A 55,530-nucleotide genomic window follows, 5' to 3' on the forward strand; every position below is an offset into this window, starting at 1 on the left:
ACGCATGAGCGAATCCCTTCTGTAGAATAAGATCATGTCCCGCTATCGGCTTGTTCCGGCACCCGAACAGGTCGCCGGACTCGAAGAGCACTGCGGGCATGCACGGTTCGTGTGGAATCTGTGCGTGGAACAGCAGTCATGGTGGACCCGCTACCGGGGTAAGGCGCCATCCCATCTGGAACGGTGCCGGCAATTGACCGACGCGCGCGCCGCGTTCGACTGGCTCCGCGCCGGATCGCAAACCGTCCAACAGCAGGCCCTGCGGGACTACGATCAAGCTCTGCGGAACTTTTTCGGTGGCTCCCATCAGCGACCGACCTTTCGGAAACGCGGCCAGTCCGAAGGTTTCCAGATCGTGGGGAAGAACGCCCGGGTTGAAAAGCTGAACCGGCGCTGGTCCCGATGCTGGATACCGAAAGTCGGCTGGGTGAAGTTTCGGCTGTCCCGGCCTGTTCCCGACTTCAAGTCGTACCGGATCACCCGTGACCGGGCTGGCCGCTGGCATGTCGCGTTCGCTGTGGTCCCGGAGTCGATCCCGGCGCCGGGCACTGGTGAGGCGGTCGGGGTCGACCGGGGCGTAACGGTGTCCGCGGCGCTCAGTACCGGTGAGCTGCTGTCCTGCCCCGGGCTGCGGCCAGCAGAGGCCGCGCGGCTGGCGCGGCTGCAACGCCGCCTCGCCAACGCGAAACGGGGCTCGAACCGGCGCGGCCGTCTCAAGGCCAGGATAGCCCGGCTGAAAGCCCGGGAAACCGACCGGCGGAAAAACTGGGCCGAGGAAACCTCCACCGATCTCGCCCGACGCTTCGACCTGATCCGCGTCGAGGACCTGCAGATCGGGAACATGACCCGGTCGGCCCGGGGCTCGGTCGACCAGCCTGGCCGGAACGTGCGACAGAAAGCCGGGTTGAACCGAGGCATCCTTGCCAACGGCTGGGGCCTGCTCGTGCAGCGTCTGGAACAGAAAGCCCCCGACCGAGTCGAACGCGTTCCGGCCGCTTATACCAGTCAGCGTTGCTCGGCCTGCGGGCATGTGGCGGCGGAATCGCGTGAGAGCCAAGCGCGGTTCCGCTGTGTCGCCTGCGGGCATACGGCGAACGCTGACGTGAACGCAGCAGTGAATATCGCCGCGGGACGCGCGGTGGCTGCGCGGGGAGGCACGCCGTTGGGTGTGCCCGTGAACCGCGAACCTCAACAACTCGCACCCCCTTCCCTGGTGGGTGTGTAGGAGTTGGAATCCCCCGCCTTCAGGCGGGGGAGGACGTCAACCCTTGACCGCGCCTTCCATGATTCCGCCGATGATCTGGCGGCCGAACAGGGCGAATATGACCAGTACGGGAATCGTGCCGAGTGCGGTGCCGGCCAGTACCAGGGTGTTGTCCCGGTAGTGACCGGACGCCAGCGTGCTCAGCGCGACCTGAACGGTCGGGTTCTCGGCGTTGAGCACGATCAGCGGCCACATGAAGTCGTTCCACGCCTGCATGAACGTGAGCAGGCCGAGGACGGCCATTGCCGGGCGCAGCGCGGGCAGCGCCACATGCCAGTAGAGCCGCAGCGTTCCGCAGCCGTCGATGCGGCCGGCTTCCAGCAGTTCGTCCGGCACCGCCTGGATGACGCTCTGCCGCATGAAGACGACCCCGAAAGCGGTCACCGCGGTGGGCAGGACGACGGAGATCAGCCGGTTTCCCCAGCCCAGCTCCTGCATCTCGATATAGAGCGAGATGATGCCGAGCTGGACCGGCACCATCATGGTGGAGACCACCACGAGCAGCAGTGCGTTCCGGCCGCGGAAGTTCAGCTTGGCGAACGCGAAACCCGCCAGCGAACAGAACAGAAGCGTGCTCAGGGTGATGGACCCGGCGACGATGACCGAGTTCATCAGGGCCTTGCCGAAGTTGACCGTGTCGAAGACCCGGGCGGCGTTGGCGAAGAAGTGCCCACCGGGCAGGAACGGCGGTGGCAGCTGGCCGACCACGTCGTTCGTCCGGGACGGGATCATGAAGGTCCAGTACACCGGGAACGCCGAGATGATGACGACCGCGAACAGGAGCGGATAGCGCAGCGGGCCGGAGCTCTCGCCGGAGCCGCGGGTGGAACGGCGGGTGGAGCCGCGGGTGGAGCCGGTCACCGGGACCCCCCTGTGAGTCGGGACGTGCCGCGGGTCACGAAGTAGGCGCCCGCGGCCAGTGCCATGGTCACCAGGAACATCACCCAGGCGATCGCGGAGCCGTAACCGAAGTTGTGCAGCCGGAAGCTCTCCTCGTAGAGCAGCAGCGCCAGGGTCTGGAACTGGTGGCTGTTGCCGCCGGAGACGCTGCCCGGCGAGTTGTCGAACAACAGCGGTTCGGTGAACAGCTGTATCTGCCCGATCACGGAGATGAGCGCGGTGAAGGCGATGGTCGGGCGCAGTGCCGGCAGGGTGATGTGCCACAGCTGGCGCCAGGTGCTGGCACCGTCCATGGCGGCGGCCTCGAAATGCTCCTTGGGGATCGCCTGCATCGCGCCGAGGTAGATCAGCGCGTTGTAGCCGGTCCAACGCCAGATGACCATCGACGCGATGGCTGTCTTGGACGTCCACTCGCCGGCCTGCCAGTTGATCGGGTCCAGGCCGACCGTGTCCAGCAGCCAGCTGATGAGGCCGAACTGGCGGCCGAAGATCTGGCTGAACACGATGGTCACCGCGACGATCGAAGTGATGTTCGGCAGCAGGACGCCCATCCGGAACAGCGTGCGTGCCCGCAGCCGGGTGTTCAGGATATGTGCGAGGATCAGCGCGAACGCCAGCTGGGGAACCGATGACATCGCCATCAGCAGGAAGGTGTTGCCGACCGCGTTCCAGAAGAACTCGTCCGAGAACAGGTCGGTGTAGTTCCCCAGGCCGATGAACTTCGCGGCATCGGGGCGGAGCATGTCCCGGTCCGTGAGCGAGATCCAGGCGGTGTAGAGCATCGGGAACAGCCCGAAGGCCGTGAAGATGACGAAGAACGGGGCGATGAGCCAGTAGGGGACCGTCGCGCGCCCGATACGCCGGAACGTGCTGTGCGGCCTCCGTTGCCGGCGGGGCGTCTCCCGCGCGGCCGGCGCGGATTCCGCCGTCGTCTGCGCCGGGTGCGCGGGGGTCGCGATCGTCATGGACACCTACCTCCTTTCCGCTGACAGGGCCCACGGGCTGTGCGCCGTCCCGAACGACACCGACTGGGACGGTGCCGTTCGGAACGGTGCTGTTCGGGTGGTGCCGTGGTGCCGTGGTGCCGTGGTGCTGTTCGTACTGGTGCCGTGGTGCTGTTCGAGGCGGTGCTGTTCGAGCCGTGCTGTGGTGACCGGCTTTCTCAGGCCTCAGCGGGCGGCGCGTTCCGCCTCGTCGACCGATTCGGAGAAGGCCTTGTCGGCAGCCTGGTTCTCCTGCTCGATGCGCTGGATTCCGTGTTCCATCGCCTGGCGGATGGCCCCGTGCTTCGAGCCCTGGTACTGCGGCTCCAGGCTGATCGCGGACTCGCCGAAGATCTTCCCGGTGGGTGCGTCATCGAAGAACGGGTTGGTGAACGACTGCACCGCCGAGTCCTTGATCGAGGTGACGCTGGACGGGAAGTTGCCCGTCTCCTTGAAGATCCGGGTCTGCTGCTCCGGCGCGGTCAGGAAGGAGACCAGCTCATAGGCCAGGTCCTTGTGGTCGCTCTGCGCCGGAATCGTCAGCCAGGAGCCGCCCCAGTTGCCGCTGCCCCCGGGAATCTCGGCGATGTTCCACTTCCCGGCCGTCTCCGGCGCGTTCTCCTTGATGTAGCCCTGCATCCAGGCCGGGCAGGTGATCGTCGCGAAGGTGCCTTCCTTCATCGCCGTGACCCACTCGTCCTCGAAGGCGACCAGCCCCGCGGACAGACCGTCCGAGATAGCCTTCGCGGTGGTGTCGAAAGCGGTCTTGACCTTGGGGTTCGACCCGACGATCACATCGGACGTCCCGGTGGCGTAGTAGCTCTCGTCGAGCTGGAAGATCTGCGCGTTGTAGATGTTGGTGCCGGCGTCGAAGAACTTCACCCCGGTGTTCTTCGCCGCGAAGTCACGGCCGGTCTTGAAGTAGGCGTCCCAGGTCGGCCAGAGCGCGCTGACCGCCGCCGGGTCGCTGGGCAGGCCGGCGGCCTCGAGCAGGTCGGTGCGATAGCACATCGCGAGCCCGCCGACGTCGGTGCCGAGCCCGATCTGGGTCTTGCCGTCGGCGGACAGCGACGCCGACCACTTGAACGCGGGGTAGTCGGATTCCCGATCACTCGCGCCGAGGTCGTTCAGGTTGACGAACTGCTCCGGCGTCGCCTTCAGCTGCGCGATGAAACCCTCGTCGACTGCCTCGACGTCGGCGGCGCCGGAGCCGGCCGCCAGGTGGTTCACCAGGTTGTTGTGATGGTCGTTGTACTCGCTGACGGTCTCGACGATCTCGACGTCGGGGTGGCTGGCCTCGAACTCCTTGTACAGGTCCGTGTACCCGAAGACACCGAACGTGTTGATGGTGAGCTTGGTCTTCCCCCCGTCGTCGCCTCCGCAGGCGCTGGTGGTGGATAAGACCATGGCCAGGACGGCCGTCCCGGCCATGGCCATAAGGCGGCCCTGCCGTGCCCTCATGAAGCCCTCCCTCTGGCTTCACGCTCACCGCACTGATCGCGTGTGAGCGCTCTCATGGCTTCGAAACTGTGGGCCCCGGTTACGCCACTGTCAAGTGTTGGTCGCTGGTGGATGTACATAAATCTTTCTGTAGCTGCATGACTACTGAAAGGAATTGACGTCGAGTGCTTCCGAAGCTCTGGACGGACCAGGCCACTCGTGCGAATCTGGGGCCTCGGTGCGTCGACAAGGGCGTCGGAACCTCCCTCTCCGAACGTCCACACGGCCGGTCGCGCGCCGTGGCCGCGCTGCGTCCTGCGTCGGCCATGCCCTGCGCGGGCGGTGCTCCGCGTGTGGGCTGGTGTCCTGTGCGGGCTGCGCTCAGCGTCAGCGTCCAGCTCAGCGTCAGTGTCCAAGGGAAGAGGGAGCCCCATGTCCACGATCGAGTTGCGTGACGTCACCCTGACCTACGACGACCGGCCGACCCTGGAGTCACTCAACCTCGTGGTCGAGGACGGGGAGTTCCTGGTCCTCATCGGTCCGTCCGGCAGCGGGAAGACGACCGCGTTGCGGATCGTCGCCGGCCTGCTCGCGCCGACCGCCGGTCAGGTCCTCGTCGGCGGCAGGGACGTCACCGACGTCCCGCCGGCGGACCGTGACCTCGCGATGGTCTTCCAGAACTACGCCCTCTACCCGAACATGACCGTGCGGCGGAACATGGAGTTCGCCCTGCGGCTGGCCAAGGTCGACCGCGCGGAACGCGACCGGCGGGTCACCGCCGCGGCCGAGATCCTCGGGCTCACCGACCTGCTCGACCGGCGTCCGAAGGCACTGTCCGGCGGGCAGCGCCAGCGCGTCGCGATGGGCCGCGCGATCGTCCGCCAGCCCCGCGCGTTCCTGATGGACGAGCCGCTGTCGAACCTCGACGCCAAGCTGCGGGTGCGCGTGCGCGGCGAGATCGCCCGCCTGCAGCGCTCGCTGGGAACGACGACGCTCTACGTCACCCACGACCAGACCGAGGCGATGACGATGGCGGACCGCATCGCGGTGCTGCACGACGGGCGCCTGCAGCAGCTCGGCACACCGGACGAGCTGTTCAGCCACCCGGCGAACGTCTTCGTCGCGACGTTCATCGGCAGCCCGCCGACCAACCTCGTCCCGGGGCAGCTGTCGGAGCCGACCGGCACCGGCTCGCTCGCGCTGCGGGTCGGCGACCAGACGGTGGAGGTACCCGCGGCCATCCGCGAGACCCTGGCCGCGCCGACGGGTGCCGAGGTGACCATCGGCGTGCGGCCGCACGACGTCCAGACCGAGCCCCCGGCCGACCCGGCGCTGATCTTCGATGTCGAGGTCGACCTGATCGAACGCCTCGGCACCGAGACCCTCGCCCATGGGGCGGTGCCGTCCGGCCCGCCGACCAGCCCGGAGACCTGCCGCTTCACCGCCGCGCTGGACCCACGGACGCCCGTCACCAGCGGCGGCAAGCTCAGGCTCTACGCCGCCGTCGACCGGCTGCACCTGTTCGATGCGGCCACCGGCGAGACCCTCCGGCGGCGGGCGCTGCAGGCGGTCGCCTGACATCGCGCGCCAGCGCGTAGCCCGCGCCGCCGCGCAGCGGGCAACCGCAAGAAGCGAGAATTTCGGTTGTTTCGGAGCATGTAGCACAATCCGGAGAAGCGGCGTATCCGGGGTTGCCGGCATTGGCCTGGCGGCCCGTTTACACTTCGCCGCAATGGCCCCCCCACAGGGGATTCCGCACCGTCTTCGCGCCGCGCCAGAAATTCGACCCAAGAGAGATAAAAGGGGTGTCACGGCCATTTGACGATCCGCAAGAATTGGGGATTTTGGTTGTCGGAACGACCAAAATCCTCAACGCTTGCTCGGAAGTGGCGGCGGAAGGGAAAGCCCGAGGCTCGGGATTCTGCGACGGGCTCTGGAATCTGGAACAACAAGAAATCCTCAGATCGTCGAGCTGCGGAAGACTTCAGTGCTCGTGGCGTGTGGTGGCCGCGTCGGGATGCTCGCGGAGCCAGGCGATGCCCGCCCGGCTCTCGTCGTTGATCGGGGTGTAGACGATGACCCGGGTGCCGGGCTGGTATGACAGCTCGAGGTTCGTGGAGCGGGTCGCGATGTCGGCGATCCCCGGGTAGCGGAAGATCTTGTTGCATGGCCGCGGCGGGACCACGTCGTGGCTGGCCCACAACCGGGCGAACTCGGGGCTCGCCGCGCACAGGCGGTGGACGAACTCCTGCCATTCCGGTTCACCGAGGTGCTGGCTGTAGCGATAGCGGAAGATACCCGCGTGCTCGGCGGCCAGTTCCTCGCTGTTCACGATGGGGTTGCAGACTGGCGGGGCGGTGAACGTGAACCAGATGGAGTTGCGCTCGCTGACGGGCGCGTTCGCCAGGCAGGGGACCAGCGCCGCGAAGGTGGCGTTGAAACTGAGCACATCGGACCGTGCGTTCACCAGCGCCGCCGGCAGCGGGTCCAGGCCGTCGAGAATCGTGCGGATGTCCGCTGGGATGCCGGTGGTCTCCTCGTCCGCCGCGGGATGCGGCTGAGGCGTGTCGGCCAGTCGGTAGAGGTGCTCGCGCTCGGCCGGGCCGAGGCGCAGGGTGCGGGCGACCGCGTCGAGGACCTGCGGGCTCGCGTTGATGGGCCGCCCCTGCTCCAGCCAGGTGTACCAGGTGACGCCGACCCCCGCGAGCTGCGCGACCTCCTCGCGACGTAGCCCCGGTGTGCGGCGGCGGGGCCCCGGCGGCATGCCGACGTCGTCGGGGGTGATGCGCTCGCGCCGACTGCGCAGGAAGAGGGCGAGATCCGAACGCCGCCGCTCGGCCCGCGGCCTGATCGGGAGCACGGGAGCCACCTGCGCCACCTGATCCACCTGCGCCACCTGATCCACCTGAGGCACGGAAGCCGGCGTGGGGCTGGGCTGCGTCGTCACGCTTCCAGCGTGCCGGGCTGCGGCCCGGCGTGCCAGGTGCTGCCAGTACCAGTATCACGGGGCTCTCGTTACCAGTATCGACGCCCTCCCAGGATGTTCCTCATGGTCAATGCACTGCGCAGTCCCGCCACCGAGGAACGGCGGACGCCGCCCGCACCGCAGCGCGCCGCGGGCGCGCTGCTCGCCGTCCTTCTCCTCGGTCAGTTCATGTCCGTGCTCGACGTGAGCATTGTGAACGTCGCCCTGCCGACGTTGCGGGCGGACCTGGACGTCTCCGGAGCCGGGCTGCAGCTGGTGGTCGCGGGCTACACCGTGGCCTACTCGGTGCTGCTGATCACGGGTGCCCGGCTCGGCGGAGTGCTCGGCCATCGCCGGGCCTTCCACCTGGGCCTGATCGGTTTCACCCTGACGTCGTTGGCATGCGGCCTCGCACCGGGCACGACGTCACTGATCGTCTTCCGCTTCCTGCAGGGCGCCAGCGCGGCCCTGATGACCCCCCAGACCATGAGTCTGATCCAGCGGAACTTCACCGGTGAGGCACGGCTGCGCGCGATGGGCTTCTTCTCCGCGATGATCGCCGGCGGTGTCGTCGTCGGGCAGGTGGCGGGAGGCCTGCTGGTCAGCCTGGATCTGTTCGGCGCCGGCTGGCGGACGGTCTTCCTGGTGAACGTGCCCGTCGGCCTGGCGCTGATGGTCGCCGGCCCGCGAGTCATCCCGCCGGATGAGCCGGAGGGCGAGGTCGACCTCGACCTGCTCGGCCTCGTCATACTCGGCGCGGCTGTCCTGCTCTTCGTGATGCCGCTGATCCTGGGGCACGAGCTGGGCTGGCCGGCCTGGACCTGGGGCTGCCTGGCCGCGAGCGTCGTGGTGTTCGCGCTCTTCGTGTGGGTGGAGCGTGGCCTTGCCGCCCGCGGCCGGCGTCCGCTGCTGTCGGTGCGGATGCTGCGCGCTCCCGGGCTTCGCCCCGCCGCGGCCATGCTGCTGCTGGCGCCCGCGACGTGGGCCGGCTTCCTGTTCACGACCACGCTGCACCTGCAGGGCGACCTCGGGATGAGCGCGTTGAAGTCCGGCCTGGCGTTCGTCCCGTGCGTCGTGGCGTTCGGGGCCGTCGGGCTCAGCTGGCAGCGGGTCCCGGCGCGGTGGCACGCGAACCTGATACCGGCCGGGTTCGCCGTCGCCGCCGTGGCCTACCTGTTCGTCGGCCCGCTCGCCGACGGCGGCGTGGGTTACGAGCTGCTGACCGCGCTGATCGGGTTCGGGCTGGGGGTCATGTCGATCATCATGTCGGTGGCGCTCGAGGGGGTGGCGCTTTCCGACGCGGCCGACGCGAGCGGGCTGCTGCTGACCCTGATGCAGCTCGGGCAGGTCGTCGGTGTGGCCGGCGTCGGCACGGTGTTCCTCACCGCCGTGGGCGACGATGGCTCGACCCGCCACGCGGAGTACATCACGGGCCGGGTCCTGGCCGCCGTCGCACTGGTCGCGGTCGTCTCCGCGTTGCTGCTGGTGCGGGACCGCCGCCGCGGCCGGGTGGACCAGGTTCCCGTGGCCGTTCGCCCGTGAAACGCGAAGGCGCCCGCCCCCGGTGAGGGGGACGGGCGCTTTCGCACTGTCCTGCCTTTGGCACTGCCCTGCTGCGAGTGGGTGTTACTCGACGTCCATCAGCGTTACGGGACGTCCACCACGGGGCTGCCGGGGCGGCAGCGGTCGGGAAGCGGCTCGGAGCCACACCCTGTCAGGATCCGGATGATCTGTGGGTCGTGGTCGCTGGCCTGGTCGGAGAACTCGGCGTTGACGTGCACCACACCGTAGGAGTAGCCCTTGATGGTCGGGCTGATCAGGATGTGGTCCAGCGTCTGCGAGTTGCCGTCGAACACGTAGCTGTACCGCTCGTTCACGGGCAGGTCGTTGATCAGCGGCTTGAGCAGCGCACCGTTGTCGGTCAGCGTCGCCAGGGTCGGGCTGAACTGGTAGTCGTTGATGTCACCCAGCACGACCACGCGAGCGGCGTTGCCGCTCTTGGCGGCCAGATCGGCGACGAAGTTGCGGACCTCGGTCGCCTGGCTGGTCCGCTGGGCCTCGGAGCTGCGGACCGGCGGCTGCACCGCGGCGCTGAGCGGGTAGTCGCCGCCCTTGCTGTTGAAGTGGTTGGCGACGACGAACAGCTGCTTGTCCCCGTCGTACAGGAACTCGCCGACCAGGGGCTTGCGGCTGGTGCTCCAGGCGGAGCTGGTCGGGTTGATGCGGCCGGGCGAGGCCGACAGGTAGACCTGGTTGCTGGTCGGGCGCACCTTGAGCACGCTCACGGCCGTGTTCGCGTCGCCGCCGGGGCGGTCGACGAAGGTCGTGCGGGCCGGGTTGAACAGGAACACCTGGCGGATGTTGCCACCGGGGGCGCCGCCGTCCGTGCCGTCGTTCGGGTTGATCGAACGCCAGTCGTAGGTCGGGCCGCCGGCGGCCACGATCGCCGCGATGAACCTGGCGACGGTCTGGTCGGCGGCGACGACGCCGTCGTCGACCGTGCCGTTGTTGTCCTGGATCTCCTCCAGGGCGAGGATGTCGGGCTTGCCGAGGTTCACGACGACGGCCTCGGCCAGCCGCGCGAACTTGGCGTCGGAGTCACCGGCGGTGAGGTTCTCGACGTTGTAGGTGGCGATCGACAGGTCGCCGGTCTTCTTCGGCGGGGTGACCTTCTGCCGCTTGAGGCCGCCGTCGGTGATGGTGCCGAGGGTGGTGGTCTGGATGACGTACCCGCCGAACGACTGGTAGTCGACGACGCCGACCGAACCGGCCGCGAGGGTGGAGCCGACGTTCGCCGCGGGGGCGCCGTCCAGGGCCTGCAGCATCAGCCGGCCGCTGTTGGGGTCGTCGTAGGAGACGTACGCCGAACCGCCGCGCGGGGTCTGGTTCTGGGTCGGCTTCAGGGTGACCCACAGCTCGCCGAACTCGGTGTTCACCGGGCTGATGAGGCGGGTGTCCTGGGCGACGGTGACCCGCATGCCCTCGTGGACCTCCAGCCAGTCGAGCACGTAGGAGCTCGGCTCAAGCGGCTGGGCCTCGAGGGAGCCCGTCTTGGTGAAGGTGTCGGGGAAGCTGACGGGGGTCGGCGCGGGAAGCGCGTTGCCGCTGCTCAGCTTGCTGGTGGCGATCGGGCCGCCGAGTTCGGTGAGCGACTGCGCGCCGGCGGCGGGGCGGTACTCGGTGACCCGGCCTGTGGTCAGCACCGAGTCGCCGATGGCGACGGCGGGTGAGGTGCTGCCCGTGAAGACGAAGATGCCTTCGCTGGTCAGCGGGTCGGCGTCGGCCGTCGGGTCCTGCAGCCAGTAGCCGCGGGAGCTGCCGGTGGTGCGGACGGCGGTCACGATGCCGGGCACGTTGGTGACGCTCTGGCCGACGATCGGGGAGATCCGGCCGCTGCCCTGGATGTCGTGGATCCGGGTGCTGCCGGGGGTCGGGCCGGTCGGGCCGCCGCCCGGGTCGTCGGTGGCGGTCACGGTGGTGCCGGCCGAGTTGGTGGCCTTCGGCACGCCCGAGGTGAAGTCGACCGAGTTGTTGTCGGTGTCGACCAGGGAGCCACTGCGGGCGCCCGCGGTGGTGTTGGTCAGCCCGGGCGCGGCGAGGGTCTCGACGTTGGCGGTGGCGCCGTAGCCGACGAGGTCCTTGACGTTCGGCGCGACGGCGCAGGAGATGCCGCAGCCGACCAGCGGGATGGTGTTCGTGACCAGGGCGACGACGCCGGACGTCGCCGACATCGGGACGCTGCCCGTCGCGTCGGGGGTCGGCAGGCTGAGCGTCCCGGCGGCGCCGGCGGCCTCCTGGACCAGATACCGGCCGCCGGCCGGGATCGAGCCGTGCAGGGCCGTCAGCTGGAAGACGGCACCCGCCGCCGAGGCGTACTGGACGGACCAGCCCTCGACGCTGATCGGGCTCGCCGTGAGGTTCGCCAGTTCGATGAAGTCGTTCTTGATGGTCGCGCCCGAGTTGCCGCCCCCGCCGTAGACGGCGGAGATGACGACGTCGGCCGAGAGCGCGGTCGCGGGAGTGGGAAGGGCCGTCAGGGTGGCCGCGACCATAGCCGGCAGGCTCGCCGCCGTGATCAGGCGGCGTGCGCTGAGTTTTGCCACAGGTGTTCTGCTCCTCAGGGAAGATTCTCCCCAGGAGCATGGTGGCCTTCGTGATCTGGCGGAAGTGCGGTTTTTGGTGAACTGCCGCGATCGTCCTAGATGTTCCCCTTTTCTTTCCGGAGCGTTTCGCTGCCGGTGTGGAATGGTGTCGGCCCGGTGGGGATGCCGGCGGTATCCGTGGGGCCCTCGACGGTGGGATTCCGCGTGCTCAGCTCCGGGTGCTCAGCCCCGGGTGCTCTGGCTTCGGGTGCTCTGGCTTCGGGTGCTCTGGCTCCGGGTTATCGAGGCCAGCCAGGCGGAGACGCCCATCGTGTCGAACGTGATCTCGAGGGTGGCCGGTTCCACCGCGTCGACCTGCCAGCCGTCGGCGAAGCTGCTCCGGATCTCGTCCTGGCTGATTCGGCGGGGGCCGATGTCACCGGGGACCTGGTCGCTGAAGCACAGCATGTAGTAGTGGCCACCAGGGTGGAGGACGGAGTGCAGGGCCCGGACGTAGGCCTCGCGGTCCTCGTCCGTCAGCACGTGGAACAGCCCGCAGTCGAGCACCGTGTCGAACCGCTCCGGCAGGTCGGCCAGCCGCAGTGCGTTCTCGACCCGGAACCGGGCGCGCAGGCCCCGCTCGGCGGCCTTGGCCTTGGCCCGCTCGATCGCGAGCGCGGAGGTGTCGACGCCGACCACGTCGAGCCCGAGGCTGGCGGCGAGCAGGGCGTGCTCACCGGTGCCGCATCCGACGTCGAGGACTCGCCCGCGCAGCCGGCCGGCGTTCGCGAGCGCCTGGAAGGCGGCCTGGGGGCGGCCGATGTCCCACGGTGGGGTGCCCTGATAGAAGATGTCGAAGTCAGTGGGATGCCGTGGCCCGAGCGGTGGCAGGGCCCCGTCCGAACCTTCGAGGATGCTCATCCCTCACTGACCTCCTTCGCGCCACCGATCAGCCGTGATCTGATCGTTACGTTGGGTGCCGGGACTGTCGAGGCTACGCGGGCGGGGGTCGCGCGAGTCGCCGGTTCGCCGTTTCGGGGGATTGTGCCTTTTCCATCTCACGTTTGTCGGGTGCTTTTACGACAGGCCAGCGCCGACGATCGAAAAGGCTCATTGGTCGGCTGGCGGCGCATCGGACGGCCGGACACCACCAGGCTCGGCGGGGTGCGGCGCGCGACCCCGCGGACAACCTGCTGGAGTTCAGGCACTACCTGGACCCGCGGATGATGTACTGACCGCCGGCAGGCACGGGCGGGCCAGCACCACCTCGGCACGGTTGCGTCCGCCTCGCTTCGCGCGGTAGAGCGCCGCGTCGGCACATTCGACGAATCCCGCGAGGTCGTCCCGCGAGGTGGGAACGAGCGCCGTCGTGCCGATGCTCACTGTCACCACTCGCGTGGCGACCCGCGGGTGCGGCTCGGCGAGCGCCTCGACGGCCGCGCAGATGTGCCGGGCCAGCCGGGCGGCGCCGGCGGCATCGGTGTCGGGCATGACGACGGCGAACTCCTCGCCGCCGTAGCGCGCGGCGATCAGTGGATCTTGCGCGCTACGGCCGACGCAGCGTGCGACCAGCCGCAGGCAGTGGTCCCCGGCGCTGTGCCCGAAATGATCATTGTAGAGCTTGAAATGGTCGATGTCGACCATCGCGAGGGCGATGGGGGACCCGCGCCGCCGGGCCTGGCGCCATTCGTGGTCGAGGATCTCGTCCAGCCGCCGGCGGTTCGCGAGCCCCGTCAACGGGTCGGTCACCGACAGCTGCTTCAGCTGCCGGTTCGCGGCGGCGAGCTGCCGGGTGCGCTGCTCCACCTTGCGTTCGAGCGACGCGTACATCAGGGCGTTGTCGAGCGAGACCGCCAGCTGGCCGGCGACGAGCATGATTCCCTCGAGGCGGTCCGCGGAGAAGGCATGACTGATCATGCGGTTCTCCAGCAGCAGCATCGCCCGGAGGCGGCCGCGGGTCGAGATGGGCACGGCGAGCAGCGAGCAACGGTCCTGCGGGCAGAAGCACGGGTCGCGGCGGAACCGGTCGTCGGTCGCGACGTCGGTGACGACAACCGGCTCACCGGTCCGTTCCGCGTACCAGACGACGGACGGTGGCAGGAGATGGCGCTGGCCCGCCTCCCGCAGGGAGATCGCCGGACCGGCGTCGGTCGTGACCGTCCAGGCCTCCCGCTCCTCATCACGCAGCAGCAGGTGGACGTCGGTCGCCCCGGTCATCTCCGACAGGATCCCCACGACCGTGGCCCGCAGGCCCGCCACGCTCGTCTCCGAGCTGAGCGCCCGGGACGCGGCGACGATGCCCCGCAGGTCGATGGTGCCCGTCGTGACGAGCGAGCGCCCGCCCGCCCGCTTCCGCGGGCCCCCGACGAGCAGCTCCTCCGCCGGCGGTCCGGACCGCAGGCCTGGGCTGCCCCAGTCGAGCTGGTTGACCTTCGCGGTGGCGCCCCAGGCCGCGTAGACCCGGCGGGTCCCGACCAGGAGCAGCCGGCCCGCGACCTCCAGCCCGTGACCCAGGTAGAAACGGGCGGCCTCCTCCAGGATCAGCGCAAGGTGCCATGGCCGAGACCGCGAGATGGCCTCCCTGTGCGCCGCGTCGAACATGTAGGAGGCGCGCTGGAAGTCGCCGGTGGCCCAGGCCTGTTCCGCCTGCGCCAGATACAGCACGTGCAGGAAGTTGAAGGGAGCGTCGGCCACCCGGCCGGACAGCCAGACGATCATCTCGTCCAGCTCCTCGCGCGGATCCCCGGCTGGCGCGTCCCCAGCCGGCGTGTTCCCAGCCGGCGCGTTCTGGGCCGGCGGATTCCCCACCGGCGGATTCCCCGCCGGTGGGTGGTCGGTGCTCGGCTGCCGGTGCCCCGATCGGATCCGCTGGGCCAGCATCAGCACCCGCAGCAGACGAGCAGCGACGATCACGTAGCTCGCCGAGAACGGGGCGAGCAGCGGTTCCACGGCGGCGAGGTGCCGGGCCAGGTCGTCCGGGTGGTCGAAGACGGCGGCGAGGATCGCGTTGGTGATGTGGAAGTGCACGACGGCGACCGAGTTGCCCGCCATCAGGGCGAGCTCGGCCGTCTCGTCGGTGTGGACGTCCTCGGTCTCGCCGCGCAGCGCGGCGACGAGCTGGCGGAAGACCCGCGCGGACTCCTCGGCCCGCTGGTTGCCGGTCCGTGTCGCCAGCTCCATCGCCGCTTCGGCCTCGGCCGCGATGAGGTCGAGTGAGGGTGCACAGTCCAGCAGGTTGAACAGCACGCAGTGATGTGCCCAGCAGGCGCTCTGGAAGTCGCCGCTGTGGACGAGCTCGTCCAGAGCCCGCCGGGTCGCGGAGACGTTGTGCTCGAGGGGTTCGAACCAGTGGCCGCAGGTGATCAGGTAATGGAACTCCGCCAGCCAGACCTCGGGCTCGTAGCCTCGCGCGTGGCCCACGGCGAGCAGGCGACGCAGGATGCGGTACCCGGTGCGGTAGTCGTCCCGGCGGGCGATCGTCGCGATCGCGATGTGGCTCGCGGGGCCCAGCAGGGCGCGGTTCGGGCCGTCCTGAGCCCAGGTCGCCAGGGTCCGCACGGTCAGCCAGGCGAGCACCGTGTGGTCGGTGAAGAACGCCGCCGGCGCGAGGCCGTTGATCACATTGGCGGCGCTGCGCCGCACTTCGTCGACCAGCTCCGCGCGCCGCAGATCATCGCTGTCGCTCGTGGTGTCGATCCACCGGTAGGCGGCGTCGAGCCCGTTGTCGATCTCCGCGTCCAGCTGCTGGCGGTCCGGGACGGTCATCCCGAGCCGTCGTAGCTGTTCGATGCCGAGCCCGATCGCCTCGGTCGCACGCGCACGATCGGTGAGGCTGCGGATCTGGACCACGGTCGGGGCCGCGCGCTGGAGTGGATCGGTGCACAGCCGGTCGATGATCTGGAAGACCTCGTCGGCCTCATCGAGCAGGCCGAGTTCGCGCAGCGCCGCGTGCCGCTCGATGTGCACGGCGAGCAGCGCGTCGACCTCGGACGGATCGAGCAGCGTCGCGGCGGCGGCCGTGTAACTCTCCACCTGGGCATGGTTGGACAGCACCTTCGCCTCGCCCGCGGCCCTTCGCAGCAGCGCCGCCGCTCGCCGCCGCTCCGCCGGGTCGTGGAGGGCGCCGAGGACCGGCAGGTACTGCTCCGCCGCCGCGGAGAGATGTTCCCCGTCCCGGCGCTGGGGGTGCGGGTCGTCGGGGTCCTCGCCATGGCCGGCCAGGTTCCGGGCCAGCCGCAGGCGCGTCGCGTCCTGCGACTGCCGGGTGAGCCCGACCAGCGCCGTCTGGCGGGTCCGGTCGTCCTGGAACCGCACCGAATGGCGGCCGCCGTCCGCGGTCTCGGGTACCAGCACGCCGATCTCGATCGCCAGGGCGAGCCGTCGTTCAACCTCGTCCACCGGCAGTGCGGTCGCGGCGGCCAGCAGATCCAGATCGACGTGGGCGCCCAGGCAGGCCACCGCCGAGAGCAGGTCGACGGTGACGCCCGGCAGCGCGGCGACCCGGGCCGTCAGAAGTTCGGCGAAGTCGATCCGATGCAGCCGGTGGCGCAGCGCCTCCGGATCCCACCGCCAGCCACCCGGACCGAGGTCCAGGAGCTTCTCGCGGCGCAGGGTGTTGAGGAGATCGAGGGTGTCGCGCGGATTTCCCCGGGCCGCCGGTGCCAGTATGCGTGCCAGTTCGGCCGCCGATCCCGTCGCGACGTGCAGGACGTCCTCTATCAGCGCTGCCTGGGCTGTGGGTGCGAGGTTCTCCAGCCGCAGCTGGCGTGGCCCGTGCGGCTGGCCGAGCCAGTGGCTCAGCGGCCCCGCCAGCGGGGTGGTCGAACCGACCTCGCTGGCCCGGTAGGCGCCGACCAGCAGCAGCCCGTCCACCTCCGCGCATCCGCCGAAGATCGGTTCGAGGATGCCCAGCGGGGTTCTGCTGACCCACTGCAGATCGTCCACGAAGCAGACCACCGGGCGTTCCGTCGACGCGACCGCACGCAGGATCTCGACGCCGGTGTGCGCCGCGCGGGCCCGCCTCGTCATCAGGTCACCCGGCGCGGCCTGGACGTCCAGCAGAACCCCCAGCTCCGGCACCGCGGCGGCGGCCAGGCCCGCGTTGCGGCCCAGACCGCGACGCAGCCGGTCCCGATACTCGGCCAGGCGTTCCTCGGGCTCGGCCAGCAGCAGCCGACCGAGGGCCCGGATCGCGCGGAGGAAGCCGTTGTGCGCCTGGTCGAGGCGGTGCTGGTCGAACGCCCCGGCCACGAACCAGCCGCCGTGACCGGCCGCGATCACCCTCAGCTCGTCGATCAGGGCCGTCTTTCCGACCCCGGCCTCGCCCTCGACGAGGACCGAACGCGGGTGACCGGCCATGACCGCCAGGAACGCGCCACGCAGCTCGTCGATCTGCTGGGCGCGGCCGACTAGCCTTGAGGACGCCAGCTGACGGTCCCACCGGTCGCGGGCTCCGGGTCGGGCCGGCGGCGTGCCGCGACGGATCAGGGCGAGATCGTGCGCGAGTCCCTCGGCGCTCTGGTAACGATCATCGGGCTCCTTCTCGAGCAGGTGCGCGATGACCTGCCCCAGCGCATGGGGCACCGTAGGGTTTCGCTCCGACGCCGGTACCGGCACCCGGGCGAGGTGCTCGTGGATGATGCGCAGCGGGTCGTCCGCCCCGAAGGGCGGCGCTCCCGTCGCCAGCTCGTACAGGGTCGCGCCGACGGCGTACAGGTCGGCGCGGTGGTCGACGGGACGGCTGGTCCGGCCGGTCTGCTCCGGCGCCAGGTAGGGGACCGTGCCGATGATCGTGGCGTGGTGGGTGAACTCGCTGCGCATCGACGTGAGCGTGGTGGCGAGCGCGAAGTCGATCAGGCACACGTCCCCGTCCGGAGTGGCCACGATGTTCGCCGGGCTGATGTCCCGGTGCACGACACCGCGGTGGTGCATGCCCGCGACCGCCCGGGCCAGCGCTTCGGCGACGGCGAGCAGCAGGTCCGGCGCGAGCGGCGTACGCCAGCCCGAGAGCGCCGTGCCGCTGATGTCCTCCAGCAGGATTGATTCCGGGCTCTCTTCGATGTCCGCCTCGTGCTCGATGCCCGGCTCGTGCGCGACGTCCGCCTCGTGCTCGACGTCTGGTGCGGCGGCAAGTTGGACCACGCCCTGGACACCGGCCAGGCGCTGGAGGATCTTCGCTTCACGCCGCAGCCGCCGCCCGGCACCCCGGCCCAGCGCCTCCTTCCGGATCAGCGGACCGGTCGGGCCCGCGATCCTGGTGACCCGGGTGCGCTCGGTCTCCGCGAGCACCACGGGACGGATCGGTGCAGGCGTCGGCGACATGGGCGGATCCCGGCCCGGCGACCTGCGTCGGGCCGCCTGCTCCAACCGTTGGACGTCGCGCCAGACCTGGCCCACTCTGCCAGTCTGCCCCGACCGCGTCGTCGGTATCGAGATGATCAGTGACCGCCCGTCGCGCGGTCGTTCTGCCCCTCAGCGGCGGGACAAGCTGGTGCCGAGGCCGGCCCTATGCGTTCGCGGCGCGTGGTTTCGGGCCCGTGGCCCGCATGTTCACCAGCCTGCCCAGCAGGTCGAACCAGAAGGGCGCGCCGGCCGTCAGCGCGAAACAGGCGATCGCGATACCGGCGATCTTCAGTAGCCACCCGCCGACCGAGGTCGGTACCTCCCGCGGGTCGTCGCGCCGGTCGGACGCATCGACCCAACCGACCGGGATGGACAGCCCGGACGCGTCGCGCACCGCCTCGATGCTGCGCTCCGCGGCCTCACCCACCGTCGCATCACTGTCCGTGGTCGCGTCGGCGCCCGTGGCTGTTCCACTGCTGGTGGCCGCGTCGTCGCCCGCCGTGCCCACCTCGGCAACGGCGGCGGCCACCGCGGCCTGCCGTACGGTCCCGTCCTGCCACAGTGCCCGGGTGATCGCGATGGCGTCCAGGTTGAACGCGACCGACAGCAGGATCGCGTAACCGAGCAGGAACGCGGTGATGTGCCGCTTGTACCAGCCTGAGAGGCGGTCCATCGCGTCGTCGTACCAGCGCGCCAGATCGGCGATGACCTTCTCGCGGTCGCCGCCGGCCTTGACGATCGCGGCGGTCAACGCCGTCCGGGCGGGGAGGGCGGCAGCGCGGCGAGGCTTTCCTCCAGCGAGGCGACGGCGCCGGTCCGGGTGGCGGCGACGAGGGCGGCGGCCACCACCCGCCCGGTCGGGTGCTCCGCGGGCATGGCGTGGTGCAGGGCCGCGGCGGTCTGCTCGTCGAGCAGCCGGCGCGCAGCGTCATACGCGCGCTGGTAGGCCGCCCGGATCTCGGCCGGGATCTCCGCGGGCAGGTTGTCCGGCCGGAGCTGGTGCAGCATGACCCGCGCGGGTGGGTCCACGCGATCGAGCAGGGCCTGCGCGAACGCGGTCGAGGGCAGGTAGGACGGCAGCCGCAGCCGCCGGGCCCGGAGGATCGACGCCCAGAACCCGCTGACCGGGGGATGGTCGGCGACGTTCACCGGCAGCGTGTCCCTGCCGGTGGTCCGCAGGACCCGCAGCGGCCCGTCGAGGAGCTCGGCGGTGACATCGGGTCCGTCCGCCGGGCCGCCGCCGGCCTGGCGGGTTCCGCCGAGGAGCCGACGGAGCTCGGCTTCGAGCCGCAGCCCCCGGTAGCGGAACAGGGCGAGGACGGTCTCGTTGATCCGCGAGACCGCCAGGCTGAACGCGGCGAAGATCAGCGCGAGCCCGACCAGCACGTCAAGAGCCGATGAGTCCGGCATGCCCCCGATTCCCGCTTTCTCGGCGCCCGGTGGGCCGCCCACCAGCTCCGTGGGAGTGCCTGCATCGGACGATCCGGCATGAACGGCGTATTTCTACACCCGAACTGGCGGAATTGCGCAAAACGGCACGTCAGAAGGCCAGACAATGACGGCTTCGACGGGTGGTGGCGATGCGGGGGGGGGGGCGATGTTCGTCGTTCCTGAGTGTGGTGGCAGAGTCCCGGGCTTCGGGCCGCAGCTGCTGCCAAGCAAGATCTGAGGATCCTGGCTGTTGGGACGACCAGGATCCTCAGATCTTCGAGCTTTGGCTACGAACTGCCACTGCTGCCGAGCCCCACCCCGCGACGGGAGCGCGGAGCCCGGGGCTCGGGCTCGAAGGGGTGGTTCGAAGATCAGAACGCGAGGAACAGGATCTGCTCCCGGGAGTACTCGTGGCCCGGGTGCTTCTCGGCGAGATGGGCCTGGGTCTTCTCCACGAGGTCGTCGTCGTCCTCACCCTCGATGAATTCGCCACACGGGCAGCTGAGACGTCGTGCCACGGTTCCTCCTCCGCTCCGTGGTGGACGTCCTGTGCCGCCCACCGACAGGTTCGAAGCCATCTTTGCCGTCGGAATCGTCCCGTGCACCTGTTGGCATGAACGGCCGTACGGCTAGTGGCTGTTGGCTCACAGCGCCGAGGATCACGGCCTGGCGCGTGGCTTGATTCTGGCCTCCGGCAGCGGCGGGGCGGGCAGCCAGGCGGGGCCGCCGATGTACCCCTCGACCCGGCCGAACCGGTCGGACTGGTTCTGCCAGGCCTCGCGGTAGGCGGCGATCTCCTCGTGGCTGCGCCCGATGAAGTTCCACCAGAATGTTACGCTTACAAAGTACCCCTTCGAAGGGTGCTCGCTGTGTGTGACGGACGTGGGACTTCGGCAGGGGAGAGCGATGCCAAAGGCTACCATCGCAGAGGCGGCAACGATCTATCTAGCCGCACGCGAGATCGATCTAGGACCACGGACGTGGGTCGGCTACCGCAGCCACCTGTCGGCCCTCGCCACGCACTTCGGGCCCGACTACGGGATGCACCGTCTGACCACCGACGGAATGATCACCTTCTTTCAGTCGCAGCTCAGGGGCGACGTGCCGTGGACCCGGAAGCCAGGCCTGTCGACGATCCGCAACCGGTACAGGGTGATCAAGGCGTTCACGGAGTTCGGGTCACGGCCGGGGCGCGCCTGGTGCAAGCCGGGACTCTTCGAGGGGGTCAGGCTGCCGCGGGCAGAGCCGCCGCAGGACTTCATACAGCTCACAGCGGACGAGCTACTCACCATGGTCGAAAGCACGGACGTCCCGCGTGACCGGGCGTTCCTCGCCCATCTGATCTGTACCGCCTGCCGCGTGGGTGAGGTGACCTCACTCAAGCTCGGTGATGTTGACCTAGACAACCTCACGGTCTACACCCGCATCCATAAGTCGAACCGGGCCGATTCCATGCCCATCGTGCAAGACCTCTTCGAGGAAATTACCAGGTGGCTAGTGGACTACCAGGACCGCGTCGAGGCCCCGCTTAACAACGCCTGGTACCTGTACCCGGCGAAGACGGCCACGTATTACCGCCAGGGCAGGGTGCGGGCCTACACCATCCGTCCCGACGTCGAGATGCAATACATGTCCGCCAGGCGGATTGTCCGCAACGGCCTCGTGCGCATCGGGTACAACCCCGCAGGGCTCACGCAGGAGGCCTGTCACACCATCCGCCGGAGTGTCGCACGGCTGTATTTCGACTCGCGGATGGGCGACGGCTACAGTCACGCCCTGCGAGAGACTCAGGCCCTGTTGCATCACAAGTCGTCCGCCACGACAGAGATGTATCTACGGCTCGACATCGACCGGGCCAGGCGAGACGATACAATGAAGGGTAAGCCGTTCATCCTCGGGCGGGCGGCGCAAACGAGGGGAGGCGTGAAGAATGGCGGACTCAGAGTCGCAGGATGAGAAGCCGAAGAGGGTTCGCTCAAGGGTGGCGCCCTGGGACGGCTATGCGGAGCACATACAGTGGCTAGCCGAGAACAAGCCGGATGAACTGCCACCTATCGAGGCGGACCGACTGAGAGCAGAGCAGGACAAGATATAGCAAAAGGGGCCCCAAAGGGGCCCCTTTTTTGTCCGCCATCAGCCGAAGAACTCGCCCTTATCGCCATCTCCATACTCGACAATGAAAATCCACTCGATAACACGCTTGACCTTGCGGCCGGATGCGTGCTCGGCGTGAGCGCGCATCGTCCCTTCGGGGTAATTCGGCGTAGAGACCCGTGGGTCTCCAGAGCCAATTGCCAGGGGTGCAGTCTTCGGGCCTTTCTCCTTACCCTTCGGGTTCGACTTGCCGTAGCCGTTCCTCTTCGGCTTAGGGAGCCATGGCGGGTCATCCTGGTTTGCCCATCCGCCGGTCGCGTTGCATCCAGGAGGGCTAGACCAACGCGAGCCACCACGCCAATACCATTCGCTGCCGTCCGACAGGCGGACCCACGTCCGCCCCTGGCTCGACACCCAGCTCTCGACGACGTGAGGAACTTTCGAGAGGCTCATCAGATCTCACAATTCCGCATCGCGGCCGACAGTGCGCGCATCGACTCCACAGAGCCTCCCATATCCGGATGCATTTTCCTACTCAGCGTGCGATAGACAATCTTCCGGTCGTCCTCGTGTAGCGAGTCCAGAACGGCGGTCAGAACATGCTCGGCGACATGCTCACGAACTCCGGCGTGCAAATTCGGGTCAACCACCTTGAACACGACCTCGAACATGTCATCAATCCAGGGCAGTACCGCGGCCGACGTGGAGGGCTGCGCCGTGACCTCGACGGTCGGTGCCGGCTCGACAGGGGAAGCCTCGACGGGCGCCGTAGGCGCGTGCTCCGGTTCAGGTTCGGGTGCTACCTGCGGCCCTGCTGTCGTCGAGGGCTCCAGATCGGGCGCCTTCGGTTTCGCCCTGGCCCCGTTGTAGATCTTCCCGTCCGTACCGGTGACCGGCGGAGGGGGGTCGCCAGGTGAGGAATTTTCCTCACCTGAGTGTCGACGGTCGTTGACGATCGTCTTCTGATCGACCCCCAATGCGGCCCCGATCGCCCTGGTCGACATCCCTGCCGCCCGAAGCTCTGCCACGAACGCAGGCCGGTCAACACGCGGCAGACGGATGATCGCCCCGTCGAACTCCCGGGAACACATCTCGCCCCACGACTCGTACCCGAGTCCGACCCACACCTGATTCCGAACACCATCGATAATCAGCGTTCGGGCTTCGTCGAGGGTGACCCTCACTCGGGTGACCCATTCGCGAGCCTCACCGTATGACCAGGTCGACACGATTTCAGTATCAGACCTGTCTGTGGTTGCAATGGTCACCAGAGCATTTCCTCTCTGAATTCGTCCTCGGCGCGGTCCGGCTGGACCGGCATGATTGCCCCCCGGAACGAAGGGCCTATTTTGATCAGGATGGGAATTTCCGGCTCGACGATCCGCATGCCCATAACCGGGCTTGCCCCGGCGGGGCGCACCTTCGCAAACGGGGCCAGCAGCGACGGCTGAAAATAGACGTCGAGTGGCCAGGGGCGAGGCTCTCCCGGCCTTTCCGTCCGGCGCGCGATCCGGGCAGCGAGTTCGTCTACCAGGTCGAACAGCTCAGCTTCGGTTGTCCCGAACAACGTTGCCGAGTCGCCCCGCCCTTCGAGGGGGCGCACCCTGGCAGGCGTCCCGATGGACTGCCCGCCAGGGATCACCATCGTCAGCAACCGTCCACCCTGGGGGTCTACCTCTCCCAAGGTCAGATGGACGTCGGTTTTCCGCTCCGCCCGGATGGCCTTCTCTACGGCCTGTGCGTCGAGGCGCTCCACGGCGCCTGACCACTCCCCGGACGTCTTCGCCTCGACGGTGTCGATCCCCACGGTGTAGGTGTCACAGGCGGACACCTCGACGTAGCCGGGGCCGATGTCGAGTCGGACGATGGGGTACGGGCTTCGGGCCGGACAGAAGGCCAGCACGTTTGCCAGCACGCGGGCCAGGGCGGGCCCGTCAACCTCAGCCCTGACGCTGTCCACGGCCTGACCGTGGCAGCTTGACGCCGGAGGCCTTTTCCGCGGCCCTGACTGCGGCCCCTACGGCAGTCCTAGGCTCGCCCCTACGGGGCAGATACTCCGGGGACTGTGTGGAGTACCAGACGACGCCGTTAAGACCGTTGGAGCCCTTCACAGGCTCGCGGTGCTCGACGGCACGCAGGGTGAATGGCTCAGACACGGGTGATCCCATCGAACGCCACGGCGAGACGCTCCAGGAACGGCATCGCGTGCGAGTCCTCGACGATGCGCTTGGTACCACCTGCCGCCGCAGTGGTCAGGTACATGAGCGCGATACTGTCCGCTTCCGTCGGCTTGATTTTGACGTTGGCGATGCCTTCGGCGTTCTTCTGCGCCTTGTAGAGGCGCACAAAGATGGCGTCAGCCGTCTCGGTGAAACCCGCGTTGGCGCCGATACCGTCGAGCGCGTAGGCCAGACGGATGAGGTTCACCGCGTCGTCACGAGACATCGAAACGACCTTTGGCACCGTGTAGGCGGAGGTTCCCTGAGCTGTCACTGTGGCTCCCTGTCTGGGGTGGTCTGCCGTACAGGGGCTATCAAAGTACACCTTCGAGGTGGCGGCAACGCCGTTTGGCGGGTAGACGCACAGTGGCCAGTCGGAGCTAGGAGCGTAGTTGTTGAAGTGTTGTTGTCGCCTTTCGCTCTCGGCGACAACATAATATTAAGTGAGAGAGGGAGTGAGCGAAGCGAGCGACCGAACGGCCCAACAGCTTCAACCACCCAAAGGCACAAAAGCCAATCGCCCGGCATCCTGACCGGGCGATGATGAAAAGCTTCCCTGAATACAACCACGGAATCAAGTAACAAACTAAACCACAAAAAGCCGTTACGTTGATTCAGGGATCAGACCAATGAAGAAATGCCTAGACTGCGACACCCTAGTGTCGCAAGGATCTAGATGTAAAGAACATGCACGCGCACGTAAGCGCGCGCAAGAGGCCAGGCGAGCAAGGGCGAGCAACCACGCCCGCGGGTACACCCGCGAGTACAGAGCCAACCGCCTAACCATCCTGGCCACTGCGCCACAGTGCTCCGTGGCCCTGTGTACCACCACAGCCGACACGGTCGATCACATCGTTCCGCTATCACGAGGCGGAACGAACGACCTCGACAACCTCAGACCGATGTGCAGCTTCCACAACACGAGCCGTGGCAACCGCCACGACTGGTCAGCCTAGGCCCGTGCACCTCTTCACCCTGATCTGAGTCTGAGCGACCTTCGCCTGGGCTAGCAGGTGCTCCAGTGCCGCCACAGCCTCGTCGACCTGCCCACGGCGCCACGCCAACAGTGCATCACCACAGTAGTCGCGTACGCACAGAATGCGCGTATCTATGGTCATCGGGGGTGTCTTGTTTGTCATGGCATGTTCATACATGAGCACAGCGTGATCGTGCTACACGTGAGTAGATGACTGGCCTAGCGGAGCGTGCCCGTGTGACCCAACGTGACGCCTGGCAGCGTGGCGCCCCTGTGCCGCCCGGGAGAGTCTGAGCGGCCCCCTGGCGACTCCGCCGCATTCCGGCTCCGCGTGCGCCTGCGCATGACCCAACCAGTAGCACGGAGTGACGTCACTCAGGGTGACGTCGTTTGGCTCGCCTCCGGGATGCCGAGTGACCAGGTGCCCCGGACGGGGCTGCCCTCGACGGGGCAGCACACGCGGCCCCCGCCTGGCACCAGCATCGGGCCTTCGGTCGTGTCGATGGTGATCTCGAAGTCGGCTAGCAGCTCATGGTCGTCTTCTGGCTCGCCGCACAGCGGGCACGTGTCCACTTACTGATCATATCGACGTGCCCACGGGGGGTGATGACCGATGCCACAGCCGACGAAGCCAACGGCGCTCAAACTCCTACACGGGGTAGACAAGGTCAACCCGGGGCGGATCAACCGCGGCGAGGCTGCGGTACCCCTGGCCCCGAACCCTGAGCCTCCGCTTGACCTCGACGCCGTCGCGCGTGACGTCTGGGATCACTACCTGCCGATCCTTCGCACGGCGAGGCTCCTGACGGAGGCGGATGTACTCGCCTTTGCTGCCCTGTGTCAGTCCTGGTCTTCGTACCGGGCCGCCGTCGAGGCGGTTCGTCGTGAGGGCCCGCTCACCGTGGGCGGGCGCGGGCAGGTGGTTCGGAACCCTGCGGCCCTGGTAGCGAAGGACTCGCTTGCCGAGTTCATGCGCTTGGCCGTCGAGTTCGGGCTGACGCCGTCGAGCCGTGCCCGCATCTCCCTGCCGGAGGCGGGTTCCGGTGATGCCCTCGACGATCTTCTCTCTATGTAATTTTCACCGCGTGCAAGATCTGGCCCTCGAAGGGCTGCCGGGCCCGCCACACCAGCGGGCCCGCCTCGACGCCTCTGGCTAGGTGAACAATTGCGCCTGGCGGCCCTCGAAGCTCCGGATGCTGTCGAGGCTGACGCCGTGGCCCAACCGGCGTAGCCGTCCCTTGGACGGGGCGCAGTATTGGCGGACCGTCGAGGCGGTCAGTCTGAGTCTGGCCGCTGCAACCTCGAAGGTGACTTCCTGGTCGACCGGCGCGGGCGCCGGCTCGACGGCCGGCGGCAGCACCGACACGACGATGTCGATCGGCGAAGGCTTCCGCACGGAGAACAGCTCCGCGGTGACCTGCGCCCTGGTGACCGCCTGGCCTTCGCCGAGTAGCTGCGCCTGGCGGCGCACGACGGCGGCGCGCTGGGTGGGTGTGAGCCTCATGCCGTCGCCCCGGTGGCTGCCATCTGGCGGGCCAGGGCGGCAACGAGTGACGGGCTTGCGTACGCCTGTCCACCCAGTTCCATGGATGCTGCGGCCAGGGCCCACGCGGGAGGCGTCGGGAGTGCGGACCGGTCAGGGCGCGGTGCGGGCACCAGGCGGTTGGTCGGTGCGTTCGACGGGGGCAGGACCACCGGTCCCTGCCTGTTTTTCCTGATCTTCGATGCTGCGTCGCGCGCACGCGCGACAGGGTTTTTCCGGGGAGAGGAACTGCCAGGGAGGGTACCGGTAGCCCGGATGCTGTCCGATCCATGATCGGCACCAGTCGAGCCGGATTGGTCCCGGTTCGCCGGACGCTCCGCGAACAGAAGCCTGTAGACCGCGTTCCGTCCTCGACGGGCGCGTTCCGCCAGGGCGACCAGGCCCCGGGCGGCCAGGCGGGCAATGGTGGCGGACAGCTGGGTACGACCTAGCCCCGTTCGGTCCGACAGGATCTTGTGCCCGGGGGACGCGACGTCACGGCCGGACCGGCAGTCCTCCGCCAGGGCGAGCAGGACAACCCGCTCCTGTGGCGACAGGTCACCGGGCGCGATGTCCCATGCCGCTAGCTGGTGTCCGAGACTCACGATCACTCCCAAGGTGCAGTTTGGTACCGACCGGCCGGACGCTACCAAACTGCACCTTCGTTCGACAAGGGGCCGTAGCTCAGACGGCAGAGCAACCGGTTGAAGCCCGGTGCGCCGAGGTTCGATCCCTCGCGGTCCCACGCTCCGAAGGCCAGGGCTAGGACGGGTTCGACCGGGCCCAAACCGAGAGGTTCCGCCCGGGACCGGGGTTCGATTCCCCGCTAGTCCACACCCACAGAGGCCCCCTAGACGGGGCATCTTTTCGTTTGGCGTTTACGCCTTCGATCGTCCACAGAAAGGCGGGCCCCCTTGGATGGCTCGCCTACCTCTGCCGCGCAGCTTTGGCATTTTGACGACGCCAGGGCGGACCGTGCACAGCGGTTCGTCGAGCGTGGGTTAGTCCACACGAAGGGTCGGCACGCCCGCCGGCCGTTCCTGCTGGAGCCCTGGCAGCGCGACGAAATCATTCGGCCGATGTTCGGCACGGTCATGTATGACCCTCAGCTCGAACAGTGGGTGAGGCAATACCGCCTGGCGTGGATCGAGCTGGGCCGGAAGAACGGCAAGAGCGAACTTCTCTCCGCCCTGGCCCTCTACTTCCTGTGTGCCGATGGCGAGGAAAGCGCCGAAGTGTACGGGGCTGCCTGCGACCGTGACCAGGCCGCGTTGGTCTACAACGTGGCGAAGCGGATGGTTGAGCTGTCGCCGGTACTGTCCAAGCGCCTCGAAGTGCTCGACTCGAAAAAGCGGATCATCGATCCGAAGACCAACTCTGTCTACCAGGTGCTTGCCGCTGACGCGGGCGGCAACCTGGGTCAGAACCCGCACGCCATCGTTTTCGACGAGGTACTGACGCAGCCTAACCGGGAACTATGGGACGCCCTGCGGACCGGCATGGGTGCCCGGTCACAGCCGATCATGATTGCGGCCACGACCGCGGGCAACACCGGTAATGACTTCTGTCTCGAAGAGCACGAGTATTCGCTGTCCGTCGCGGAGAGCCCGGATACGGACCCTCACCGCCTGGTGTTCGCGCGGAACTGCCCGACTGATTGGAACTGGGAAGACGAGGGCTCCCCGGCCGATCCTGAGACGGGCCGGCAGGCAACGGGCTGGTATCTGGCCAACCCTGCACTCGGATCGTTCCTGTCGATTCAGACGCTCCGGGCGGAGGCTGCGGAGGCGAAGCAGCGGCCTTCGGCGCAGAACGCCTTCCGGCAGTTCCGGCTGAACCAGTGGGTTTCTCAGACAATGCGGTGGCTCGACATGGCCGTGTGGGATGTGAACGCGGGCAGCGTGCCCGCCTCCGACCTGCCCACGCTTATGGAGAGCATGCCCGCGTATGCAGGGCTGGACCTTGCGTCAGCCGAAGACTTTGCCGCCTGGTGCTTAGTTTTCCCTGGCGGGGAAGACACGCCAACGGCCGTGATCTGGCGATTCTGGGTGCCGGAAACCGCCGTCGAGCGCCACCGGTCCCGGGACCGTATCCGTCTGTGGGCGGAGCAGGGTCACGTGACGATCGTCCCCGGGAACACGATCCGTTTCGACGATATCGAGACTGCGATTCACGCGGACATGGAACGGTACCGGGTTGAGAAGGTCGGTTACGACCCGTGGCAGAGTCCGCAGATTGTTCAGCGGCTCGAAGACGCGGGCGTTCTGTGCGTGAAAATTCCGCAGACGCTCATGCGACTGTCCGCGCCAACCAAGGAAATCGAACGTCTGCTCGCCGAGCGGGACCTTGCGCACGGCGGTAACCCGGTTGCCCGGTGGATGGCTGACAACGTCGAGGCCATCGCCGATGGTGAAGGGCACATCAAGCCGAGCAAGAAAAAGAGCGCTGACAAGATCGACGGCATTTCAGCCCTCGTGAACGCTCTTTTCGTCGCGCTGCTAGTCCCTGAGCCAGACCTCACCCCCGAAGTTTTCGATCTGGAGGCGTTCCTATGAGGCGTTTCGCCGCCCGTTTCTCCGTCTCCGATGGCGCTCTGGTCGTCGGCTTTGGCCTGGTCGCTTCGGGTGTCGCCCTGGTCTCGCTTCCTGCCGGTCTGATCGTGGCCGGTGTCCTGCTCTGCGTCCTGAGCGTGGCCCGGGAGGCTGCCTAGTGTTCAGCCTTTCTCGCGTTGCCCGCCGGTCTCAGGACGTCATCACGGGTAGGGACGTGTGGGGCGACAGCTTCGGCGCCTCACGGCTCACCGCGTCGGGGGCGAGAGTCACTCAGGACTCGGCGCTCCGGATGATCGCCGTGCATTTCTGTGTGAGCCTGATTGCGGATGTGATCTCGACTCTGCCGACGGAGGTTTACCGCCTGGTCGCAGGCGGGCAGGTTCAGATCAAGTCGCCTATCTGGCTTGACGAGCCGAACCCTGAAATGACTGCGGTTGATTTCTGGCATCGGGTGCTGGTCTCGCTTCTGCTCGACGGCAACGCCTTCGTGTTCATCGTCCGCGGGCCGAACGGCCAGCCTGTCTCTCTGATTCCCTTGGAACCGTCATCGGTGCAGCCGTACCGGTATAACGGGCAAATCTCCTACGTATTCGCCGGAGGGCTCCCGTTCACCCCTGACGACTTGTTCCCTGTGGGCTCGCAGATTCTCAGCCGCAATGAGATCTTGCACATCTCCGCATTCACCAGGCCGGGCGACCTTCGGGGGCTTTCGCCTATCGAGGTCGCGCGGGAGGCGATCGGCCTAGGCCTCACGTTGGAGGACTATGCCGCCCGGTTCTTCGGCCAGGGCGCCACGGTCAGCGGCGTGATTCAGAGCCCGGTGCCGATGAACGCCGATCAGGCAAAGGTCATGGCTCGCGCGTTCGCCGATCACCACTCCGGCGGGCGTAAAGCCCACCTGCCAATGATCCTGACGAACGGCTCGACGTGGCAGCAAATCACGGTGCCGAACGACCAGGCGCAGTTCCTCGACTCTCGGCGGTTCTCGAAAACGGAGATCGGAAATCTGTACCGAATTCCCGGCTACCTCCTCGATCCGCAGGTTTCCTCTACATGGGGTAGTGGCGTCGAGGAACAGAACCGAATGTTGGTCGACATCACGTTACAGCCGTGGGTTGTTCGCGTCGAGCGGGCATTCTCCCTTCGCCTTTTCCCGCGCGGTCAGAACATGCGCTTCAACCTCGACGCGCTTCTACGCGGTAGGACCCTCGACAGGTATCAGGCCCATTCAATCGGCCTGACTAGCCAGTTCCTAACCGTGAATGAGGTTCGGAGCATCGAAGACCTGCCGCCTCTGCCCGGTGGCGATGACGTCGTGAAACCGAAAGAGCCATCCCTAGTGCTCCGGCCAGGGAAGCCGCCGGCCGACGAAGACGGCCCACCGGCGGACGCCACGACCGAAGAGAGCGAATGAATGGACATTGAGCGGCGCATCATTGACGCGCACGTCGAGGTGCGGGCCGACCACGCCGGAAACAAGACGATCGAAGGCTACGCCTCCGTTTTCGATTCGCGGTCGCAGAATCTCGGCGGGTTCGTCGAGCGGGTCAGGCCGGGCGCCTTCGCGCAGAGCCTTGCCGATGGTGACGACGTCCGGGCCCTGATGAACCATGATTCGAATTTCGTGCTCGGCCGCAGAGCGTCCGGGACGCTGGAACTGGCGGAGGATTCGACCGGGCTGCACTACCGCATCACTCCGTCGAACGCGAGCTACGCAAGAGATCTTGTGATCGCGATGGAACGCGGTGACGTGAGTCAGTCGAGCTTCGGATTCATCACGAATCCGGACGGCGACGAATGGGCCTACACGGAAGACCAGTTCCCGCTTCGGTCGCTGCTCTCCGTCCGCCTGGTCGACGTCTCGCCTGTCACTTTCCCGGCCTACCTCGACACGGAATCGAAGGTGGCCGTTCGCGCGATCGAGCGTGCACAGGGAATGGTGGCGCCGGTCGTCGAGCCGGAAGACCCGAACGCGGCACTACGCCGCGCGATGTTCGGCCGCAAGTACCTCTGAGCTTTCGCTCAAACACCAAACAAACCAGGCGGACAGCGTCCGCCTTTTTTATGCCCACGTTTGGGCGAAAGGGAGACGAATGTCTCGCGAACTGATCAACGGCCTGATGACCCGCCGGGCGCAGGTGTGGGAGAGCGCAAAGGGCATCCTCGACGCCGCAGGCGACAAGGCCCTGAGTGGCGAGCAGCGCCAGGCCTTCGACCGGGCGAACGCGGAGCTTGACCAGCTCGACGCCGATATTCAGGGCTGGACCGAACGGGAGGCACGTTCCGCCCTGGTCGCCGATGCGGTGGCTGGCCTGGAACGCCAGGGCGTGACCGTCGACCGCCCGGCATCCCCGCAGGCCGTCGAGGCGGACACCCTTCGGGCCTTCGGCGCCGGTGAGCGCCGCGCCGCCGAGTTCTCCATGCGGGAGCACCGTGCGAACGAACTGTTGGTGGCCACCACCGGATCGAGCACCGGCGGGCAGACCGTCCCGACGTCGTTCGTGTCGAAGCTGATCGAATACATGACCGTCAACTCGGCTGTGCTCAAGGCCGGTCCGACGATCATCCGGACCGACAGCGGCGAGCCTCTCACCATGCCGCGGGTCTCGGCGGTCACGTCTGCCGCCGGCATCATCGCGGAGGCGGGCGCGCTGTCGAACGCGCGACCGGCGTTCGATCAGGTGACCCTGAACAGTTGGAAGTACGGCTTCCTGCGGCAGCTCTCGCCGGAGCTGGTGACCGATACCGCCATCGACCTGATCGACTTCCTTGCCCGGGACGCGGGCCGCGCGCTGGGCAACGGTCTCGGCGCCCACCTGGTGACCGGGGACGGTACCACCCAGCCGGAAGGCGTTCTGACCGCCTCGACCCTCGGCAAGACCGGCCCGACCGGGGCATCCGGTGGCGTTGGCGCGCAGAGCACCGCAGGCGCCGGATATGACGTCCTGATCGACCTCGAGTTTTCGATCATCGAGGCGTACCGCGCAAACGCGAAGTTCCTGATGCGTGACGCCACCCTCGCCGCCCTGCGGAAGGTGAAGAACGCTGACGGCGTTTACGCCTGGGCTCCGTCGGTTCAGGTGGGTCAGCCGAGCACGATTCTCGGATACCCCGTGCTGACCGACCCGAACATGCCCGCCGTGGGTCTGGGTGCCAAGAGCATTCTCTTCGGTGACTTCTCGACCTTCGCCGTGCGTCTGGTCGGCCCGGTCCGCTATGAGCGGAGCGACGATTTCGCATTCGCGAACGACCTGATCACTTACCGCGCCCTTCTGCGCGCGGACTCCGCTCAGCTCGACACCACCGGCGCCATCAAGCACTACATCGGCGGTGCTAGCTGACGCAGGCGACGGAGCCCGGGGCCAACCGGCTCCGGGCTTTCTCCTTGTCTGCGAAAGGCATCTGATGATCGTTCGAATGAAGATTGATATTTCCGGGCTCCGTGATGGTGAGCCCTGGCCTGGCTACGGCGAAACGCTGGACGTTCCGCAGGACGAGGGCCAGGCCCTGTGTCGGAAGGGTTTTGCGGAGGCGGTTGGCCTGACGCTCGAAGCCGCCCGTGAGGTTCGCATCGTCGAGCCTGAGCCGGGTGTGATGACCACTCGCCGGGGCCCTGGTCGTCCGCGTAAAAGCGCTGCCTGAGTCGAGGGGGTAGACAGTGGGTGCTCTTTCTGGCTCCGAAGCGAACAGCGTTCTGAACGCGACCACCACGGTTGCTACCTACACGGCGCCGGTCGGCCCGTTGAAGGCACGCCTGATGACCGCGAACGGTTCCGCCTCTGCCGCCGGCACTGAGGTAACCGGCGGTTCCTACACGGCGCAGACGATCGCGTTCGGGGCCGCCTCCGGCGGTGTTGCGTCGAACTCGGTAATAGTCGATTTCGCAAACATGCCGCTATGCACTGTGGTCGGCGTCGAGATCTGGGATTCGGCGGGCACGCCGCGGCGTCTTTGGTGGGGTGCGCTGAGCGCCTCCAAGTCGGTTGGTTCCGGCGACACATTCCGTTTCCAGGCCGGTTCGGTCAGCGTATCTCTGCCGTAGGGGGTTTAGGTGAATACCCTACAGCGGAAGTCTTTTGCCACCACGACCGCGGCCACTACTTTCACGGTGACGCTTGACCAGCCTTGCGCGGCCGGCTCGACGCTGGTGATTGCCACCGGCGGCCCTGCTGTGGTGACCGCGCGGGTTGGGTCGGCCGCAGGGCCGACATTCACGAAGCGGACGCAGTCACTCAACAACAACGAGATGACCGTGTCCGACTATGCCGGCACAGCCGGAGGCGAGACGGTTGTTCACGTCACCCTGTCAGGCTCCGCCCGAATGTCGGGCGAGATCTACGAATGCGTTGGGCTGGGCGCCTTCCAGTCGGGAGCCACCTACTTTTCCGCGACGGCAGGCCGGTACCCGGCAACCTCGACGCTCACCCTGGCAGGGCCCTGTGTCGTCTTCTCAGCGCTGCTGACCACCGACGCCACGGCTAACAGGCCCTGGCGTGGCCTGGAACCCGTCGGGCGCCTATACAACAACGTCCTGTACAACACCAACCTTGCGGTTGCCTACGGCGTTTCCGACGTGGCGGCAGGCACGTACACGGTTGGCTCGACGAAAATCAACGCGAGTTCGTACACGCAGATCGTTGCCGTTGCCTACAGCGACACGACGGGCGTCCCGTCGAATACGCCCTACGCGAACGCGACCGTTGCCGAGAATTCGAGGCCTCCCCGCTACTACGGGGATTGGATCGGCGCGACCACCCACGCTAATATCGCGGGCTTCGCGACAGCTCAGAGCGTCCTGCCCGGCGGCACGGTCTATTTCAAGGTCGACTCTGACAACGTCGGGTTCAACGTCGAGGTCAACCGGCTCGGCTACTACGGCAACCCGGTGCCTGGTGTGCCCGATCTCGAAGACCACGGGGCGCACCTTATGGCGACGGTCGCGGGTACGCCTGCGGTCCAGCCGACACCGAACTTCACCGCCTCGACGTTCACAACGGACTGTTCGAATTGGTCTGTGACCGCGCAGTGGTCGGTACCGGCGACGGCCAGACCGGGCGTCTACCTGGTGAACTTCCGCCGGACCGACAACTCCGCCTACGTCTCTCAGGGCATGTTTATCGTTCGCTCTCCGGCCGGTAGCACAAACCGCCTGGCGGTTGTCGTCGATGACAACACATGCCAGGCATACAACAATTTCCAGGACAGGGCGAACCCGACGGCAGGGTATTCCCTGTACGGCCAGGGCGGCACCTCCGGTCAGCGTGCCTACGCGGTCAGTTTCGAGCGTCCCTACGCGACACAGAACAACCTTGCCCGGACGTGGATTCTTGACGACGAATACAGCATTATCAACTTCCTAGAACGCAACGGGGTTGATCTCGCCTACTACTCGTCGGCTGACCTCGATGCAGATCAGAACCTGCTGATCTCTCACCGTGCGGCGCTGATGCCTGGGCATCAGGAATACGTGTCCCAAGGAATGTGGGATGCGTGGGAGGCGGCGAAGGCCGCAGGTGTTCACATGGTGTGGCTGAGCGCGAACAGTGCTCTGTGGCATGTGCGTTTCGACGCGACCCGCCGGAAGATGACCTGTTACAAGGATTCGTTCGGGGATGTGTCCGACCCGTCCGGTTGGACGGGCACATGGCGGGATTCGAGGGCAGGGAACACGGCGACTCGCCGGTCAGAATCCGGGCTGCATGGGCTCTGGTTCAAGGTCAACGGCGTCCGGTTGGACCAGGTGACGGTGCCGGACACGTTCAAAGCCTCGCCGTTCTGGCGGAGCACCACGGTAGCGTCGCTGGGCTCCGGGGCGTCGAAGACGCTGCCGGCGAACGGCCTCGGCTACGAATGGGATTTCTACCGGTCGGCCGACCCTGCCGCACCGACGAACAAGGTTTTCCTGTCGTCAACCACCATCGCCGTCACGGGCATGGTGGCAAATGACGACGGCTGGCTTTACACCCTGTCCGACACGCTGACGCACAATTTCATCCTGTGGCGCGCAGCCTCCGGCGCCCTGGTGTTCAACGCGGGCACGAACAGGTTCGGTCACGGGCTCTCGCAGTTCACCGAAGGCAACTACCTGTCGAACAAGCCCCTCGACACGGACGTTCAACAGGCGCTGATCAACCTCCTGTGCGACATGGGGGTGACGGCGGAAACCCGAATGTCGGTGCTGGTTGATCCTGCGCCTGCACAGGCGGCCACGGCCTACGGGCTGACCGTCTCGACGGTCACGGGTGACACAGCGATGACCGCGGCCTCGACGGTCACGGCGTCCGGCCGTCAGCTTGCGATCGGTTCGGCGTCGATCGCTCAGGCGTCCGCCGACGCGGCTACCGGGCTCGTGCTGGCCATAGGCGGGGGCGACCTGTCGCAGGTCGCTGCCCTGATCGCGTCAGGCGAAGTGATCCAGATTGCGCCGGCGGCATGGCGCTACTTCGAGGGGGCGGCAGGCATCAACAGCTTCGAGGGGGGTGTTTCGTGATCCGCACAGCCGTCGGTGCTGTCACCACGCATCAGGTGACCTTCTGGGGCGACGAAGACCCTGTAGACCCTGACGGGAACACGGCCACCCTCACCATCACGGACGTCGACGGGGCCGCCTCGACGTCCACCGGTATAAGAGCCTCGACGGGCGTCTACACGGCGCTACTGCCCACGTCGGTCGATCCCACGATCTACCGCCTGCGCTGGTCGGGCACGTTCACGGGCATCGAGCAGGTCATCACGGATGCCGTCGAGGTGACCGGCGCGCGCCTGTTCACCCTGGCAGACCTCCGGGCGACGGATAGCGCCTTCGGCGACCGGGACCGGTACCCGACGGCACTGCTCGAAACGGTGCGCCGGGAGACGGAAGACGAGGCTGAGCGGATCATGTCCCGGTCGTTCATCCCCCGGTACCGGGAGATCGTGACGACCGGTGGGCAGATTACTCAGCTGCTGTGGTTGGACTGCCTGCCCGTGCAGCGCATCCTGTCGGCAACGGTCGACGGCACCCCCGTGGACGTCCAGACAATTGCGGCTGACGCCCTAGGCTATGTGGCCAACTACTCGGGTTGGAGCACGGAGTTTCTCGGCAACACGATCCGGCTCGTCTACGGGGAGACGGACGTCCCGAGTGACGTCCGCAGAGCTGCACTGATCAGAGCCCGGACCCGTCTCCTCGACTTCAACAGCGGCATCCCCGATCGGGCCACGTCGTTTTCTGCCGTCGAGGGTGGAACCTACAGCCTGGCCACGCCAGGCCGCGCCGGTTTCGAGACCGGCGTCCCGGAGGTTGACGCCGTCTACAAACGGCACAGCTACACCATCGGGATTTTCTGATGACTCTGGCTGTGTATCCGACTAGCGCGCTGCCCGTGAAGACGCATTTCTTCGAGGGCCTGGCGGCCCTGCTCGACGGCAGGTCCGTCACGTGGGGTTTCCCCGGGCGGACGATCCCACGCGAGTGGGTCATGGTCGGTGAGATCACGTGGAACAGCGCGGATTGGGCGGCCCTGGGCACCAGGGCCCGTGACGAGCGCTATCAGATCAGCCTTCTGATCAACTTCAAGATTCCCGGGCAGACCTGTCGAGCCGTCGAGGAATCCGCCTTCGAGGTCTTCACCCAGATCGACGAATGGCTTCGAGCTAACCCGTTCGTCCTGTACGGCCGATCGGTTACAGCGCAGCTCCAACCGGAACGCGCGGCGTCCTACGCCTACCAGGATGGCGCGGAATGCCAGATCGAAGCACAGATTCTAGTTTCCGCCCGCCTTTAACGCCTTGCGAAGGGCATTTGCATGTCGAATCTTTTTGCCCAGCTGGGCGTTAAGAACGAATCCACCTATGGCGCCGCGGTTGCAGTTGACCGCTTTTTCGAGTTCGGTTCCGAGAGTGTCATCGGGGACTATCAGCGTATCGAGTCGGAGGCCATCCGGGCCGGCTCACGGGTGCTGCCTGCCGATCGGTGGGCGGTCAACCCGAAGGGTGCCGCCGGTGACCTGTCGTTAGAGGTGACAGGCCGGGGGTTCGGCTTCTGGCTGGCTCACATGCTCGGCACCGTCACCACGGAGGCGGACACGCCCGGGGCAGGGAAGAACACCCATACCGGCACCGTCGGCTCCCTCGACGGCCGGTCCTTCACCCTCCAGGTCGGGCGCCCGGACGTCGGGAACGTGGTCAGGCCCTACACCTACGCGGGCGGCAAGGTCGCGTCGTTCGAGATCTCCAACTCGGTTGACGGAATCTTGATGTTGAAGCTGTCCACGGACTTCGCTACCGAGACGATGCCTGTCGCCTCTCCGGCGGGCGTCTACGCCCTACAGACGGTCGCCTATCCGGCCGCGCCGAACCAGCTTCTGACCTTCGTCGGCGGGACGGTAACCGTCGCGTCCGTCGAGGTCGTGGCGTCGGAGGTCACTTTCTCGGTTGACTCCGGCCTTCGGCTGGACCGGTACGGCATCCGGTCTGCGGCCGGCAAGAGGGAGCCCCGGGAGAACGCCAGGCGCAGCATCGAGTGGGGGCTGACGGCAGAGTTTGAGGGGCTGACGCAGGTCTCGCGGGTCGCATCGGCGACCAGGTCCGGGGCCACCGCGTCGATCGTCGCCGTGTGGCAGACCCCGGACGCTGACGCCACGCTCACCGTGACGATCCCCGCGGCACGGTTCGACTCCCCATCTGCGGCGAACGTCGAGGGCGCCGAGACGTCCGATCTGAGCCTGTCCGGCATTGGCCTCGACAACGGCACCGACAGTCCCATCTCGATCAAGTATGTCACTGCCGACGCGACGCCCTGACCGATGGCAGCTCGACGTGTAGACACTCTGGCCGTTCGCGTGCCCGATCTGGGCAGCTTCCGCAGGCGGGTACGCCAGGCGGGCGCCGAACTCAAGGGTGAGCTAAAAGCCGCCAATATCGAAGTCTCGGAAATCATCGTCGAGGGGGCGAAGGCGAAGGCCTCCGGCCAGGGGAAGCAAGCCAACCGGGCAGCCTCGACGCTTAAGGCTGGCAAGTCTGCCAGCGACGCCTACGTGAATTTCGGGACGAAGCGCAAGCCATACGCCCTGGGCTCCGAGTTCGGATCGAAGCGTGACCATCCTCGCGAACTCGAATCGGGCAGGACCATGCGCGGCTGGAATCAGTTCCGGTCCTGGCGAGGCAACAAGGAAGGCGCAGGCTACTTCCTGTGGCCAACGATCCGCCAGGAAAAGACGAAGATCACGGAAACGTACCTGGCGGCCATCGACCGCATCGTGGGAATCATGGCAAGAGAGGATTAGGCGTTGGCCGTTCTTGATTTCGATCCGAAGGCAATGACAATCGGCGACCTTGAGGATTTCGAGGACATCGTTGGTGAGCCGATGCAAACCGCGCTCAGTCCGAAGCCCGTCCGGGATGCCGCAGGCGACATCGTGAGGGACGCCCGGGGCAGACCGAAGACCGCGGTTCAGCCCTCGACGAAGGCCATTAAGGCCCTGGTTTACCTTGCTGGTCGTCGGCAGAATCCCGCGTTCTCCCTCGACGACGCACGGCAGATTCGCGTGGATGAACTGCGTATTCACGCCGAGGAGCCTGCCGACCCAAAAGGCGGCAGCGCCTCCGGAGCCTAGCGGCGTTCTGCCACTTCTACGGGCTGACGCCTGACCAGGTGCGGGCTATGAGCCTTGACGACTATGTGGCGTTCGCCGAGTACCGCCGTGAGGTGATCGAGGCAGAGAACAGGAGGCGGTGACCCGTGGGAGACCAGACTAGAACCCTACGGGTCACCATTGTTGGCGACGCAAAGAACGTCAAGGAATCCGGGGCGCAGGCAGAAAACGCCCTTTCGGACGTTGGTGACGCCGCAGACGAGGCTAGCCGGCGAGCAGGTGATGCCTTCTCAGGTATCGGCACCCTGGCAGTTGCAGGCCTGGCCGCAGCTGCCGGGCAGGTGTCCGGGTTGATCGCTGACGCGATCGACCAAGAGGGCGTCATTGATCGGATGAACGCTCAGCTTGGGGCAACCGGCGAGTTCGCGCAGAGCATGGGGAGCGCCGCCGGCAACCTGTACGCCGACGGGTTCGGGGAGTCGATTCAGGACACCGCGGATGCGGTCAAGGCTGTGTGGCAGAACGGGCTGATTCCGGAGGACGCTGCCGATGCGGATATCGAGCGGGTAGCCGGGAAGCTGACGGATTTCGCCTCCGTCTTCGAGCAGGACACGGCCACCGTGTCCGGCGCCGTGTCGACCATGCTTAAGACCGGTCTCGCGAAGAGCGCGGATGAGGCGTTCGACCTTCTGACCAGGGGCATGCAGCAGGGCGTCAATAAGGCCGATGATCTTATGGATACCTTCACTGAGTATCCAACGATCTTCCGAGCTCTGGGCCTTTCCGGGCAGGAAACGATGGGTCTCCTATCTCAGGGCCTTAAGGCTGGTGCCCGCGACTCTGACACGGTCGCGGACGCGCTCAAAGAGACCACGCTGATGTTGCAGGGGATGGGGCAGCCGACCGTGGACGCGGTCAAGGCGCTAGGCCTCGACTCGAAGACGGTTCAGGACGCCATCAACGCGGGCGGGCAGACCGCGCATGACACCCTCGGCGAGCTAATCAAGCGCCTAGGCGACGTGAAGGACCCCACCCAGAAGGCGCAGATCGAGCTAGGCCTTTTCGGCACGAAGGCGGAAGACCTACAGGGAGCGCTCGACGGGCTCGATCTGTCGACGGCCACCCGCGAACTCGGCGATACCGCAGGCGCCATGGAACAGGTCAACACCACCCTGAACGACAACGCGGGTGCAAGACTCGAAACCTTTAAGCGTCAGGTCATGTCCACGTTCGTGGATGTCGTCGGAAACAAGATCGTACCGGTGATCGAGCGCAGGCTGATTCCCGCACTGACCGGGTTCGCGACCTGGGTTCAGAACAATCAGGGCCCGCTAAAGGTCATCGCCGTGATCCTGACCGCGCTGCTGATTCCGGCGCTGATCAGCGCCGGTGTGCAGGCGACGATTTCCGCAGCGAAGCAGGTTGCGGCGTGGGTGTCAGCTCAGGCGTCGGCAATCGCCTCCGCAGCCTCCCAAGTCGGAGCCCTGGTCATGATGGGGGCCCGGTGGGTTTGGGCCGGCTTACAGGCTCTGGCCAGCGGCGCGCAGATGGCCGCAGCCTGGCTAATCGCCATCGGGCCGGTAGCGATCGTCATAGCAGTCATAGCCGGTCTCGTGTTCCTGGTCATCAAATACTGGGATCAAATTTGGGGCGCCACGGTCGCCGTGTGGAACTCGGTAACCGGGTTCATCGTCGGCGCGGCTCAGGGCGTGGTCGACTGGGTGCGGGACCATTGGAAGCTGATACTCGGCTTCCTCACCGGACCAATTGGCGCAGCCGTGATCGCCATCGCCACGCATTGGACCAGCATAAAGAATGGTGGCCTCGCCGTTCTGTCCTGGTTCCAGGGTTTGCCAGCGTCGCTGACGTCGGCCCTTGCCACCGTCGCGTCAATTTTGCTCGCGCCTTTCAAGGCTGGATTTAACGCCATCGCTAAGGCGTGGAATTCGAGCGTTGGCGAGATTTCCTTTAAGGCGCCCGGATGGGTTCCCGGAATCGGTGGCAAGGGCTTCTCTGTGCCTCAGATTCCGATGCTCGCCGAAGGCGGGGTTATCCAGCGGGCCGGTCTCGCGGTCGTGGGTGACGGCGGGGAGCCGGAGATTGTCAGCCTGAGCCGTGGTGCGCAGGTGACCCCCCTTTCGAAGGTGCCCGCCTCCGGCGGCAGGGCAATCCACGTGTCGATTCAGGCCGGGTCGGTCATCGCCGAAAGGGACCTTACAGACAAGGTCCGGACGGCCGTCCGTGAGGCTCTGCGCCGCGAAGGCCGTGAACTAACTGTGTGAGGGATTTCCTTGGTTGCTATCACTCTCCCCGTGATCGGGGGCTCGTTCAACACGTGGGGCACGGAGAACAACACCGCGCTTACCGGCCTGGCGAACGCCGTGACGGCCCTCGAAGACCTGTCCGAAACCCCCGGTAACGTGGTGTCGTTCGGCGCCGTGGGTGATGGGGTGGCGGACGACACCGCGGCTATTCAGGCTGCGCTCGACGTCACCCGATTACTCTACTTCCCGCCTGGCACCTACAAGATTTCAGCGGCGCTGAACGTCCCCAACAACACCAGGATCTACGGCTCCGGGTTCCGAACCACCACTATCCGCCAGGTGACCGCGAACACGCAGTGTTTCATCCTGGCGACCGGTGGGGACGGTTTCCAGATCACCGATATGGCGCTGACCACGCCTACGTTGCAGCCGAATTCGGCGACGAACAGCAACGCTATCGAGTTCTCCAACTGCTTCATGAGCCTGTTCGCTCGGCTGCACATCTCGAAGTTCGCGACCGCGATCAACCTTACGACGGGATTCTTTGCGTCGTGCGGGTTTCAGGATATCGAGGTCAACGGCTACAGCCGTTATGCGTTCGATCTGTCCGCGACGTCGGCCGTGTCCACTGGATCGACGTTCCAGAACATCTACATTCACAACAACGTGTCCGGCTACCTGGTGCGGGATACCGCCTATGCGGCTATCTACCTCCAGAACTTTTCGGATGGCCTGCTGGCTCAGGTCAACATCGAGCACGGGAAGTTCTCCGGCTCGGCGCTGATTCTGGCCGGCTGTGAGAACCCTACGATCGTGGGCTTGCATTTCGAGGGCTGCGAACCAACCGGCGCCTACGAAGGCATGATCACAGTTCTTGACCAGTCAGCCCCGATGATTTTCGGGTTGCAGGTACAGAACTGCTTCATCTACTCGACGAACCTTTCAAACGCGCCGTTCGCCTGCGTCAAGATCGAGGACAACTGCCGGCTGACCGTGTTCGGATGGGTGGTCCGAAACAATACGGTGACCAACTCGCAGTTCACCAACCTGTACAACCCGGTGAACATCGACAACGCGATGATCTACGTGCAGGGGTATCGAGCCGGAACGTCGAACGGCATCACCGGCCGGCGGGCCGGTGCGACCTCGAAGCAACCCATTCGATGGTGGGACACCTACGCGGACACGCTTCGGGTCGGCTCGGCAGCCGATCCGGCTGACGGCCTGGTCGGCATCGCCATTGCCAACGGCACCGCGGCCCCCTCGACGAACCCCGCGAACGGCGGGTTCCTCTACGTCGAGGCGGGAGCCCTGAAGTGGCGCGGCAGCGCCGGCACCGTGACCACGATCGCTCCGGCCTAGGGGGTAGCTCATGGCCCTAGGTGGCTACGGCACCGGCTACTACGGCCAGGGGTATTACGGCGTAGACGATGACATCCCGATCGAGCTTGCCGAGACCCGCGGTGCTGTCTGCATTGTCGAGATTCAGGTTGCCGCAGTCTCGACGGATAGCCCGTACTTCACCCTGGGCTCTGATGCCCTGGGCACGGGCGTCCTGGGCCCGGACGGAGGCGAGTGGCTCGACATCTCAGAGCACGTCGTCGAGCTGTCCACGGCCGCCGGCCGGTCGTCCGAGCTTGACCCTGTGGACGTCGGAAAGGCGACCTTGGTTCTGGACAACGCGGATGGTCAGGTTGACCCCCTGTTCTCGCCGCTACAGGCCTACCTGCGTGCAGGCAACCCGATCCGCATCCGCGGTGAGGTCGCAGGGGAAGACTTCCCGATCTGGTTCGGCACCATCGAAGATGTCGACTTCGAGCTTGGCTACTCGCCCACGGTCACGCTGTCCTGCGTCGACCTCCTTGCCGCCCTGGGCGGCGCCGAACTGGCGGAGCTGCCGGCGGCGCAGTATGAGAGTGACCTGCCAGGCGCGCGCCTGGCCCGCGTGCTCGACGTCGTCGGGTTCGACCTGTCCCGAGCGGAGCTTGCCGCAGGCTCCGCTGTCCTGGCCTCCACGGTTTGGGGCGAGGCTGCCCTAGCCACGGCGCAGAAGATCGCGATGACAGAGGATGGGCTTCTGTTCCCGTCCGCGTACGGCACCCTCGTGTTCTACGGGCGCGACGCGCTGCTGACACGGCCCCGGTCCGTCACGGCACAGGCGTACTTCTCTGACCTGCCAGGCGTTGCGAAAATCGAGTATGAGGCGCTCCGGGCCACCTACAGCCTTCGGACGGTGTGGAACGACTGGACGGTGAAAATCCCGTCCGGTGTCGAGGTCAACCAGTACGATCAGGCGTCGATCGACCGGAACCGGCGCCGGTCACAGTCGAGGGAGACGTATCACCTCGACGACTCAGGGGCCACGGGGCTTGCCGCCCGCCTGGTGCGCTATTTCAAAGACCTGACGCTCCGCTTCGAGTCGATCTCTACGAACGTTGCAGGTCAGCCTGATCAGGCGGCCCTGATTCTCGGCCTGACCATGTGGGACATGGCGCACGTCGCCCGGCACTATGTTGCCGGCACTGTCTCCCAACAGGCAGTGGTTCAGGGTATTAGCCATCGGGTCACGCGCGACTCATGGACGTGTGAATTCAATCTGACGACCGTTCCGACGCCTGCGGAGATGTTCCGTTTGGGCTCCGGCCGTCTCGACGTCAACGCACTCGGATAAGGGAGGGTCATGCCCCGGAAGACGTGGGCCAACGGGGATATTCTCTCGGCGGCTGACATGAACACGTACGTGCGTGATCAGACGGTCATCACCTGCACGTCCACGACTCGCCCGACGGGTATCCCGACGGGCACTCTGATCTATGAGACGAACACCGGCGCCGTTATGAAGTACAACGGAACGTCCTGGGTGATGTTCAACGCGACGCTTACCAGGTTCACCTACGATTTCGCCGCAGATGTTACGAAGGCGTCGGGCACGTCGGGCACCTACCTCGACTCTTCGGCGATCGTGACCACGGGCCCGTCAATTATCGAGGTGTTTGCTACGTGTTCTGTCCGGGCTGCCACGGCAGGCCAGGCGATTTATGCCTCTCTCGGTTTAGAGGTGCCGTCGGGCACGTCGGTCCGAACGGTGCCTTCCGAAGGTGGGACGTCGGATGGCAACTCGATTCAAAAGCTGTCCCTGTATTTCAAGTGGTATGCGTCGAGCGCGGGAACGCAGACGTACAAGCTGACACAGGGTGTGGGTGGCGCATCCGGCTCGGTGGTTTTCTCCCGGTTCCAGTCTGATGCGTGGGTTACCAGGTCGTGACGACTCTGGAGATTGTGCTAACGACCGGGGCGGCGGCAACGGCCGTTGCCGCTATCGCCACCCTGGTCGGGAAGCTGTGGCGTGGCGCTCGACGGTTCTTCGATTTCGTTGACCGTGTCGAGGACAGAACCCGTCAGCTCGAAAACAACGGTGGCGGTTCTATGAAGGATCGCGTCGAGCGAATGCAGGAAACCCTAGATCAGGTGGTTGAGCGGCTCGACGCCATCGAACGGCGTCAGCGCCGGAGGCGGAGGTAACACGATGGCAGATCTTTGGCTTCCTGGTGCTCAGCGTGTCGACCGGTCGTCACAGGGCCTGGCCATGCTCGGCGGGCCCGCGGTGGCCGTGTGGCACTCCACAGAGACTGATCAAGGTACCGCCGGCGGGGTTGCCCGCGGCGCCAACATGGCGAAGTGGCCCGCTCACATCGTCTGGGATCCGTTCTCTGGCGAGACGTACCAGCTCCTACCCGCGAACGTCGGCGGGCGCGCCCTGGTCTCGGGCAACCGTGAGGGCCGCGTTGTGATCCAGATCGAGGCGGTTGGCAGGGCGGAGCGTGCTCCGCTCCGGGACTCGCCGATGGTGGGGATTGACCGGATTCTGTCCTGGCTTGACAGCTGGGGTGTGCCGCGCGTCTGGCCCGCTGGCAGCCCGAAGGCCTACCCGTCGAGCTACGGCCTGAACAACGGGCAGCGTGGCGCGTGGGGCAGGTCCGGGCACTTCGGGCACTCGCAGGTGCCCGGGAACGACCACGGCGACCCTGGCCTGATCGACGCCTCGAAGTGGGGCTCTGTCGCCCCCGCCTCGACGGGGGCCACGTACGACGAACCCCCGATGGCCTACACCCTGTGGGAAGGCGCTAAGGACCCCGTGCAGGGAAAGTATTCGTTCGTGCACTGGGTACAGGCGCGTTTGATCCACCACACGTTGCGGATCACTGTGGATGGCGATTTCGGCGCGAAGACCACGGAGGCGGTCAAGACGTTCCAGGTGTCCCGGGGTTTGAAGCCTGACGGCGTTTTCGGGCCCGTCACACACTCGTACCTGCGGTAACGGCAAGGGCGGCCCTCGACGGGGCCGCCCTTCGGCCGGTCACACCGGCTCGACTTCGGCCAGGGCCGCGCGGCCGGCATCTGTGGCGTGCCACGCCCGGCCATCGAAGGTGACCAGGCGCAGCATGGCCAACCCGAAGAGCGCGCCACGGGTGATGTCGAACATGGCCGGGCGCACCACGCCGTGCCTGGCGAAGACCGTCAGCGCGTAGGCCTCGTCTTCGGTCAGCGTGACCGCCTCGACGGGTGCAGCCTGCGCCCCGCTACAGGGCAGGCAGGCGAACACCTGGCCAACCGGTGAGGAGCCGACCGGCCGGGACACGGTCCCGGGGGTCGTGAGATCGGTTCCGCAGTTCACGCAGTCGTACCCGCCCGCCTGGCGTGCGCTCAGGACCACCACCGTCGGCCGGTCGTCCGCCGGTCGCACCTCGACGCCGTAGGCGCCCGCCAAGGCCTGCCATCCGGCGTCCGTCAGGGCCAGCGTGGAGACCTCCAACGCGCCAATGGTGCGGACGTCTACCCGCGTCACCAGGCCCCGGGAAATGAGCGCGTTCATGGTCCCGCCACGCAGGCGGTTGTGTGAGCCGCTGTCCGCGTAGAACTCGGTGCGGGCGTCAGGGTGAATGGTGCCGAACACCTGCTCGCGGGTGTGTGCGTACCCGCGAGCGACCACAAGCAGCGCCTCGAACATCTTCTCTGTCATCATCGCGGCCATTTCTGCAACCTCCCTGTTGGCGTTCGCCGACGGTACCAAAGTACACCATCGATCGTCCATACCAATTTGGAGATGCCATGCTGCGAAGCCTGTATGACTATGCGCTCGACTACGTCCGGCGTGAGCCGGTCAGGGTGAGCGTCGCCGTGGGCGCCGCGGTCACATGGGTGTCCGGGTTCCTGATCTCGCACGGCATCGCCGTGTCGGACTCTCTGCTCGCCGCAGTTGGCGGCGTTGTGGTCTTCGTGCTGGGTGAGCTTGCCAGGACGAAGGTTTCCCCGTTTTCGAAGGACGGTGATAGCGACGGGTAGGCACTCGGCACCCCCACGGATCGGACCGTCTCGCACGGCCGCTGTCGGCATGACCCTTGCCGCCACGGCGGCGGTTCCCGCGTCACCTGCTCAGGCCGCGGTTCCGGCACCGCCGGTCCGCCTGGCCGTCGAGGTCGGCGCCACCACGGATACGGTCCCGGTGTACGTCGAGCCTCCGACTGTGCCGGTGGTGCGCCCTTCGAAGGCGCCCGTCGTCGAGCCTGAGCCTGAGCCGACGGAAAATCCTGCCCCCACCCAGCCACCCGCACCCGCCGTCGATGTGGCCCCTGTGACGACCGACAATGCACCGGCACCCACTGTCGAGCCTGAGCCGGTCGTGTCCACGGATGACGGCCTGGCGTCGCGGGTTCTGGCCCTGGTTGCCCAGTTCGAGGGCACGCCGTACGTGTACGGCGGGGAGAGCCCCGGGGGGTTCGACTGCTCAGGGCTCGTTCAGTACGTCTTCGGCCTGGCCGGTGTGACCCTGCCCCGGACGACACAGCAGCAGTACGACGCCAGCACCAAAATCCCCTGGTCGGAGATCAGGCCTGGTGACCTGGTGTTCTTCGGCTCGACGAACGCCATCTACCACGTCGGCATCTACGCCGGGGATGGGACGATGTGGGCGGCCCCACGGCCGGGGAAGACGGTGCAGCTGCAAAAGATCTGGTCGACGAACGTGCACGCTGGACGGTTCTAGAGACACGAACGGGCACCCCTTCGGGGGTGCCCGTTTTTTGTGCCCAGATGTGGGCGACTCCTCTACGGGCGTAGCCCCATGTCGGTTGCGAGATCTGCTAGCCCGTTCTCCCTGGCCGTGCGGACCGGTACAACGTCCAGCAGGTCACGGACCACTCGGCGACCAAGACGCTGGTGTTTCAGCCACTCGGGTGCGAGTGACCGCGCTGAGCCAAGGGTTGTCATCGCGCCCGTGTAGTCCCTCAAAGCAACCTGAGACTCTGCCATGGTCAGTAGGTGACGCTTTCCGGGGGTGCCCCGTAGCTGGACCGCACGACCGATGCGGAGCGCCGTTTCGGGGTCGCCCATCACGATTGCATTTTCGGATTCGGCGACGGCGATATGCGCCGGACCGAACCGCTTCCGGTAAACCAGGTCGCCACCCAGCCGGTAGGCAACCGCGCGGGCGAGCGATACCGCCTCCTCGGCCGTGGAAGTGTCGGCATCCCTGCTTGCGGCGGCTGACGCCTGCACGCACAACCGGCCGTAGACGTCGAGCCGGTCCCGGTCGGTGCTGGATATCGGAGGTTCGATCATCTGGGCAAGATGTAGTGACGACGTTGCCGCATCGGCGAACCGAGCATGAAGGATCATGATCCATGGGGCATGCTCGCCGCAGCGAGCATAGAGCACCGGATCACTTGCGCGCTCCGCGTGGATTAGGGAGCGCTGGACCGCATCCCGAGCCAGATCGTCATGGCGGATTTGGATCAAAACCCCCGAAAGGGTTCGATAGGCGAGAGCCGCTATCCGTGACGCTTCGGACGACGGATTGTCTCGTACGTGACGCTCTACGGCCGGAAGTAGTTCCGTCAGGTCAGCGAGGGTCACATGGTAGTCGCCGCTGTCGTACCCTGCCCGTACACGGTCAATTCGCACCTGTAGATCTTCTGTCGTTGAAGGGGCTCCGTCCGGTATTCCGTCCGTCCCGAACGCGGGAAAGAGGATTCGTCGGACGTCGAGCAAGGTAGCCGTGTCGCCATTGTCGAAATGATCGAGTTCCGTATCCTGACTGAGCAGGTCGGACGTTCTCACGTCCAGCGCGCGAGCAAGCGCGCCGAGCGTGCGCAGCTGAGCGCCGCTCCGCCGGCCCTGCTCAAGCCTGCGGATGACATCCGCGCTGACGCCGGACCGCTCCGCTAGCTCTTCCTGGGTCATGTTCCGTCGTCTGCGGACTTGCGCAAGTCGTGTGCCGACGTCATCCATGGGATCCCCTCTCCAATAACAAGGGTACGCACGCCCGCACGAGGTAGGGCGCCATGGCCTAGTTGCGCCAAGTGGTCTCGGCAGCAAGGGGACCGTGTGGCCGTTCCGTCACGCTTGGTGGCCTGTCAGGGTCTGATCAGGGCGCACCGGAGCTTGGGGAAGCAACGTGCGATCGGTGCGCCCACCTAGACACCCCTGGGCACACTGCCGCCGCCGACGCCGGTGTGCCCGGGGGCCCTACAGCGGGGAGGGTGACGGGTGCCGTACGTGCGCGTGAGCAGGGGGTCGGAGGGTAGACCAGAGATCACCTTCCTTGCCTGGCCGCAAGTCATGGCCATGGGCATTGAGAAACTCGTCGCCGAAGCCATATCGGAGCCCGGGGTGCGCTCCGTCGAGCTGACAGACGACGCAGGCTCTCGGATCATGACCAGAGAGAAGCCCATCGCCGGAAGCGCGGTACGCCGCGAACGCGCCTTCCTCGGAAGGCACGCCATGCCGGCGGCACCGGACCGCCCATGATGGTCATCCTGACGTACCTGGACAGTCGAGAGCCGACGTCGACGATGGTCAGCTCTGACGTGCTCCGCCACGCAGACCTGCCGGCACTAGCAAGCCGCCTAGTCAGCTCACTACCCCGGGCTGCGCGGGTCCGCATCCTCGACGCCAACGGCGAACCCCTGGCCGACACAGGCGGCGTGCCATGCCCTACCTGAACATCGTGGGCGCCCCCGGCACGGCCGGGGCCATCTTCTACGTCCCCGCCTGGCGGACGACGCGGGATGTCGACCTGCCGGACGTCGTCCGTCGGGCCCTGGCGGAAGACCCGACCGTGACCCGCGTCGAGATCCTCTCTGACAGCTACGGCCTTACCGAGACGGTCACCCGTGACGGCGAACGGTAGTCGGATGCGCCAGGACAGTCCGACCGGGGCCGAAGGGGTGCCCGTTCCTCGTACGGCCAGCGGCCTACCGGTCCGTGCTCCAACGACGATCCCCCATCCTGAGATAGAGGTATTCGATATCGGCAGGGTTGATCTCGTTGCGTTGCAGCGGGTCGCTGACTGTCTCCACGACCTCGACTGACGGGCGAGCAGTGCTGTACGTCGTCGTTGAGCGCGACAACGAAAGACCTGTCGAGCATTTCCTACCGCCGAGTTCCGTGGAGGGACTCACCTTAAGGGCGATCGCCGAAGCGACGCTAGAACAGCATTCGGCCTGTTGCGTGACAATTCTCAACGAGGGCCGGGACTCCATTTACGAGATTAAACGCCACGCGCCGAAGGCCACGGCGCGCATGAGCGTGTCAAAATTCAGCTTCACCAAATAGGCCGCATACTGCGGCAATGGTTGCCGCAGGGCGAGCCGTGACCCCAAACGAAAAAAGGCGGCCCCGAAGGGCCGCCTTTTCTCATGGGGCGATGATCCGACATCCGGGCCAGACGACCTGCGCCACACCGGCAGCACGGATCAGCTTCTGGCACCAGGCGCACGGCTCGGTGGTGAGGTACAGCGTCGAGCCTTCCGTGTCCTGCCGACCGTCCGCGTACAACAGCGCGTTCGCCTCCGCATGGGTGGCGATGCAGTCGTCATACGGGCTGCCGGCAGGCACCTCGACTGTGGTCTTCCGCCCGCGCGGGCAGGCGCCCGCCAGACATCCGGGCCGCCCTGGCGCCGTGCCGTTGTACCCCGTCGAGCGGACGCGGGAGCCCTTGACCAGCACCGCGCCAACCTGCCGGCGGGTGCAGTCGCCCCGGGCGGCAACCGCCCGTGCGATGTCGAGGAAGTAGGTATCCCAGTCCGGCCGGTCAGGCGACGGCAACGGCCAACCTCGACGGATAGGCGCGCCTGATCTCGCCTGCCTGGTAGGTGGCCCATCCGTCGGTCGGTTCGTCGAGGATCATGATTTTTGTGGTCTTGGCCCCGACCTCGACGATCGACACCCTGAGCATGTATGCAGCGCTGATGCCGGTCGGCATGGCATAGATGGCTTCGAGCCCTGGTCTCAGCTCGACGCCGCGGGCGTCACACAGCATCGGCGACCCCAACGACGGTCAGGTTCTCCGTGGCTACCGTGACTTCCTTCGGCTCGACGGTGCGAAGCCGGTAGAGGTACTGCCGCAGCCTGAGCACGCGGGTTGCCTTCGGCCCGACCTCGACAACCCTTGCCTCCGTGATCCACTGGGCGGAGCCCTGCCGCCCCGGGTAGATGACCAGGGAGCCCCCGACGATCGGCGAGCCTCTCCAGTCGGTCACCTGGTCGTCCGTGGTCACACGGCCACCGCGGCGCGGGTGGTGTTCCGCCATTCGACGAGGGCCAGGCGCACGGCGCCCATGAACGTCGTGCCTTCCGGCAGCGCCGCGCGGTAGACCCATCCGCCGTAGCTCTCCGTCGAGCCGGTCATGACGATGACGTCCCCATGGCGCGTGAGCAGCGCGCAGAACTTCACACCGTCGGCCAGGCCCTCGACGCCTTCGCTGTGGTCGGGGCCGTCGGGCAGGTTGGTGTATTCGAGCTTCATACAGACTCCCAAGATTCGGTAACGGGGATGCCCGCCGCGCGGGCAAGACGTACACAGTTCGAGGTGCCGCGGTTGCCCGCACCACGCTTGTAGAAGGCGAGACAGATATCCGCCCCGCTGGCGACCATCCGGGCGTTGCGCTCCGGCCCTGCGGCCCTTCCACGGGTGTCCCAGTCGGCCGTGAAAACCTCGACGTGGACCTTCGAGCCGAGACGGGTCACCGCCTCCGCCCAATGCCGAGCGAGGAAATCCGCCCCGGTGGGGCAGTCACCCACGACCAGGGTTAGGGGTGTTGGTGCGGTCGCATGCTCTTCGAAGAGGGCCCGATAGACGATGCTCCCGGTGACGATGTCGCGGGAGCCGGTTACAAGGACTCTCAATCCGTCTCGCCTGGCAGGCGGTCAATGACGGTAACCCGGAACGGGAATAGGCCGTTGGTACGCCCCGGGTTCCGCTCGTCGCCGGCAACGTCCGCCTGTGCGGAAATTCGGCCACCCTTAATGCCGATGACCTTGCCGAGTCGGGGCGATGGGTAGTAGCCGCCCGACCAGAGAATCCGGGAACCGATTTCGATCGGCACGCCTCTCCAGTCAAGCATTTCCGCCCCCATTGTCGTTGTCGGTCATGTCCTGGTAGAGAGCCGGGGCGATGGCGCGGAGTTCACGCAGCAGCATTCCGGCAAGGTCCCTGATCTCACGGTCGGCCCCGGGCGCGGCGCGCTTTCGGATGACCTCACGCCAGGAACGATGGTTTCCTGTGACAACGATCCTTGTTTCGGTCATGTTCGGCAGGACAGCCCGCGCGGCTGACCGCGCCTTTTTCCGGGTCCATCCATGCTCGACGGTGAGGCGATCAACGATCGTCTCGTAGGAATCCAGTGCGCCCCGGGCTGCGTCGTTCAGGATTACAAGAACCTCCCTGTCTTCGATATCCCGAAGATCGGGCGGAACGATCACGAACGCTTCCGACTCGTCTACATATCGCTGAGACTGGACGGAGAACGACAGATGTCTGTGCCTGGTCAGTTCGGTGAGAAGGGAACGGCTGACCGATGTCAGCCGGAACGTCACTGTCGCGTGCTCGAAGACGCTTTCATGGCCCTGGTCGATCAGGTGGCCGATGTACCCATGGTTCGTGCGCCCTGCCGGATTGGTCCAGGACTGGTAACACTCGCGTCCGGCGAACTCCGTCAGTAGGTGAGCGTCCGGAAGGCTCGCCAGTGTGCGCAGGCCTTCGGCTCGTACCGCCTCGAAGAATCCGGGCGTGACCACGGTGTGAGCGATGATCGTAGCTTTCAAACCGTCCCTCTCAGATCGGGCAGGCGCCGGAGGCGCAATTCTCATCGAAACCGTCATCCACAGCCTTGAACGTGGCAGCCTCGTACTCTTCCGCCGTGATCCGTTCGTAGGGCGCCTGCGCCCGCGAACCGTCGAGCATGACCGTTGTGCCCTTCAAACTCCGAAGGGCAGGCGCCATGGTGTCGATGAATTCGCGGACACGGTCCGGGGCTGGCAGTACGTTGGAATGTCCAAGGGCAAGCGCGATGCCCTGCTCGCGGTCCGGCTCGACGTTAACCGTGAAACTCACTGCGTTATCGGCGAAACATTCCTGAACCATGGCCTGCACGGAGAGCATGTCATGCAGGCTGATTTCGTTCGCCGCCTCGACGATGGACGGGTCACCGCCTGCGGCGATGACTTCGGCGACCAGGGGGTCACGGGTTGGGATGGAAACGACCAGCGTTCGGGGGCTGTAGATGCACGGCTCGACGGTGTGGCCGGCGTCGTGCAGCGCCTCGACTTCCGCAGCCTCCCGGGGGTCGTCGAGGCCGTAGCGGATGCGCCTGACGAATTCCCGGGCGTAGATGGGATGCCACCCTTCGCTGCGTCCGGGCAGTTTCGCCACGGTTCCCGTGGGTGCCACGGTGGTGCATTTGACGGGCTCCGGGATTCGCAGGGCGAAGGCGTATTCACGTGCCTCGGCCCGTACCGTGTCCTGCATTGCCCGAAGGAAGTGCCGTGTCGGGTAGTCCTGCCAGGATTTCGAGTAGCGAATGCCTCGCTTGACCAACCAGCCCTGGGCGCCGAAGTGCCCGACACCGATTCGCCGGTTACGTGCCACCACTTCGGCCTGCGCCTTCGAGGTGATGTCACCGAACGTCGCCCTGATCAGGAATCGGGTCATGAGCCGGTGCGCTTCGAGGCACGCCGCGTGGTCGTAGAACCCCTGTTTGTCGACGAACGCGTCAAGGTTGACATGGCCCAAATTGCAGTTTTCCCACGCTTCGAGCGCGATTTCCCCGCAAGGGTTGGTGGCGATCACTTCGCCTACCTCGCCATGGGCGGACAGGGAGGAATTCCAGAGCCCCGGCTCACCGTTGGTCAGCATGCCGGTAACGACCTGTTCCAGGACGGCCATAGCTTCGATCCGTCGAGGGTGGAAGTCGTCATTCACCGCAGCCACAAAATCGTCGTCGATCTCGACGGATATATTCGTGGTCCAGTGCGCCCCCGGATCGCTCTTGCAGGCGATGAACTCGCGAATGTGTGGGTCTTGCCAGTGAACGATGGACATGCGCGCGGAGCGCCGGACGTTGCCGCTCACAACACATTCGGCTATCGCCTGGTCAATCTCCATCGCGTCCAGAGGTTCAATGGCGCCGAAGCCCTCCACGGCGCAGCCCGACAAGATTTCGGCCGTGCGTAGAAGCATTCGCGCCAGCGGTGCCGGCCCGGAGGCCGTGCCACCGAACGCCTTAATGGGCGCCCCGCGGAAGCGGATGCGGGAGACGTCCACGACGATGGGACCGGCCTGGCCCCCGGCAAGGTGGTGGTTTAGCTCAGCTCGGCGGAGGACGAGCGCTAGCGCGTCCGCCCATCCCTCCCGGGAGTCCTCCACGTCGACATCTGCCACGGCGTCCGCCGTGAAGACCGTAGACAGAAGGCCACCGTCTCGCAGCTCCGCATAGTCAGGATGCGCGTCGTTGCACACAACGTGAACCTCAACGGGCGACACGATGCTGTATCGGCAGGTAAAGCGGCTGGAGTAGTTTGCCCCTACGCCCCCGCCTTCAGCCAAGCGAAGATACGTAAACACGAAATGCTCGGCGAGATCGCTGACCCATCCGGACACATGGCAGTTGAAAAGATACTGCCGGCCCGGAACCCCGGACATTTTCAGATGCCGACCTGCCGGAAGAATCTTGAAGGTGTAGATCAGGCTGTGGATCCTATCCGCCTCTTGCCGGATCTCCCGGGGCCACTTCTCAGGCTCGCCGTAGACGAGCATCAGGTTTCCCGTTACGACGCGGGAAACGGTGGCCTCCCAGTCTTCATGTCCGCCGGTCGGCAACGGTCGGCTGTAGGTTCTCCTGTAGACCTCCGGCCCGGTGGGCCCCCATTTCGGGTCGCTCAAATCTGGCTCCTGTTCAGCAGTTCGGTGAGCGCGTCAACCGCGCGCTGATGCCTTCGCTGTGCTGCCTTGTCGCCGAATTCCCCGCCTTCGAGGTGTCGGGCGACCAGGGCCCGACGGTTGGAGTCGGACAGGCGCGGCCAGACACGGGCGATGTCGAGGACACCTGCCAGGGCTTCGCCCTGCCCGTTGCCGGGGATGACCGACTCGCCCCCTTCGGGGATCGGCGCGTCTGACCACCTGGTGACGTCTTCGAAGAACACCGGCAGCAACGCCCGGACGTGATCAGGGAGGTACACCCACCGGTCGGTTCTCATGAGACGCTGCCGCCGTTCGCCGGAGCAGTACCGTTCGGCAGCTCGACGCATGATGACGTTGATCAGGTTGGTGTCGTCCCAATCGATCCGGTCGCGGTGCTCCCACAGGTAGGCCATGACGGTCTGCGCCACGTCGTCCGCGCTGACCACGCCGGGGTTCGCCCTGGCGAACACGACACCTAGGGCGGCAGCCTTCGGCCCGTAGTAGGCAGTCCATTCGTCCGCCTCGACGGGCGGCGTGTAGTTCAGGCGGCGCAACAGGTTCTCTTCCGTGGCCGATGACCAGGTGCGGGCGTCGAGGTACTCCGGCGAGTCGAGGGTGATCACGCGCGCCTTCCTGCTCGACGCGCGGCGCGCTGCGCCTTCCCCTTCGCCCTGCGTCGGGCGCGTTCCTCCGGGCTGACCGTGCCCGTGTAAACGGGCCTGCCCTGAATCAGACGGAGGAAGAAATAGGCGGACCACCGTTTCCGCTCAGCTAGCGTGACCGTCATTTTCAACCCCAATCAGTCGGTCGAACTCGGAAAAGTCAGGCGCCGGATATTCGACGCCCTGAACCAGGATTGAGCCGTCAGGGTGGATCGGATATACTTCCGGCGCTGACCGGCCGGTGTCGTCGAGGTGCAGCAAGCCGAAGCCGAGTTGCCAGTTGGCGCTACCAAATCCGACGTAACTGGCCTTACTCAGGTCGGACAGGTGGCCGCATTCCATGCCAGTCAGGGACTGCTGACGGTCCCGGTAGCCCCGGGACTCGGTGACGACCGCCAGGCGGTGTGTGTGGCCCTGCACGACCGATGCGCCGAACTGGCGAACCATCTTCAAAGCCGACCCGCCCCCGTAGGCGGCTATCTTGTCGCCGTGGATCGCCACCCAACCGTCACCGAGCCTGTAGGGCTGATGCCGGTAGGAGATTTCGAGGTCTTCGAAGTTCAGCAGGGCTTCGAGCTGCAAGGAGCGGAGTTCCCGAAGGGCGGGCGCGTACTGGGCCAGGTAGCGGCGTATCCGCGCTTCGTGGTTGCCCTCGACGAAATCGATCGGCCCACCATAACCCGCGCGGATGTTTTCGAGGATTTTTACCCCGGTGTCACAGTCTGCCTGTAGGTCTGTCTGGTATTCCTCTGCCAGGCCCCGGCTCCAACGGGCCGGGCCTTTCATGTCGAGAAAATCGCCGAGAATCAGAAGTCGATCGGGGTTGAACTCTGCCGCGAACGCGGTCAGGTTCTCGACAGCGGCTGTGTGCTGGTCAGGGACGTGTGTGTCAGGCCAGCACAGGATGGTGCGCCACCTAGGCAATCTGGCGAATTACCTTCGGCTGACTGTCGTTCTCGATCAGCACCTTGAAAAGGTGGTGACTCGCAGCGTGGTAGACGATGATTCCCTCGGGCCGGTTG

The 55,530-nt window shown here is 66.4% G+C and carries 57 protein-coding genes, 1 tRNA gene and 2 pseudogenes (1 of these 60 only partly in view); 31 read left to right on the plus strand and 29 right to left on the minus strand.

Translation table 11 applies throughout. The annotated features are described in order from the left end of the window. The first annotated feature begins 34 nt into the window (after positions 1 to 34). Positions 35 to 1,225: an RNA-guided endonuclease TnpB family protein gene (locus FREUN1FDRAFT_RS01595; RefSeq protein WP_006538169.1), complete on the plus strand. Its 1,191-nt coding sequence runs from the start codon at positions 35 to 37 to the stop codon at positions 1,223 to 1,225. A gap of 36 nt (positions 1,226 to 1,261) precedes the next feature. Here FREUN1FDRAFT_RS01595 and FREUN1FDRAFT_RS01600 read toward each other — a convergent pair whose 3' ends face one another. The 3 genes from FREUN1FDRAFT_RS01600 to FREUN1FDRAFT_RS01610 form a co-directional block, all read right to left on the minus strand. After that, positions 1,262 to 2,125 carry a carbohydrate ABC transporter permease gene (locus FREUN1FDRAFT_RS01600; protein ID WP_006538170.1) on the minus strand — a complete coding sequence of 288 codons (864 nt, stop codon included), beginning with the start codon at positions 2,123 to 2,125 and terminating at the stop codon, positions 1,262 to 1,264. Further along, entirely contained in the window at positions 2,122 to 3,129 is a 1,008-nt protein-coding gene (locus FREUN1FDRAFT_RS01605) for a carbohydrate ABC transporter permease (RefSeq protein ID WP_006538171.1), read from the minus strand. The genes FREUN1FDRAFT_RS01600 and FREUN1FDRAFT_RS01605 overlap by 4 nt, the downstream gene beginning before the upstream one ends. 204 nt (positions 3,130 to 3,333) lie before the next feature. Continuing rightward, positions 3,334 to 4,608, minus strand: coding sequence for an ABC transporter substrate-binding protein (locus tag FREUN1FDRAFT_RS01610; protein ID WP_006538172.1), 1,275 nt, complete (start codon positions 4,606 to 4,608; stop codon positions 3,334 to 3,336). Between the two features lie 411 nt (positions 4,609 to 5,019). Between FREUN1FDRAFT_RS01610 and FREUN1FDRAFT_RS01615 the strand changes: the two genes are divergently transcribed. Continuing rightward, positions 5,020 to 6,165 carry an ABC transporter ATP-binding protein gene (locus FREUN1FDRAFT_RS01615; RefSeq protein WP_006538173.1) on the plus strand — a complete coding sequence of 382 codons (1,146 nt, stop codon included), beginning with the start codon at positions 5,020 to 5,022 and terminating at the stop codon, positions 6,163 to 6,165. Positions 6,166 to 6,571: 406 nt separating this feature from the next. Here FREUN1FDRAFT_RS01615 and FREUN1FDRAFT_RS01620 read toward each other — a convergent pair whose 3' ends face one another. Continuing rightward, positions 6,572 to 7,474, minus strand: a complete 903-nt coding sequence (locus tag FREUN1FDRAFT_RS01620; RefSeq protein WP_369809765.1) for a helix-turn-helix transcriptional regulator — start codon at positions 7,472 to 7,474, stop codon at positions 6,572 to 6,574. Between the two features lie 162 nt (positions 7,475 to 7,636). On the opposite strand from FREUN1FDRAFT_RS01620, the gene FREUN1FDRAFT_RS01625 reads away from it, so the two are divergent. Beyond that, positions 7,637 to 9,094 (plus strand): MFS transporter, encoded by a 1,458-nt coding sequence (locus FREUN1FDRAFT_RS01625; protein WP_006538175.1) that lies wholly within the window; start codon positions 7,637 to 7,639, stop codon positions 9,092 to 9,094. Between the two features lie 104 nt (positions 9,095 to 9,198). On the opposite strand, the gene FREUN1FDRAFT_RS01630 is transcribed toward FREUN1FDRAFT_RS01625, so the two are convergent. The 6 genes and pseudogenes from FREUN1FDRAFT_RS01630 to FREUN1FDRAFT_RS47845 all read right to left on the minus strand — a co-directional run. After that, the gene (locus FREUN1FDRAFT_RS01630) at positions 9,199 to 11,655 is read right to left on the minus strand and encodes an endonuclease/exonuclease/phosphatase family protein (RefSeq protein ID WP_006538176.1); all 2,457 of its coding nucleotides are present in this window, start codon (positions 11,653 to 11,655) and stop codon (positions 9,199 to 9,201) included. A 222-nt stretch (positions 11,656 to 11,877) separates the two neighbouring features. Then, a complete protein-coding gene (locus FREUN1FDRAFT_RS01635) occupies positions 11,878 to 12,555 on the minus strand; it encodes a class I SAM-dependent methyltransferase (protein ID WP_006538177.1) in 678 nt (225 codons plus the stop codon). A gap of 279 nt (positions 12,556 to 12,834) precedes the next feature. Continuing rightward, positions 12,835 to 17,955: a diguanylate cyclase gene (locus FREUN1FDRAFT_RS01640; RefSeq protein ID WP_006538178.1), complete on the minus strand. Its 5,121-nt coding sequence runs from the start codon at positions 17,953 to 17,955 to the stop codon at positions 12,835 to 12,837. Positions 17,956 to 18,139: 184 nt separating this feature from the next. Then, positions 18,140 to 19,386, minus strand: a pseudogene (locus tag FREUN1FDRAFT_RS01645) (hypothetical protein). Between the two features lie 392 nt (positions 19,387 to 19,778). Further along, positions 19,779 to 19,925: a hypothetical protein gene (locus FREUN1FDRAFT_RS40585; RefSeq protein WP_006538181.1), complete on the minus strand. Its 147-nt coding sequence runs from the start codon at positions 19,923 to 19,925 to the stop codon at positions 19,779 to 19,781. A gap of 141 nt (positions 19,926 to 20,066) precedes the next feature. Beyond that, positions 20,067 to 20,243, minus strand: a pseudogene (locus FREUN1FDRAFT_RS47845) (pirin family protein); the annotation flags it as partial. 229 nt (positions 20,244 to 20,472) lie between these two features. On the opposite strand from FREUN1FDRAFT_RS47845, the gene FREUN1FDRAFT_RS01655 reads away from it, so the two are divergent. Beyond that, positions 20,473 to 21,363: a tyrosine-type recombinase/integrase gene (locus FREUN1FDRAFT_RS01655; RefSeq protein WP_369809766.1), complete on the plus strand. Its 891-nt coding sequence runs from the start codon at positions 20,473 to 20,475 to the stop codon at positions 21,361 to 21,363. A gap of 177 nt (positions 21,364 to 21,540) precedes the next feature. Here the strand turns inward: FREUN1FDRAFT_RS01655 and FREUN1FDRAFT_RS43330 are convergent, their stop codons facing one another. The 4 genes from FREUN1FDRAFT_RS43330 to FREUN1FDRAFT_RS01670 form a co-directional block, all read right to left on the minus strand. Then, entirely contained in the window at positions 21,541 to 21,954 is a 414-nt protein-coding gene (locus tag FREUN1FDRAFT_RS43330) for a hypothetical protein (protein ID WP_006538184.1), read from the minus strand. Further along, entirely contained in the window at positions 21,954 to 22,769 is an 816-nt protein-coding gene (locus FREUN1FDRAFT_RS39350; protein ID WP_006538185.1) for a hypothetical protein, read from the minus strand. Before FREUN1FDRAFT_RS39350 ends, FREUN1FDRAFT_RS43330 begins: the two co-directional genes overlap by 1 nt. Beyond that, positions 22,766 to 23,461 carry a hypothetical protein gene (locus tag FREUN1FDRAFT_RS01665; RefSeq protein WP_006538186.1) on the minus strand — a complete coding sequence of 232 codons (696 nt, stop codon included), beginning with the start codon at positions 23,459 to 23,461 and terminating at the stop codon, positions 22,766 to 22,768. Before FREUN1FDRAFT_RS01665 ends, FREUN1FDRAFT_RS39350 begins: the two co-directional genes overlap by 4 nt. Before the next feature lie 188 nt (positions 23,462 to 23,649). After that, a complete protein-coding gene (locus FREUN1FDRAFT_RS01670) occupies positions 23,650 to 23,946 on the minus strand; it encodes a hypothetical protein (RefSeq protein ID WP_035948690.1) in 297 nt (98 codons plus the stop codon). A 403-nt stretch (positions 23,947 to 24,349) separates the two neighbouring features. On the opposite strand from FREUN1FDRAFT_RS01670, the gene FREUN1FDRAFT_RS44860 reads away from it, so the two are divergent. After that, entirely contained in the window at positions 24,350 to 24,676 is a 327-nt protein-coding gene (locus FREUN1FDRAFT_RS44860; RefSeq protein ID WP_083828460.1) for an HNH endonuclease, read from the plus strand. Positions 24,677 to 25,071: 395 nt separating this feature from the next. Here the strand turns inward: FREUN1FDRAFT_RS44860 and FREUN1FDRAFT_RS01675 are convergent, their stop codons facing one another. Beyond that, positions 25,072 to 25,269 carry a hypothetical protein gene (locus FREUN1FDRAFT_RS01675; RefSeq protein WP_035948691.1) on the minus strand — a complete coding sequence of 66 codons (198 nt, stop codon included), beginning with the start codon at positions 25,267 to 25,269 and terminating at the stop codon, positions 25,072 to 25,074. Positions 25,270 to 25,309: 40 nt separating this feature from the next. Between FREUN1FDRAFT_RS01675 and FREUN1FDRAFT_RS01680 the strand changes: the two genes are divergently transcribed. Continuing rightward, positions 25,310 to 25,771 carry a phage terminase small subunit P27 family gene (locus FREUN1FDRAFT_RS01680; RefSeq protein WP_006538188.1) on the plus strand — a complete coding sequence of 154 codons (462 nt, stop codon included), beginning with the start codon at positions 25,310 to 25,312 and terminating at the stop codon, positions 25,769 to 25,771. A gap of 78 nt (positions 25,772 to 25,849) precedes the next feature. On the opposite strand, the gene FREUN1FDRAFT_RS01685 is transcribed toward FREUN1FDRAFT_RS01680, so the two are convergent. Next, positions 25,850 to 26,200, minus strand: coding sequence for a hypothetical protein (locus FREUN1FDRAFT_RS01685; protein ID WP_006538189.1), 351 nt, complete (start codon positions 26,198 to 26,200; stop codon positions 25,850 to 25,852). A gap of 691 nt (positions 26,201 to 26,891) precedes the next feature. Between FREUN1FDRAFT_RS01685 and FREUN1FDRAFT_RS01695 the strand changes: the two genes are divergently transcribed. The 20 genes from FREUN1FDRAFT_RS01695 (at position 26,892) to FREUN1FDRAFT_RS44875 (ending at position 44,927) form a co-directional block, all read left to right on the plus strand. After that, a tRNA-Phe gene (locus FREUN1FDRAFT_RS01695) sits at positions 26,892 to 26,963 on the plus strand. 169 nt (positions 26,964 to 27,132) lie between these two features. Next, on the plus strand, positions 27,133 to 28,773 hold the full coding sequence (locus FREUN1FDRAFT_RS01700) for a terminase large subunit (protein ID WP_006538191.1): 1,641 nt from the start codon (positions 27,133 to 27,135) through the stop codon (positions 28,771 to 28,773). Beyond that, positions 28,770 to 28,928 (plus strand): hypothetical protein, encoded by a 159-nt coding sequence (locus FREUN1FDRAFT_RS44865; RefSeq protein ID WP_006538192.1) that lies wholly within the window; start codon positions 28,770 to 28,772, stop codon positions 28,926 to 28,928. The genes FREUN1FDRAFT_RS01700 and FREUN1FDRAFT_RS44865 overlap by 4 nt, the downstream gene beginning before the upstream one ends. A gap of 56 nt (positions 28,929 to 28,984) precedes the next feature. Next, positions 28,985 to 30,184 (plus strand): phage portal protein, encoded by a 1,200-nt coding sequence (locus FREUN1FDRAFT_RS01705; protein WP_157474197.1) that lies wholly within the window; start codon positions 28,985 to 28,987, stop codon positions 30,182 to 30,184. Continuing rightward, complete coding sequence (locus FREUN1FDRAFT_RS01710; protein ID WP_006538194.1) at positions 30,185 to 30,784, plus strand: HK97 family phage prohead protease; 600 nt, start codon at positions 30,185 to 30,187, stop codon at positions 30,782 to 30,784. Between the two features lie 79 nt (positions 30,785 to 30,863). After that, the gene (locus tag FREUN1FDRAFT_RS39355; RefSeq protein WP_006538195.1) at positions 30,864 to 32,111 is read left to right on the plus strand and encodes a phage major capsid protein; all 1,248 of its coding nucleotides are present in this window, start codon (positions 30,864 to 30,866) and stop codon (positions 32,109 to 32,111) included. A 76-nt stretch (positions 32,112 to 32,187) separates the two neighbouring features. Further along, positions 32,188 to 32,412 (plus strand): hypothetical protein, encoded by a 225-nt coding sequence (locus FREUN1FDRAFT_RS43340; protein ID WP_157474198.1) that lies wholly within the window; start codon positions 32,188 to 32,190, stop codon positions 32,410 to 32,412. A 16-nt stretch (positions 32,413 to 32,428) separates the two neighbouring features. After that, positions 32,429 to 32,812, plus strand: a complete 384-nt coding sequence (locus FREUN1FDRAFT_RS01720; protein WP_006538197.1) for a hypothetical protein — start codon at positions 32,429 to 32,431, stop codon at positions 32,810 to 32,812. A 9-nt stretch (positions 32,813 to 32,821) separates the two neighbouring features. Then, a complete protein-coding gene (locus tag FREUN1FDRAFT_RS01725; protein ID WP_006538198.1) occupies positions 32,822 to 35,260 on the plus strand; it encodes a N,N-dimethylformamidase beta subunit family domain-containing protein in 2,439 nt (812 codons plus the stop codon). Beyond that, positions 35,257 to 36,099 (plus strand): hypothetical protein, encoded by an 843-nt coding sequence (locus FREUN1FDRAFT_RS01730; RefSeq protein WP_006538199.1) that lies wholly within the window; start codon positions 35,257 to 35,259, stop codon positions 36,097 to 36,099. Before FREUN1FDRAFT_RS01725 ends, FREUN1FDRAFT_RS01730 begins: the two co-directional genes overlap by 4 nt. Next, a complete protein-coding gene (locus tag FREUN1FDRAFT_RS01735) occupies positions 36,099 to 36,536 on the plus strand; it encodes a hypothetical protein (RefSeq protein WP_006538200.1) in 438 nt (145 codons plus the stop codon). The genes FREUN1FDRAFT_RS01730 and FREUN1FDRAFT_RS01735 overlap by 1 nt, the downstream gene beginning before the upstream one ends. 21 nt (positions 36,537 to 36,557) lie before the next feature. Beyond that, positions 36,558 to 37,553 carry a phage tail tube protein gene (locus tag FREUN1FDRAFT_RS01740; protein WP_006538201.1) on the plus strand — a complete coding sequence of 332 codons (996 nt, stop codon included), beginning with the start codon at positions 36,558 to 36,560 and terminating at the stop codon, positions 37,551 to 37,553. Positions 37,554 to 37,592: 39 nt separating this feature from the next. Further along, positions 37,593 to 38,036 carry a hypothetical protein gene (locus FREUN1FDRAFT_RS01745; RefSeq protein WP_006538202.1) on the plus strand — a complete coding sequence of 148 codons (444 nt, stop codon included), beginning with the start codon at positions 37,593 to 37,595 and terminating at the stop codon, positions 38,034 to 38,036. Positions 38,037 to 38,039: 3 nt separating this feature from the next. After that, entirely contained in the window at positions 38,040 to 38,366 is a 327-nt protein-coding gene (locus FREUN1FDRAFT_RS01750) for a hypothetical protein (RefSeq protein ID WP_006538203.1), read from the plus strand. 125 nt (positions 38,367 to 38,491) lie between these two features. Further along, a complete protein-coding gene (locus FREUN1FDRAFT_RS39360) occupies positions 38,492 to 40,627 on the plus strand; it encodes a phage tail tape measure protein (RefSeq protein ID WP_006538204.1) in 2,136 nt (711 codons plus the stop codon). A 9-nt stretch (positions 40,628 to 40,636) separates the two neighbouring features. Further along, positions 40,637 to 41,971: a glycosyl hydrolase family 28-related protein gene (locus FREUN1FDRAFT_RS44870; protein WP_006538205.1), complete on the plus strand. Its 1,335-nt coding sequence runs from the start codon at positions 40,637 to 40,639 to the stop codon at positions 41,969 to 41,971. A 10-nt stretch (positions 41,972 to 41,981) separates the two neighbouring features. Then, positions 41,982 to 43,280: a hypothetical protein gene (locus tag FREUN1FDRAFT_RS01765; RefSeq protein WP_006538206.1), complete on the plus strand. Its 1,299-nt coding sequence runs from the start codon at positions 41,982 to 41,984 to the stop codon at positions 43,278 to 43,280. Positions 43,281 to 43,289: 9 nt separating this feature from the next. After that, complete coding sequence (locus FREUN1FDRAFT_RS01770) at positions 43,290 to 43,874, plus strand: hypothetical protein (RefSeq protein WP_006538207.1); 585 nt, start codon at positions 43,290 to 43,292, stop codon at positions 43,872 to 43,874. Continuing rightward, on the plus strand, positions 43,871 to 44,131 hold the full coding sequence (locus FREUN1FDRAFT_RS01775; protein WP_157474199.1) for a hypothetical protein: 261 nt from the start codon (positions 43,871 to 43,873) through the stop codon (positions 44,129 to 44,131). The genes FREUN1FDRAFT_RS01770 and FREUN1FDRAFT_RS01775 overlap by 4 nt, the downstream gene beginning before the upstream one ends. A 4-nt stretch (positions 44,132 to 44,135) precedes the next feature. Further along, positions 44,136 to 44,927, plus strand: coding sequence for a peptidoglycan-binding protein (locus FREUN1FDRAFT_RS44875; protein ID WP_006538208.1), 792 nt, complete (start codon positions 44,136 to 44,138; stop codon positions 44,925 to 44,927). 39 nt (positions 44,928 to 44,966) lie between these two features. On the opposite strand, the gene FREUN1FDRAFT_RS01785 is transcribed toward FREUN1FDRAFT_RS44875, so the two are convergent. After that, a complete protein-coding gene (locus FREUN1FDRAFT_RS01785; protein ID WP_006538209.1) occupies positions 44,967 to 45,641 on the minus strand; it encodes a hypothetical protein in 675 nt (224 codons plus the stop codon). 77 nt (positions 45,642 to 45,718) lie between these two features. Between FREUN1FDRAFT_RS01785 and FREUN1FDRAFT_RS01790 the strand changes: the two genes are divergently transcribed. After that, on the plus strand, positions 45,719 to 45,952 hold the full coding sequence (locus FREUN1FDRAFT_RS01790) for a hypothetical protein (RefSeq protein WP_006538210.1): 234 nt from the start codon (positions 45,719 to 45,721) through the stop codon (positions 45,950 to 45,952). A gap of 289 nt (positions 45,953 to 46,241) precedes the next feature. After that, positions 46,242 to 46,652 (plus strand): C40 family peptidase, encoded by a 411-nt coding sequence (locus FREUN1FDRAFT_RS45765; RefSeq protein WP_232294997.1) that lies wholly within the window; start codon positions 46,242 to 46,244, stop codon positions 46,650 to 46,652. Positions 46,653 to 46,714: 62 nt separating this feature from the next. Here the strand turns inward: FREUN1FDRAFT_RS45765 and FREUN1FDRAFT_RS40895 are convergent, their stop codons facing one another. After that, positions 46,715 to 47,896: a helix-turn-helix domain-containing protein gene (locus FREUN1FDRAFT_RS40895; RefSeq protein ID WP_006538212.1), complete on the minus strand. Its 1,182-nt coding sequence runs from the start codon at positions 47,894 to 47,896 to the stop codon at positions 46,715 to 46,717. A gap of 258 nt (positions 47,897 to 48,154) precedes the next feature. Between FREUN1FDRAFT_RS40895 and FREUN1FDRAFT_RS01805 the strand changes: the two genes are divergently transcribed. From FREUN1FDRAFT_RS01805 to FREUN1FDRAFT_RS43350, 3 genes are all read left to right on the plus strand, one after another. Further along, a complete protein-coding gene (locus FREUN1FDRAFT_RS01805; RefSeq protein ID WP_006538213.1) occupies positions 48,155 to 48,415 on the plus strand; it encodes a hypothetical protein in 261 nt (86 codons plus the stop codon). A 181-nt stretch (positions 48,416 to 48,596) separates the two neighbouring features. Then, on the plus strand, positions 48,597 to 48,797 hold the full coding sequence (locus tag FREUN1FDRAFT_RS01810; RefSeq protein ID WP_006538215.1) for a hypothetical protein: 201 nt from the start codon (positions 48,597 to 48,599) through the stop codon (positions 48,795 to 48,797). Between the two features lie 191 nt (positions 48,798 to 48,988). After that, on the plus strand, positions 48,989 to 49,222 hold the full coding sequence (locus tag FREUN1FDRAFT_RS43350) for a hypothetical protein (RefSeq protein WP_006538216.1): 234 nt from the start codon (positions 48,989 to 48,991) through the stop codon (positions 49,220 to 49,222). 81 nt (positions 49,223 to 49,303) lie between these two features. On the opposite strand, the gene FREUN1FDRAFT_RS01815 is transcribed toward FREUN1FDRAFT_RS43350, so the two are convergent. The 11 genes in view from FREUN1FDRAFT_RS01815 to FREUN1FDRAFT_RS01860 are tightly spaced (at most 37 nt apart) and all read right to left on the minus strand, a layout consistent with a single transcriptional unit that may run on beyond the window. After that, on the minus strand, positions 49,304 to 49,714 hold the full coding sequence (locus FREUN1FDRAFT_RS01815) for a deaminase (protein ID WP_006538217.1): 411 nt from the start codon (positions 49,712 to 49,714) through the stop codon (positions 49,304 to 49,306). Further along, positions 49,701 to 49,928 carry a hypothetical protein gene (locus tag FREUN1FDRAFT_RS01820; RefSeq protein ID WP_006538218.1) on the minus strand — a complete coding sequence of 76 codons (228 nt, stop codon included), beginning with the start codon at positions 49,926 to 49,928 and terminating at the stop codon, positions 49,701 to 49,703. Before FREUN1FDRAFT_RS01820 ends, FREUN1FDRAFT_RS01815 begins: the two co-directional genes overlap by 14 nt. Then, a complete protein-coding gene (locus tag FREUN1FDRAFT_RS01825; protein WP_006538219.1) occupies positions 49,918 to 50,166 on the minus strand; it encodes a hypothetical protein in 249 nt (82 codons plus the stop codon). Before FREUN1FDRAFT_RS01825 ends, FREUN1FDRAFT_RS01820 begins: the two co-directional genes overlap by 11 nt. Next, a complete protein-coding gene (locus tag FREUN1FDRAFT_RS01830; RefSeq protein ID WP_006538220.1) occupies positions 50,163 to 50,414 on the minus strand; it encodes a hypothetical protein in 252 nt (83 codons plus the stop codon). The genes FREUN1FDRAFT_RS01825 and FREUN1FDRAFT_RS01830 overlap by 4 nt, the downstream gene beginning before the upstream one ends. After that, positions 50,411 to 50,794: an SLOG family protein gene (locus tag FREUN1FDRAFT_RS40905; RefSeq protein ID WP_006538221.1), complete on the minus strand. Its 384-nt coding sequence runs from the start codon at positions 50,792 to 50,794 to the stop codon at positions 50,411 to 50,413. The genes FREUN1FDRAFT_RS01830 and FREUN1FDRAFT_RS40905 overlap by 4 nt, the downstream gene beginning before the upstream one ends. Beyond that, positions 50,791 to 50,994 carry a hypothetical protein gene (locus FREUN1FDRAFT_RS43355; protein ID WP_157474200.1) on the minus strand — a complete coding sequence of 68 codons (204 nt, stop codon included), beginning with the start codon at positions 50,992 to 50,994 and terminating at the stop codon, positions 50,791 to 50,793. Before FREUN1FDRAFT_RS43355 ends, FREUN1FDRAFT_RS40905 begins: the two co-directional genes overlap by 4 nt. 10 nt (positions 50,995 to 51,004) lie before the next feature. After that, positions 51,005 to 51,685 carry an FAD-dependent thymidylate synthase gene (gene thyX, locus FREUN1FDRAFT_RS01840; RefSeq protein WP_050795707.1) on the minus strand — a complete coding sequence of 227 codons (681 nt, stop codon included), beginning with the start codon at positions 51,683 to 51,685 and terminating at the stop codon, positions 51,005 to 51,007. Positions 51,686 to 51,722: 37 nt separating this feature from the next. Next, positions 51,723 to 53,828 carry a ribonucleoside-triphosphate reductase, adenosylcobalamin-dependent gene (nrdJ, locus tag FREUN1FDRAFT_RS01845; protein WP_006538224.1) on the minus strand — a complete coding sequence of 702 codons (2,106 nt, stop codon included), beginning with the start codon at positions 53,826 to 53,828 and terminating at the stop codon, positions 51,723 to 51,725. Continuing rightward, complete coding sequence (locus FREUN1FDRAFT_RS01850; RefSeq protein ID WP_157474201.1) at positions 53,825 to 54,604, minus strand: hypothetical protein; 780 nt, start codon at positions 54,602 to 54,604, stop codon at positions 53,825 to 53,827. The genes nrdJ and FREUN1FDRAFT_RS01850 overlap by 4 nt, the downstream gene beginning before the upstream one ends. Before the next feature lie 9 nt (positions 54,605 to 54,613). After that, on the minus strand, positions 54,614 to 55,432 hold the full coding sequence (locus FREUN1FDRAFT_RS01855) for a hypothetical protein (protein WP_006538226.1): 819 nt from the start codon (positions 55,430 to 55,432) through the stop codon (positions 54,614 to 54,616). Then, positions 55,425 to 55,530: the 3' portion of an RNA ligase family protein gene (locus FREUN1FDRAFT_RS01860; protein WP_006538227.1), read on the minus strand. The gene runs 536 nt beyond the window's last position; only the last 106 of its 642 coding nucleotides appear in the window; the start codon falls outside the window, past its right edge — the gene reads right to left on this strand; its stop codon occupies positions 55,425 to 55,427. The genes FREUN1FDRAFT_RS01855 and FREUN1FDRAFT_RS01860 overlap by 8 nt, the downstream gene beginning before the upstream one ends.

The sequence above is a fragment of the Parafrankia sp. EUN1f genome (assembly GCF_000177675.1).
Taxonomy (GTDB): domain Bacteria; phylum Actinomycetota; class Actinomycetes; order Frankiales; family Frankiaceae; genus Parafrankia.

Bases quoted from the DNA above. Each gene is read 5' to 3' on its own strand.
- FREUN1FDRAFT_RS01595 (WP_006538169.1), top strand. From the start codon at position 35: ATGTCCCGCTATCGGCTTGTTCCGGCACCCGAACAGGTCGCCGGACTC.
- FREUN1FDRAFT_RS01605 (WP_006538171.1), bottom strand. From the start codon at position 3,129: ATGACGATCGCGACCCCCGCGCACCCGGCGCAGACGACGGCGGAATCC.
- FREUN1FDRAFT_RS01610 (WP_006538172.1), bottom strand. From the start codon at position 4,608: ATGAGGGCACGGCAGGGCCGCCTTATGGCCATGGCCGGGACGGCCGTC.
- FREUN1FDRAFT_RS01615 (WP_006538173.1), top strand. From the start codon at position 5,020: ATGTCCACGATCGAGTTGCGTGACGTCACCCTGACCTACGACGACCGG.
- FREUN1FDRAFT_RS01625 (WP_006538175.1), top strand. From the start codon at position 7,637: ATGGTCAATGCACTGCGCAGTCCCGCCACCGAGGAACGGCGGACGCCG.
- FREUN1FDRAFT_RS01635 (WP_006538177.1), bottom strand. From the start codon at position 12,555: ATGAGCATCCTCGAAGGTTCGGACGGGGCCCTGCCACCGCTCGGGCCA.
- FREUN1FDRAFT_RS01640 (WP_006538178.1), bottom strand. From the start codon at position 17,955: ATGTCGCCGACGCCTGCACCGATCCGTCCCGTGGTGCTCGCGGAGACC.
- FREUN1FDRAFT_RS01655 (WP_369809766.1), top strand. From the start codon at position 20,473: ATGATCACCTTCTTTCAGTCGCAGCTCAGGGGCGACGTGCCGTGGACC.
- FREUN1FDRAFT_RS43330 (WP_006538184.1), bottom strand. From the start codon at position 21,954: ATGAGCCTCTCGAAAGTTCCTCACGTCGTCGAGAGCTGGGTGTCGAGC.
- FREUN1FDRAFT_RS01670 (WP_035948690.1), bottom strand. From the start codon at position 23,946: ATGTCTCGTGACGACGCGGTGAACCTCATCCGTCTGGCCTACGCGCTC.
- FREUN1FDRAFT_RS44860 (WP_083828460.1), top strand. From the start codon at position 24,350: ATGAAGAAATGCCTAGACTGCGACACCCTAGTGTCGCAAGGATCTAGA.
- FREUN1FDRAFT_RS01680 (WP_006538188.1), top strand. From the start codon at position 25,310: ATGCCACAGCCGACGAAGCCAACGGCGCTCAAACTCCTACACGGGGTA.
- FREUN1FDRAFT_RS01685 (WP_006538189.1), bottom strand. From the start codon at position 26,200: ATGAGGCTCACACCCACCCAGCGCGCCGCCGTCGTGCGCCGCCAGGCG.
- FREUN1FDRAFT_RS44865 (WP_006538192.1), top strand. From the start codon at position 28,770: ATGAGGCGTTTCGCCGCCCGTTTCTCCGTCTCCGATGGCGCTCTGGTC.
- FREUN1FDRAFT_RS01710 (WP_006538194.1), top strand. From the start codon at position 30,185: ATGGACATTGAGCGGCGCATCATTGACGCGCACGTCGAGGTGCGGGCC.
- FREUN1FDRAFT_RS39355 (WP_006538195.1), top strand. From the start codon at position 30,864: ATGTCTCGCGAACTGATCAACGGCCTGATGACCCGCCGGGCGCAGGTG.
- FREUN1FDRAFT_RS43340 (WP_157474198.1), top strand. From the start codon at position 32,188: ATGAAGATTGATATTTCCGGGCTCCGTGATGGTGAGCCCTGGCCTGGC.
- FREUN1FDRAFT_RS01735 (WP_006538200.1), top strand. From the start codon at position 36,099: ATGACTCTGGCTGTGTATCCGACTAGCGCGCTGCCCGTGAAGACGCAT.
- FREUN1FDRAFT_RS01740 (WP_006538201.1), top strand. From the start codon at position 36,558: ATGTCGAATCTTTTTGCCCAGCTGGGCGTTAAGAACGAATCCACCTAT.
- FREUN1FDRAFT_RS01765 (WP_006538206.1), top strand. From the start codon at position 41,982: ATGGCCCTAGGTGGCTACGGCACCGGCTACTACGGCCAGGGGTATTAC.
- FREUN1FDRAFT_RS01770 (WP_006538207.1), top strand. From the start codon at position 43,290: ATGCCCCGGAAGACGTGGGCCAACGGGGATATTCTCTCGGCGGCTGAC.
- FREUN1FDRAFT_RS44875 (WP_006538208.1), top strand. From the start codon at position 44,136: ATGGCAGATCTTTGGCTTCCTGGTGCTCAGCGTGTCGACCGGTCGTCA.
- FREUN1FDRAFT_RS01785 (WP_006538209.1), bottom strand. From the start codon at position 45,641: ATGGCCGCGATGATGACAGAGAAGATGTTCGAGGCGCTGCTTGTGGTC.
- FREUN1FDRAFT_RS01790 (WP_006538210.1), top strand. From the start codon at position 45,719: ATGCTGCGAAGCCTGTATGACTATGCGCTCGACTACGTCCGGCGTGAG.
- FREUN1FDRAFT_RS40895 (WP_006538212.1), bottom strand. From the start codon at position 47,896: ATGGATGACGTCGGCACACGACTTGCGCAAGTCCGCAGACGACGGAAC.
- FREUN1FDRAFT_RS01810 (WP_006538215.1), top strand. From the start codon at position 48,597: ATGCCCTACCTGAACATCGTGGGCGCCCCCGGCACGGCCGGGGCCATC.
- FREUN1FDRAFT_RS01820 (WP_006538218.1), bottom strand. From the start codon at position 49,928: ATGCTGTGTGACGCCCGCGGCGTCGAGCTGAGACCAGGGCTCGAAGCC.
- FREUN1FDRAFT_RS01830 (WP_006538220.1), bottom strand. From the start codon at position 50,414: ATGAAGCTCGAATACACCAACCTGCCCGACGGCCCCGACCACAGCGAA.